Below are 56,397 nucleotides of genomic sequence, written 5' to 3'. Positions count from 1 at the left end.
CGGCGCCTACGGCGACCGCCACCTCGTTTGCTCGTGCCCGCCGGTGGAGGCGTTCGCTTAGTGGCTCGGAGTCGCGGGGCAGGTCAGCCGAAGCGTTCGATGATCGCCTCGGCGATCTGATCCGGTGCATCCTCCTGGATGAAGTGCTTGGCATTGGGCAGTTCGACGAGGACGTGGTCGGGAAAGGCCGCGCGCATGCGCGGGAGGGTGGGGCCGGGCCGGAACGCGAAGTCCTTCATGCCCCAAACGAATAAGGCGGGTTTGGCGCCCAGCTTGGCCGGCACTTCCCGGGCGAGCCGCGTCAGCAGGGGGCCGGCGGCCAGGATCTGCTTGGGCATCTCGGCGACGCCTTTGCGGGCCTCGGGGCCGGGTTGCACCGCCCGGTAGTGCTGCATCACCGTGTCGCTCGGGCGGTGCTCGGTCCCGGCGGGGATGAGACGCTCGACGAAGAAATTGCGGCGCAGGATCGCGTATTGCAGCGGCGGACTGGACATCACCCGGCTGAACATCTTGGTCGTGAATTCGTCGGTCGGCCAGAACAATGTGTTGCCCAGGATGACGCCGCGCACCCGCTCGGCGCGCTCCACCGCGACCGCCATGCTGATGGGCCCACCCCAGTCCTGGCCCATCGTCAGGAAGTTCTCGAGGCCGAGGTAGTCGACGAACTCGCCGACCACCCGGGCGTGCTCCTCGATGGTGTATCCGAACGCCGCGGGCCGGTCCGATAGCCCGAACCCGAGGTAATCCGGTGCGATGCAGCGGAATCTGTCGCGTAGCGCGATGACGATGTTGCGATAGAGGAAGCTCCAGGTCGGGTTGCCGTGGCACAGCAGGATCGGCGGGCCTTCGAAACCGGCGGGGCCTTCGTCGATGTAGTGCATGCGCCCCTGCGAGCTGTCGAACCAGCGCGACTGGAACGGATAGAGCTGGGGGTCCGGCGTGAAGTCGATGCTCATGGCGCTCCTTCGGTAGCGCTCATGATGCTAGGCCCGGAGTGTGACAACACCGAGCCGGTGCGGGCGGTCGCCTACTAGTACCGGCCGAAGGCCAGCGCGTCAGCTCAAGAAGGCGTTCATGGCCGCGGCGAGGTCCGGGGACGCCGATGTGGCGAGGTTCTGGTAGCCACCACCGCTGAGCTGGGCGACCGCTTCCCACGTCGCGCGGTCCGGGTCGCCGCCGAAGTCGATGACGTTGACCGCGATGGGCTTGGCCGGGTCCGCGCTCTTGCGGATGAAATCCTGCAATCCGGGACCGTCCAGGCTCTGGTCGGTGTGGGGACCCGCCGTAATGACCAATATCGAGTTGGTCTGGCCCGGGTGGTAATTGGCCTGCAGCTCTTGGTAGATCATGCGCAGCGTGGTGAACGACACGGCGCCGCCGGGCGACGAGTACTGCTTGTCCAACGCTGCGGTCAGCGCCGCCGAACGCGGCTGGCCGTTCACCGGGTCGCCCAGCGGCCCGCCGGGCACCTCCGACCGTCCCTCGTGGCCGTCGAACGTCCACAGCCCCACCACTGAGGTGGGTGGCAGCGCCCTGATCTTGTCCTGCAGTGCGGCGATGACGTTCGCCAGGCGGGACTTCCCGCCCTCCTGGCCGGGCATCGACTGGTCGAGCATGATGGTCGCGGCCAGCCCGCTCGACGGGCTGGCCATCGCCTCGGCCAGCGTCGCGCGCATCGCGTCGTCACCCACCGACACCGTCGCCGGCAGCGCCGGGAACGTGGTGACCGGGCTGCTCGGCGGGTTGACTCCGTTGACCCGGAAGCCGGCCTTGGCCAGCTTGGCGAGTTGGTCGGGCTTGTGCATGAAGCGGGCGAACTCGCTGGCCGCCGAGGTCTGGTCCCGCGTCAGCCACGAGCCGCTGAGCAGAACTGTGGGGTAGTCGGCGACCGGCACCGGCCCGGACGGTAGCCAGGAAGCCAACGTGCCCTTCGCGTTTGGCAACGATTGGCCACGCTGGAACAGCTGCTGCTCGGTGGTGATCACCGCATGCACCGGCGCGGTCGCCGCGTCACCGGGCTTGAGCAGCGCGTTCATTGCCTCCGTCAGCGAGTTGTCTGCCAGTTTGGGTTGCGCGCTCAGCAAGGCGCGCACCGCTCCGGTGCCCTGGGTCGCCGGCGCGCCGGGAGGTGTCGACGCGGCCGCCACCGCTTCTCCGGCCAAGAACGCCGCGTCGCCGTTGCCATTCATCGGCAGGGCCAGCCGCAGCGACCCCCAGGCCGGCAGGTTCACGCCGGCCAAGCCGTTCGGGTTGGTCTGCAGCCCGGGCAGCGCCCCCCAGTTCTGGCTGGCCAGGGCTTGCTGCAGTTCCGGCCGGACGGCGAGCACCACGGGCGACGTCACCAGCGAGCGGCTGTCGGTGATCGTCTTCTGCGCCGTGGCCCCGGCCAGCCGCGCGGCGGAGACCGAGCTGCCCGGAATCCATAACGCCGGCTGCCCGCCCAGCTCGGCGGGCCACTTGCCGATGAAGCCGTTCAGCACCGCGTCGGAGCCGGCCGGTTTGACGCTGACCTCCACGCAGTGGTCGCCGATGGGGCCGGCCGAGGAGTTGTAGGTCTCCGCGAACTGCTGCACCGAGTCGGCGATCGACGGGTCGGCGACGACGGCGACCGTCTCCTTACCGCCCACGCAGCGCCCGGCGGCCTTGTGCGAGCGGTTGGATAACGCGTCACCGAAGAAGCTCCACAGGATCACGCTGCCCACCACCACGACGACGGCGACGAGGGCCACGATGACGCCGATGCTGACTCCGCGGCGGCCGCCCTCGCTGCGATGGCCGCCCCGCCAATCGCCGAGGCCGCGGTGGCCGCGGCCGAACAGCGACGGCGACGAGGCCGGTGGCTCCGCGCTCGGCGGCCCGGGCTGCCGCGGCGGGAACTCCGGGTAGTCGTCGGCGGTGCCGGCCTCGAACGCTTCCTCGGCGGCGTAGGGGTCTTCCTCGGCGTCGAAGTCGTCCTCGACCGGATAGTCACCCTCGTCGGCGTAGTCCTCGCTGACGGCGTCCCGGTGACGGTCGTCGGTGTCGCCGCTTTCGTATGGCTCGTCGACGGAGTCCCCAGGGTCGGGCAAACTGTGCCTACCCATAGCGGTGTCCGTCGCCTTTCCGTCGATCCATCCGACTTGTTGTGAACCCGCCGCTGATCTTAGTCGTCAACGGCACCGATGCTCCGTGAGCCCGATTAAGGCACGAGCTCAATTTGATTGCGCCGCGCGGGCCTTAACTTCGCGCCGGCGGCGATGCAGGATCGGCTCGGTGTAGCCGTTGGGCTGCTGCGTCCCGGTCAGGATCAGGTCCTGGGCGGCCAGGAACGCAATGCTGTCATCGAAGTTGGGCGCCATCGGCAGGTACGCCGCGTCCTTGGCGTTCTGCGCGTCCACCAGCGGCGCCATCCGCTCCAGGCTGGCCCGCACGTCCTCCTCGGTGATCACCCCGTGACGCAGCCAGTTCGCCAGCAGCTGGCTCGAAATCCGCAGCGTGGCACGGTCTTCCATGAGCGCCACGTCGTGAATGTCGGGCACCTTCGAGCAGCCGACACCCTGGGCGACCCAGCGCACCACGTAGCCGAGGATGGACTGGCAGTTGTTGTCGACCTCCTCGCGGATCTCCTCGGGGGCCCAGGCCAGTTCTTTGGCCAGCGGGATGGTCAACAACTCGTCGATTTTGGTGCGCTTGTGGCCCGCCAGCTCCTCCTGCACGGCACCCACATCGACGTAGTGGTAGTGCATCGCGTGCAGTGTGGCGGCCGTCGGCGAGGGCACCCACGCGGTGGTCGCGCCCGCCTTGGGTTGGCCGATCTTCTGCTCGACCATGTCGGCCATCAGTTCGGTCATCGCCCACATGCCCTTGCCGATCTGCGCCTTGCCCTTGAAGCCGGCGGCCAGGCCGATGTCGACGTTGGCGTCCTCGTAGGCCTTGATCCACGTGGTGTTCTTCATCGCACCCTTGCGGATCATCGGACCGGCCTCCATCGACGTGTGGATCTCGTCGCCGGTGCGGTCCAGGAAGCCGGTGTTGATGAACACCACCCGGTCGGCCGCGGCCTTGATGCACGCCTTGAGGTTGACGGTGGTGCGCCGCTCCTCGTCCATGATGCCGACCTTGAGGGTGGCCTGCGGCAGGCCCAGGACGTCCTCGACGCGGCTGAACAGCTCGCAGGTGAACGCGACCTCGTCGGGTCCGTGCATCTTGGGCTTGACGATGTAGATGGACCCGGTGCGGCTGTTGGCCAGCGGGCCGTTCGCGTCACCGGTCTTGAGCCCGTGGATCGCGGTCAGGCCGGTGAACAGCGCGTCCATGATGCCCTCGAACACCTCGTTGCCGTCGGCGTCGACGATGGCGTCGTTGGTCATCAGGTGGCCGACGTTGCGGACGAACAACAGGCTGCGGCCCGGCAGCGTCAGCTCGCCCTCGCCGTCGGGCGTGGTGTAGGTGCGGTCCTGGTTCAGCACACGGGTGAAGGTCTTGCCGCCCTTGGCGACCTCCTCGGACAGGTCGCCCTTGTTCAGCCCCAGCCAGTTGCGGTAACCGAGCACCTTGTCGTCGGCATCGACGGCGGCCACCGAGTCCTCGAAGTCCATGATCGTGGTGACGGCCGATTCCAGGACCACGTCCTTGATGCCGGCGCGGTCGGTCTTGCCGATCGGCGACTCGGGGTCCACGAGGATTTCGATGTGCAGGCCGTGGTTCACCAGGAGCACCGACCAGTTGGGGGAGCCGAGCTCGCCGGTGTAGCCGGCGAACTTCTCCGGGCTGGCCAGGCCGACGGATCCGTCGGCGGTCGCGACCTTCAGCTGGCCGTCCTCGACGGACAGTCCCGTCGCGTCGGCCCAGGACCCGGATTCCAGCGGCACCGCCTGGTCGAGGAAGTTGCGCGCATAGGCGATGACCTTGTCGCCGCGAATCTTGTTGTAGCTGGTGCCCTTTTCGGCACCGTCGCTCTCGGGGATGACGTCGGTGCCGTACAGGGCGTCGTAGAGCGAGCCCCAGCGCGCGTTCGCGGCGTTGAGCGCGAACCGGGCGTTGAGCACCGGCACCACCAGCTGCGGTCCCGCGGTCGTGGTGATCTCGTCGTCGACGCCGGACGTCGTGATCGTGAAATCCTCGGGTTCGGGCAGCAGGTAACCGATTTCGGTAATGAACTGGCGGTACGCCTCGACGTCGAACCGCTCGATCACGCGTTGGCGGTGCCACTTGTCGATCTGTGCCTGCAGCTCATCGCGGCGGTTCAACAGATCCCGGTTCTTCGGCGAGAGGTCGGTGACGACTTTGTCGACTCCGGCCCAGAAGCTGTCCGGGTCGATGTCGGTGCCGGGCAGGGCCTCGTTGTTCACGAAGTCGTAGAGCACTCGGGCGACGCGCAGGTTCCCCGCCGACACGCGATCAGTCATGTTTCTCCTCCATAATGAAGCCTCACCAAGCCGCCATTGGCTCGGAGTGGCAATGTCTTCAGCGTACCGAGCAGCAGCCTGGTGAGCGTATCCGCCCAAACCTGCCACACCAGGTCAGGCCGCGCTGACAGCTCTAACCATGCCGCTGCGGCGAGCCCGGGGGTCGAATTCCAGCAACGCATCTCTGCGCCTGGCATCCTGCGCCCGCCAGCACTTTCTTGACTGGTAGCCGTTGAAAATCATACGGGCTCGCTACGGCCCCACTCCGCGACCAGTACCCCTATACGTCGCGCATTGTGCCGACGAGGTCTTCAACCAGGTCTTCCATGGCCACCATCGCGACCACGTCGCCGCTCGCGCCGGTCACCAGCGCGAGATGGCTGTTGCTGCGGCGCATCCGCGACAAAGCGTCGGCCAGCGGCAGCGACTTGGGCAGCCGCGGCAGCGGCCGCACCATCGCCAGGTCAATCACCGTCCGTGGGTCGTCACCGAGCGTGAGCATGTCCTTGATGTGCAGGTAGCCGATGAATTCGCCGTTGACGTTGGCCACCGGGAACCGCGAGTAGCCGGTCTGGGCCAGGGCCTCTTCGACGGCGCCGACCGTCGGGCCGGTGCCCGCCGCGGCCACTCGCACCGCGTGGACATCGGCCAGCGGGACCGCCACGTCGCCAACGACGCGGGTGCCGATTTGCAGCGCCCGGGTCAGCCTGGTGTGCTCCTCGCGGTCCAGCAGCCCTTCGGATCGCGATTCGGCGATCATCTCGCTCAATTCGATGGGGGAGACGGTGATTTCGAGCTCTTCCTTGGGTTCCACGCCCAGTGCGCGCACCACCACGCTGGCGCACTTGTTGTAGAACACGATGAACGGCCGCGCGGCTCGCACATAGACCAGGTAGGGCGGCACCAGCAGCATCGCCGTGCGCTCGGGACCGGCCAACGCGATGTTCTTGGGCACCATCTCGCCCAGCAGCACATGCAGCGTCACCACGATCGCCAACGCGATCGCGAACGACAGCGTGTGCAGCAGCGTTGGGTGAATGGTGGTCAGGCCCAGCGCCGTGCGCAGCAGGTCGGCGACCGCCGACTCGCCGATCCGCCCGAGCAGCAGCGAGGCGGCCGTGACTCCGAGCTGCGCCCCGGCCAGCATGGCCGGCAGCTGCTCTCCGGCGCGCATCACCGTGACCGCCCGGGCCTTGCCCTGTTCGGCCAGCGCTTCGAGGCGGTCGCGCCGCGCCGAGATCAACGAGAATTCCGCCCCGACGAAGAAGGCGTTGACGCCGATCAGCAGCATCGCCAGGAACACGCCCAGGGTGTTGTTCATCGGGAGCCCCCTGCCGCCGGGCTGTCGCCACGCAGCTCGATCAACTCGAGCAGGTCGATCCGGCGCCCCTCCATCCGGATGACGGTCGCTTGCCAGCGCAGCGATGTGTCCAGCAACCCGTCGGCGTCCAGGGCCGGCAACTTGACCGTTTCACCGGCCACCGGGATGTGGCCGAATTCACGCAACGCCAGTCCGCCGATGGTCTCGTAGGGTCCCTCGGGCGCGCGGAAGCCGGTCGCGGCGGCCACCTCATCGATGCGCAGCAGGCCCGAGACGCGCCAACCGGTCCCGGCCGCCACCACGTCCGGGGTGGCGTCGTCGTGCTCGTCGCGGACGTCGCCGACGATCTCTTCGATCAGGTCCTCGACCGTCACCATGCCCGCCGTGCCGCCGTATTCGTCGACGACCATCGCGGTCTGCAGGCTGTTGGCGCGGATCTCGCCCATGACGGCGTCGCCGTCCAGCGTCGACGGCACCACGGGAACGGGCTGTGCCACCGTGATCAGGGGCGTGCCCGCCCGCTCGGCCGCCGGGATGGCCAGCACCTGTTTGACGTGCACGATGCCGACGGTTTCGTCGAGGTCGCCGTCGACGATCGGGAAGCGCGAGTATCCCGACTCCGCCGCCGCGGCCACCAGGTCGGCGACCGTGTCGTCGGTCTGCAGCGCCACGATCTTCGACCTGGGCGTCATCAATTCCTCGGCGGTCCGGGTGCCGAATTGCAGGGAGCGCCGCACCAGCGACGCGGTGGCCGCATCCAGGGAGCCGCTGCGTGCCGAAGAACGCACCAGCGACAGCAGCTCCTGCGGCGACCGCGCCGACCGCAGCTCTTCGGCCGGCTCGATACCCAACTGGCGCACGATCCAGTTCGCCGCGCCGTTCGTGAGCCGGATCGCCGGGGTGAAAAACAGTGAGAACAGCAGCTGGACGCCCACCACGGCCCGCGCCGTGGACAGCGGTCGGGCGACGGCCAGGTATTTCGGGACCAGTTCGCCGAACACCATCGATACCGAGGTGACGATGACCAACACCAGGAACGCCATGATCGCGTCGGCCACCCGGTCGGATATCCCGATCGCGTCAAACCACGGGTGCGGCAAGTCGGCCAGCATTGGATCGGTCAGATAGCCGGCCGCCAATGTGGTGGCAGAGATGCCCAATTGAGCGCCGGATAGCTGGAACGACAACTTGTGGTGGGCGCGCCGGATCGCCCGGTCGCGGCGTCCGCCGCCGCGGGCGTTGGCCTCCACGGCGCTGCGGTCCAGCGTGGTGAGCGAGAACTCGGCGGCGACGAAGATCGCGTTGCCGAAGATGAGCACCGCAATGGCCACGACGCTGAGGACGGCGACGGTGACGTTCATGGGTCACGCCGCCCGTTGGCCGATTGCCTAGTGGGACTCGACGGGGAAGGCTCCGCATCGGGCGGCTCGTCCGACGGCTGCCGCACCCGAAATCCCATGGCCTGCACGGGTGCCTGCGGCACGTCGATCCCTTCGCTGCCTGAATCCGGTGCGGACGCGGTCGCCTCCGTCTTTGCTGACTTATGGTAGCCCGGTCCGTCCCACGTCCGGTCAACCACCGTTTTCGTCGGCGCACTTCGCCACCACGGGACCTGACTATGGGTTGCCTAACCTTACTCGGTAGGCTGTGCGCACCATGGCGTCCGAGGCCCCTCCCGAAACCCAATCCGCGCAAGTACTTCCGCGCGAGCGCTTCGACATCGCCGACGAGATCGCGCGCATAGGCCCGCCGCCGGTCCCGGCCCTGGAGCCGCCGTTCGCGCTGCGGGTCGCTCGACGCGGGGATGCCGGCATGGTGTCGGAGTGGATGAACCGCCCGCACCTGGCGGCGGCCTGGGAATACGACTGGCCGACGCCGCGGTGGGAGCGGCATCTCGGCGCACAGCTCGACGGAACGTATTCGCTACCGCTGCTCGGAAGCATCCGCGGAAAGGATTGCGCCTATCTCGAGTTATATTGGGGCGCAAAGGATTCGATCTCACATTACTACGAGGCCGAGGCTTATGACCTGGGGCTGCACGCCGCCATCGCCGACCCGGACCTGGTGAACCGGGGGCTGGGCCCGATGCTGTTGCCCCGCATCGTGGCCAGCGCCTTTTCCATAGAGCCCCGCTGCCGGCGCATCATGTTCGACCCCGATCACCGCAACACCGCGGCGCGCCGGCTGTGCGAGAACGCCGGATGCACCTTCCTCGGGGAGCACGACGCCAGAAACCGGCGGATGTCGCTTTACGCGCTGCAGCGCCCGAGCATCCACGCATAGCCCTCGCCATTCCGGCGGAACAGGTCACCAACCCAACGGCAGCGGATGGCCTTCCGCGAAGCCCGCGGTCGACTGCACCCCGACGACGGCGCGCTCATGCAGCTCCGTCAGGTTGGCGGCGCCGACGTACGTGCACGTGCTGCGCACACCCGAGGTGATGTGGTCGATCAAGTCCTCGACGCCGCCGCGGTCGGGGTCCAGTTCCATCCGCGACGTCGAAATGCCTTCCTCGAACAGCGCTTTGCGCGCGCGCTCGAATGCGGTATCGGCGACGCTGCGGGCGACCACCGCCCGCTTGGACGCCATGCCGTAGCTCTCCTTGTAGGGCTGGTCCTCGCGGTCGCGCATCAGGTCCCCGGGCGATTCGTAGGTGCCGGCGAACCACGATCCGATCATCACGTTGGACGCCCCGGCCACCAGCGCCAGCGCCACGTCCCGCGGATGCCGAACGCCGCCGTCGGCCCAGACATGCCCTCCCAATTGTCTTGCCGCCGAGGCGCATTCGACCACAGCCGAGAATTGCGGGCGGCCCACGGCGGTCATCATCCGGGTGGTACACATCGCCCCCGGCCCGACGCCGACCTTGACGATGTCGGCCCCGGCACCAAGCAGGTCACGGGTGCCTTCCGCCGAGACGACGTTGCCCGCCACCAGCGGGACGCCCAGGTCGAGCGAGGAGACCGTGCGGATCGCGTCGAGCGTCTTCGCCTGATGCCCGTGTGCGGTATCGATGACGAGCACGTCGACGCCCGCCTCGGCCAGGGAGCGCGCCCTGGCCCCCACATCGCCGTTGATGCCGACGGCTGCGCCGATCCGCAGCCGCCCGCGCGCGTCGACCGCCGGGGCGTACAGGCCGGTCCGGACGGCCCCGGTGCGGGTCAGCACGCCGGCCAGCGTGCCGTCCGCGTTCGTCACCACGGCAACCCCGATCGGGGCGTGCTCGAGCAGGTCGAAGATCTTGCGCGGCTCGGTGCCGACCGGGGCGGTGACGAAGTCGGTGATCGCGACGTCACGCACCCTGGCGAACCGATCGACGCCGAGGCAGCACGATTCGCTCACCAGCCCCATCGGGCGGCCCTCGAACGCGACGACGGCGACCCCGTGCGCACGCTTGTGGATCAGCGCGGTCGCATCCGACACCGAATCGTCGGGCGCCAGGACCACCGGGGTGTCGAGAACGAGGTCACGGCTCTTGACGAAATCCAACGTCTGCTGCACGGCGGTGATCGGGAGATCCTGCGGCAGGATGACCAGGCCGCCGCGGCGCGCGACCGTCTCGGCCATCCTGCGCCCGGCCACCGCGGTCATGTTGGCCACCACGACGGGGATGGTGGTGCCCGACCCGTCGTTGGTGGACAGGTCGACGTCGAAGCGCGACTCGACCTCCGACCGGCCCGGCATGACGAAGACGTCGTTGTAGGTCAGGTCGTAGCCGGGCCCATGCCCGTCCAGGAATCTCATCGTCGTCGCCCTGCCCCCTCGTGTCCTCCAGTAGTACCCCGCTAGGCGGGCACTTCGCTGCGGTCCCCGCTCCACAGCGTGTGGAACCGCTTGTCCGGGTCGTCGTCGATCCGGCCGTAGGTGTGCGCGCCGAAGAAGTCCCGCAAGCCCTGGGTCAGCGCCGCGGGCAGCCGCTCGGTGCGCAGGGCGTCGTAGTAGGACAGCGCGGAGGAGAAGCCCGGGATCGGGATGCCCAGCTGCGTGGCGGTCACCACGACGCGACGCCAGCCGTCGATCGCGGCCTCGATCGCGCTGCGGAAGTAGGGCGCGACGATCAGCGTCGGCAGGTCGGGATCTTCGTCGAATGCGTCTTTGATGCGGTTGAGGAACTTCGCCCGGATGATGCAGCCGCCGCGCCAGATGGTGGCCAGGTCGCCTGGCGTGACGCCCCAGTCGTATTCGGCGCTGCCGGCCTGAATCTGGTTGAAGCCCTGCGCATAAGCGATGATCTTGGACGCGTACAGGGCCTGACGGACGTCCTCGACGAACTGCTGCGCGTCGCCCGGCTTGGTTCCCAGCTCGCCCGAGGCCAGCCCGGTGGTGGCCTTGCGCTGCGTCACCGAACCCGACAGCGCGCGGGCGAACACCGCTTCGGCGATGCCGGTCACCGGCACGCCGAGGTCCAAAGCCGACTTCACCGTCCAGCGGCCGGTGCCCTTCTGCTCGGCCTCGTCGAGGATGACGTCGACGAGCGGCTTGCCCGTCTTGGCGTCCTTCTGCCGCAGCACCTGCGCGGTGATTTCGACCAGGAAGCTGTCCAGGTCGCCGTTGTTCCACTCGTCGAACACGTCGGCGATCTGCTCGGCGGTCTTGCCGAGGGCGTCGCGCAGCAGCTGGTAGGCCTCGCCGATCAGCTGCATGTCGGAGTACTCGATGCCGTTGTGCACCATCTTGACGAAGTGACCGGCGCCGTCCGGGCCGATGTGGGTGCAGCACGGGACGCCGTCGACGTGCGCGGAGATCTCCTCGAGCAGCGGGCCCAGCGACTTGTACGACTCGGCGGGGCCGCCCGGCATGATCGACGGGCCGTTGAGCGCGCCTTCCTCCCCGCCGGAGATTCCGGCGCCGACGAAGTGCAGGCCCCGGTCGCGCATCGCCTTCTCGCGGCGAATGGTGTCGGTGTAGAGGGCGTTGCCGCCGTCGATGATGATGTCGCCTTCTTCCATGGCGTCGGCGAGCTCGTTGATGACGGCGTCGGTGGGGTCACCGGCTTTGACCATGATGAGCACCCGCCGCGGCTTCTCCAAGGCGTCCAGAAATTCCGCGATGGTCTCCGACCGCACGAACTTGCCGTCGTCACCGTGCTCTTTGAGCAGCGCGTCGGTCTTGGCGACCGACCGGTTGTGCAGCGCCACCGTGTAGCCGTGCCGGGCGAAATTGCGAGCGATGTTCGAGCCCATCACCGCCAGGCCGGTGACGCCGATTTGCGCGGTCGCGGTCTTTGCATCCGACGAACCCATGTCTTCGCCTCTCAAAGTTGGAGAACCTTGCCCAAAAGCTTTCCGTCACACTGTGGCACAGCGGACATGCGCCGGCCCGGGGTGATGGCTCCGGCGTCGCCTCAGAGGTTGAACAGGCGCCGCAATTCCGTGAGCCACGGGACCGCCAACGCGACGGTGGGCACCACGAACACGGCCGCCGCCGCGAGGTATGCGGCCGCCGAGAGCGCCAGGCTGTTGCCCTCCCCGCACAGCCGGCGCACGCGGACCACCGTGCTGGTGCCGCCCGCGGCCAATGCGCCCGACGGCGCCCGGCCGGACGCGCAGGCAACCAGGGCCCGCGCCAGGGGAGCGCGACCCGCCGCGCGCACGGCGGCGTCGTCGTCGAGCAGCTCGACGAGCAGTTGGACCGCGCCGAGAGCGTTCGCGCTGCGCACCAGCCGCGGGAACGCGGCGTGCACCGCGGTGAAGGCCTCGAGAACCAGGTCGTGCCGGGCTCGCAGGTGGGCCCGCTCGTGGGTGAGGATCGCCGCGACTTCCGCATCGGCGAGCGTGCTCAGCGCCCCCTCGCTGACCACTACCCGGCTGCGCACGCCGGGCAGGCAGTAGGCAAGCGGCTGCGCAACATCCAACACGCGGAGGTCACGGGTGTGGGCGCAGGGCTGGGGGAGCGCGGCGTCGTGGCCGACTCCGACCAAATCGACCACCATGCGGTGGTGGGCGCGCCGTCGCCTGTTGGCGATGGTCACCCGCATCGCGGCGACCATCAATCGGGCGCCGACCAGCACGGTCAGCGCGAAAACGCCGACGTATGCCGCCCACAGCGGCCAGCCGAGCCGGCCGGCGTCGCCGACGATGCTGGCGGTGGGCCGGCCGTCGGGACCGGGCATGAGCAGCCGAGTGGCGATCGCGATGCCGGCGCTGAATGCGGACAGGACGGCGGCCAGCGCGATAGCCTGCCACAACACCATGGCGGCGCGGGGAGCGCGCAGCGGCCAGCTCGCGCGTGCCAACAAGGCCGGCACCGGACCGACCAGCAGCACCGCGAGGATGGTGAAGGCCAGCGCGGACACGCTGTCAGTCTCCCTCAGTCCTCCGTCAACGCGCCAGCGGATGGCGCGTTGTGGCGTTGATTGGCTTCCAGTTCGGCGAGCGCTCGCCGCAGGGCGTCCGCCTCGTCGGCGCCCACCCGCTCGACGAAGTGGACCAGAGCGGCCTGCCGGCCGCCGGAATCCTCGGCCTGGGCCAGCGCGTCGACCATGAGCCCGGCGACAAGCTCGTCGCGGCCGTGCACGGGTGCGTATCGGTGCGCGCGGTCGTCCCGGATCTGGGAGACCAGATTCTTCTTGGCCAGCCGTTGCAGGACGGTCATGATCGTCGTGTAGGCAAGGTCGCGTCGCGCGGACAACGCATCGTGGACCTGCCGGACCGTTTGCGGTTCCGGCGCGGACCACAAGTGGTCCATCACGGCGCGTTCCAGATCCCCGAGCCGGGTCAGTTTCGCCATAGTGCGTTCTCTCCTGAGCGTCGAGCAACATCTTACTCCGGGTTACTACGGACCGTCGTACCGAGCTTTCCCGGGGCGCCGCCGAATTAGTGCTTGCGAAATTAGGGCAGCCTTGCCTATGCTAACCGAGTCGAGCGAACGACGACCGCGGCGAGTCCTGAGGGCTGCAGTGACCCCCGGTCGCCTCGATCGGCGAGCCCCGTGCCCCAGCGGCACGGGGCTCAGCCGTTTCTGGGCGGGCGTCCCGCCGCGAGCGCCGACGATCGACCGATGGTGTAGACACAGAACGTGCCTCAGCCTCCGGAAACGACCTTGCCGCCGGATTTCACCGCGCCCTTCGATCAGGAGATCGGGCTGCAATTCACCGAACTCAGCCCCGACGGCGCCCGCGCCCAGCTCGAGGTCACCCCGAAACTGCTGCAGCCGATGGGCCTCGTGCACGGCGGCGTGTACTGCTCGATCATCGAGAGCATGGCCAGCGTCGCCGCCTACACCTGGCTCGCCACCCGCGGCGGCGGGAATGTCGTGGGAGTCAACAACAACACGGACTTTCTGCGTTCCATCGGCTCAGGCATGGTGTACGGCGCCGCCGAACCGATCCACCGCGGCCGGCGCCAACAGTTGTGGCTGGTCACCATCACCGACGCCGACGACCGGGTGGTCGCCCGCGGCCAGGTTCGGCTGCAGAACCTGGAGGCCTAGCCCTACCCGAGGCTTACGCGACGATCATCGGGGCGTGCTGCGTAGATCGATGATGTACGTTGCGCCGTAACGTCTTTCGTGCAAATAGCAGCGGCGCCAGTTCGACTCGGCCGCGACCGGTTAGCTCGCCCGCCTGGCGGTCGCTGGGGGCTTGGCCTCGGCGGCGAGCACCGCCAGCTGTTCGAGGCGGGTGCGGGCGAAGGCCTGCTGCTCGGTGATGGTCAGCTGGCCGCGCCGTGTGCTCAGGAAGGTCACCGTCCACGACAGCAGCGTGCTGACCTTGGTCTTGAACCCGACCAGGTAGACCAGGTGCAGCACCAGCCACATCAGCCAGGCAATGAAGCCGCTGAACTCCAGCGGGCCGACCTTGGCCACCGCGGAAAACCGCGAAACGGTGGCCATGGAGCCCTTGTCGAAGTACTGGAACGGTTCGCGCTCCGCCGGATTGGCGCCGCCCAGTTCGGCTTTGATCACGCCGGCGACGTACTTGGCGCCCTGAATCGCGCCCTGGGCCACGCCCGGGACGCCTTCGACAGCGGCCATGTCGCCGATCACGAACACGTTTGGGTGCCCCGGAACCGACAGGTCGGGCAGCACCTTGACCCGCCCGGCGCGGTCGAGTTCCACCGACGACTGCTCGGCAAGGTCTCGGCCCAGCCCGCTGGCCTGCACACCCGCGGACCACACCTTGCAGGCGGACTCAATGCGCCGGATGGTGCCGTCGGAGTCCTTGACCGTGATGCCGTTGCGGTCGACGTCGGTGACCATCGCCCCCAACTGAATCTCGACGCCCATCTTCTCCAGCCGGGCGCGCGCCCGCGCGCCCAGTTTGTCGCCGAACGGCGGCAATACGGCGGGGGCCGCGTCGAGCAGGATCACGCGCGCCTTGGTGGAGTCGATGCCGCGGAACGAGCCCTTCAGCGTGTGGGCCGCCAATTCGGCGATCTGCCCGGCCATTTCGACGCCGGTGGGCCCGGCGCCGATGACGGTGAACGTCAGCAGCTTGGCGCGTCGTTCCGGATCACGCGACCGTTCGGCTTGTTCGAACGCGCTCAGGATCCGTCCACGCACCTCCAGTGCGTCGTCGATCGACTTCATGCCGGGCGCGAATTCGGCGAAGTGGTCGTTGCCGAAGTACGACTGCCCCGCGCCCGCGGCGATAATCAGGCTGTCGTAAGGGGTTTCGTAGGTGTGGCCGAGCAAATCGGATACGACGTACTTGCCGGCCAGATCGATATGCGTGACGTCACCGAGCAGCACCTGAACGTTGCGCTGCCTGCGCAGGACGACGCGGGTGGGCGGGGCGATGTCGCCTTCGGAGACGATGCCCGTCGCCACCTGGTACAGCAACGGCTGGAACAGGTGGTGCGTGGTGCGCGCGATCAGTTTGATGTCGACATCGGCGTGCTTGAGTTTCTTTGCCGCGTTGAGCCCACCGAATCCCGAACCGATGATGACGACTTGATGGCGACGTTCGGTTCCAGCTGTGGTTTCTCGTGGGGGGCTCATGTTTCCGCTGCTCCTGACGGGGGCTTTTGGACACGTGACTGCAGTTAGCCACAACGCTAGTCAGGCGGATACCCGGAAACCTAGTTGATACGCATGTGTTGTTTGCAACACTAACGGTGTTCGGAGCCGAAGTGCCTGGTGGGCATCGGGCGGTGTGGCGCAGTTATCAGCTATCGGCGCGAAGCCGGCATCACTGGCTGGAGCCCTCGCCCGCGCAGTGGTCGTGGCCCGCCTGGATCGTTCCGCCGGGGGCCCGCTCGAGCGCCTGGGCTTCGGCTTCTTCGCGGGTCGGACCCCAGCCGCCGAAGTATCGGGACTTGGCCGCATTCAAAACGAGCGCCACGCACCCGCCCTGCCCGCTGGCCAGCAGCCGGCAGTCGCTGATGCTCTTGCGGCACGTCTCCATCACCGCCTTCTCGGCCGCGCCCTGGCTGGCCGCTCCGTCGGCGATGTTGATGTGGCCGGTCGAGTCCGAGATCGCCATGGCGATCCAGTTGTTGTCGGCATGCGCGATCGGCGGCGCGGCGAACGCTACACCGACCGCGACTGCCGCCAGGGCTCGTTTCTTCATGGCCGTCCCGGCCCCTCACTTCTGCGCTGCGCCGTCGTGGCGCAGGTAAACGCTGCTACATGGAGTATTACCGCGGCGGCACCAATCCGCGACCCCACATGAGAGGCGTCGGCGGCTACAGGCCGATGACCGGGCGCAGCGCTTCGCCCACGGCGCTGATCACGCCGGGGGTGTAGAAGGGCAGGTTGATGATCACGCCGTCGATGCCGGCGTCCACCACTTTGGTCTTGATCTGGTCGGCGACCGAGTCGGGCCCGCCCACCACCATGCGTTGCTGCATTTCGGCCGGAATCTGATCGGGCTTCGCGTTCTCGTCGACCAGCACCGTGGTCAGCGTGCTGGTTTCCAGCGTCGCCGGGTCCCGGCCGATGTCCTCGCACCGCCGCCGCACAACCTCCAATTTGCCTGGCAGCTCGTCGAATCCGGCGATCACGTTGAGGTGATCGAAGTGGCGCGCGGCCAGCGGGATCGTCTTCTTCTCGCCGCTGCCGCCGATCATCAGCGGAATGTGTTCGCGGAAGCGCGGATTCGCCATAGCCTCGCGGACCCGGTACCACTTGCCCGAGAAGGTTGGCCGCTCGCCCTTGATCATCGGCAGAATGATCTGCAGCGCCTCCTCGAGCCGGTTGAACCTGTCGGTGAAGGTGCCGAATTCGAAGCCCAGCTGGTCGTGTTCGAGTTCGAACCACCCGGCACCGATGCCCAGGATCGCGCGGCCCTGGCTCACTACGTCGAGGGTGGTGATGATCTTCGCCAGTAGCGAGGGGTTGCGGTAGGTGTTGCCGGTTACCAAGGTGCCCAACTGAACTCGTTCGGTGGCGGTGGCCAGCGCACCCAGGGCGGTGTAAGCCTCCAGCATCGGCTGGTCGGGATCGCCCAGCATGGGGAGTTGGTAGAAGTGGTCCATTACGAAAACCGAGTCGAAACCAGCCGATTCGGCCTCGCGGGCCTGAGCCAGAACAGTGGGGAAGAGTTGCTCCACCCCGGTGCCGTAAGAGAAGTTGGGAATCTGTAGACCGAGTCGAATAGCCACGCGATCTACCGTAGTGCGGCGCCGGGCGGGACGATACCGCTCGGCGGCGGATTACGCCCTCAGCCGAATTGGGTGAGCGCGCCGTGGCTGACGTGCAGCGTCTGGCCGGTGATGTGGCGGGCTGCCGGGGTCGTGAGGAACAGCGCCAACCGGGCCACCTCGCCGGCGACCGACGGGGGCGTGCGGGAGAGGCCGTCGTAGCCGGGCTGGACGCTGCGGCCGCTGGCCACGGCGTTGACGGTGATCCCGCGGGTGCCGAAGATGCCCGCCTGGCCGGCGACCCAATTCGACAGGGTCGCTTTGATGGCGGCGTCAACGCTTCCGGCCGGCGGGGTCTCGGGCACCACGCTGATGATGGAACCACCCGAGCGCAGGTGATCACCCACGGTCTGCACCGTCAACACCGCCGACAGCACAGTTGCGTCCAAGGCATTGCGCCAGGCAGTGGCCGTGTCGCCGATCGAGTAGGTGCGCGGGTCGCCGGCTTCCCAGGAGGGCGCCGGCACGTTGACGATGGTGTCCAGATGATGGGGGAACGAGGCACGGGCCTCGGTCAGGCTTGCCGGGTCGGTGGTGTCGCAGACGATCGCGTCCACGTCCAATTCCTTGGCGGCGACCTCCAGGTCGCTGCGCCGCGCACCCACGAGGGTCACCTTGTGACCGGCATCGCGGAAGCCTTCGGCCACTGTGCGCCCCAGTTCGGTGTCTCCACCGGTGACCAGCACCTCCACTGCCATGACCTCCTCGTGTTCAACGTTGAACCCAGACCCGGGCAGTTCCGTGTGGCCATCCACAGGACGCCGGGGGGATCTGCCTGGGATCTCAGCGCGTTATGGCATCAATCTGCCTAGATGTTACTGGACAGTAGCTAGTCGGCGAAATTGTTGACGCCGCGACGCGCGGATCAGTTGCGTAACTCTTCGTCGGGCACTTTTTTGCGACGTTTAGGCCCCCAAGCGGGCCGCATCCTCGGCGGGTTAGGGTGCACGCATGCGGCGGATCGGGACCCTGGCCGGTGTGGTGTCGATGGTCCTGGCTGCGGGCCTGGCCGGGTGCGGTTCGAAACCGTCCCCGCAGGGTTCGGGAAGGCTGGTGGTGTTCGCCGCCGCCTCGCTCAAGCCCGCGTTCACTCAGATCAGCGCGCAGTTCAAGGCCCAAAACGCGGGCAGCAATGTCGAATTCGACTTCGCCGGATCCTCCGAACTGGCCACCCAGTTGACGCAGGGCGCGACCGCCGATGTCTTCGCGTCGGCGGACACCGCGCAGATGGACACGGTCGCCAAGGCCGGCCTGCTGTCGGGCAACCCGACGAACTTCGCCTCGAACACGCTGGTGATCGTCACCGCGCCGGGCAACCCCAAGAAGGTCGGCTCCTTCGCCGACCTCGCGCGGCCGGGGCTGGGTGTGGTGATCTGCCAGAAGCCGGTGCCATGCGGATCGGCGACCCAGCGGGTCGAAGACAGCACCGGCGTCCACCTCAACCCGGTGAGCGAGGAACCGAGCGTGACGGACGTCCTCAACAAGGTCACCACCGGCCAGGCGGATGCCGGGCTGGTGTACGTGACCGACGCGCACAGCGCCGGGAACAAGGTGACCCCCGTCAGCTTTCCGGAGGCCGCCGGCGCGGTGAACGTCTATCCGATCGCCGTGCTGAAGAACGCCCCACAACCGGTGTTGGCGCAACGGTTCCTGGCCATGGTGACCGGCGGCACCGGTCAGAACATCCTGGCCCAGTACGGCTTCGCCAAACCCTAGAATTCAGCAGGCCGTTCGAAATCGGTTCGGATCTTGTCGATTTGGTCATAGGCGTAGGTCACGATGTCGGCCGTGGTCATCACCTCACCCTTGCGGGCGAGCGATTCGTAGGTTTGGTCGCCGAGGACCTTGCGAAGATCCGCGATCATTTCTCCGAGTTCGGGCAAGGTCGTTGCTGCCATCGGACTGACCGCCGCCAACCCGGCGATGGTGGAAGCTGGTTCGTAGCGTCCTAGCCGGTTGAGGAACACGGCGAAGACAGCGAGCGCGTTGTACATCATGCCGATGTTGCCCGACTCGTGGTTACTGCGAATGGCCACGGCGAGATGATCCAAGGCCGCCCAGGGGTCCCCTTGCTCGGCCATGAGTCCGGCGGCCCAGTACGGGAATTGGGTCTCGTAGAACCGGTTGCCGCTGTCCCGCGCGACGAGCAGGCTACGGCGCAGCGCCGCCAGGGCGCGACCCGAATCGGTGGCCCGGACGGCGTACCCGTACACGAAAAGTACGTAAGCTAGCACCCATGGATTTCCGTTCGCTTCGGCGGCATCGATGAGGCCGTCGGCGATCGCCATCGCCTCGTCAGCCGAACCGCAGACGGCCAAAGCGAAAGCCAGATTCGCCCTCCCGAACGTGTTGGCGTCGCCGCTGCGCCTCACCTGGGCGCGGCACAGCTCGAGGTACCGTTCGGGCAGCCCGACGAACAAATACGCACTGCCGAGAAACGCCTCGCCGAAGTACGACACTTTGTCGCCTGCGGCGGCGATAACCGTCTGACCGATTTCGCTGTAGCCCACGGCCTCTTGGTACCGGCCGACAAGAACGGACAGCGATGCCCCCACGCATACGGCTGCCAGCCGCGGGTGTTCGACGGCATGAAGGGGTCCGACCATTTCTTCGGCCCAGGCGATGGGTTCGTAGTTCTCGAGAAACGGACCAAGCAAGCCCGCATACGCGGCGATGGCGGCGCCCGCATCCAGGTCGCCGTGGTCGGCGGCCCAACGAAAGGCGATGCGCAGGTTGGCCAGCTCGACCGTGAGCCAGCCGTATGCCTCGCGCTGTCGCGGGCTGTCCCACAGCGCCATGAGGTCGGCTTCCCGTCCGGCGAAGTAATGGGCGTGCGCGGTCCGGACCGCGTCTGCCGCACCCGATGCGATGAGTTGTTCCTCGGCGAACTGGCGGATGGTTTCCAGCATCGAAAAGCGGGTGCGCGCCGCGGACTTATCGGTCACGAGCAGCGACTTGCGCACCAGGGCGTCGAATACCTCCAGGATGGCGTACTCGTCGAGGCGATCCGATCCGGCTATCGCGCAAGCACTTTGGAGGTCGAATCCGCCGGCGAAGACCGAACAGCGGTCCAGCACCGTCTTTTCGGTCTCGTCGAGAAGGTCATACGACCAGGCCACGGCGTGGCGCAGCGTGTGGTGGCGTTCCAGTCCGCGCCGCGAGCCGACCAGCAGCCTAAAGCGGTGGTCAAGGCGATCGCGGATTTCACTGGCGGTCATTGACGCCATCCGCGAGGCGGCCAGTTCGATGGCCAACGGAATCCCGTCCAGCCGCCGGCAAATCTCGGCCACCGCGGCGGCTTCGCCGCCGTCGGCCATCGAGAAGCCCGCCGAAATACCTTGAGCGCGTTCGACGAACAGCGTAACCGCAGCTGAGTCCACTCCCGCCGCCACGTCCAGGGAGCGAACCGGGCGGACCTGCTCGTCGGGAATTCCGAGCCCTTCGCGGCTGGTGGCAAGGATCTGCACTGTCGACGATCGCGCGAGGATGACTTCGATCAGGTCGGCGGTGGCGTCGAGCACGTGCTCGCAGTTGTCGAGCACCAACAGCCTGACCCGGTCCTCCAACGCGGCGGCCACCGACTCGCTGACGGTCTTGCCCGGCTGCTGGGTGATGCCGAGCACCGCCGCGACCGCGTCGGGCACCGACGCCGGATCGGTGACCGCGGCCAACTCGAAAAGCCAAACCCCGTCCGGGAATTCGTCGGCCAGCTGCGCGGCCACTTCTACCGCGAGACGGGTCTTGCCGACCCCACCCACTCCGGTCAGCGTTACCAACCGATGCGCCTTGACCGCCGCTTCGATGTCGGCGACGGCGGCCTCGCGGCCGATCAAACTGGTGCCCGCGGGACGCAGATTTCCCGGACTCGTATCCAGCGCCCGCAGCGGCGGGAACTCCGTCCGCAGGCCTTCGGCGCGGACCTGGAACACGCGGACCGGCATCGGGATATCCCGCAACCGTCGCGGACCCAGATCGACCAGATCCACTCCGCTCAGCAGGGCTACCGTCGACTCGGTCAGCAGGATCTGCCCACCGTGACCGGCCGCCATCACCCGTGCGGCTCGGTTGAGCACGGTGCCGAAATAGTCGCCGTCGCGCAGCTCGGCCTCGCCGGTCGCCATCCCCATCCGCACCGGCAACTCGAGTGTGCGCTGCGCGGCCACGGCGGCATTCACCGCCGAGCGTGGCGAGGCGAACGCGGCGCACACGCCGTCACCGGTGTGCTTGAACAACCAGCCCCCGTGCGCCTCGATCGCCTCGCGCAAGGCGTCGTCGTGGGCCGCGAGGGCGACCCGCATCCCGTCGGCGTCGGCCTCCCACCGACGAGTCGAACCCTCAACGTCGGTGAACAGAAACGTCACGACACCCGAAGGCGCTGGCACCTCAGCAGAATCTCACAACAAACGCGCTCCGAACCCGCACATCGGCGGAACAGCCGCGCGCTGGCCGTTTCCCAACACGCCCAGCGCTAGGTTGAGGCGGTGTAGATCTCCCGGCCAGGGTTAGAGGAGCACGTATTAGAGAGCCTCGCACGGATCTGCCGCGGTGGGTGTACCTCCCCGCCGCGGTGGGGACCGCGTTCGTGGTGCTGCCGTTGCTGGCCATCGCGATCAAGGTCGACTGGCCGAATTTCTGGTCGTTGATCACCAGCCCGTCGTCACGGACGGCCCTGCTGCTCAGCCTCAAGACCGCCGTGGCCAGCACCCTGCTGTGCGTCCTGCTGGGCGTGCCGATGGCGTTGGTGCTGGCCCGCAGCACGGCGCGGCCGGTGCGGCTGTTGCGGCCGTTGATCCTGCTGCCGTTGGTGCTGCCGCCGGTGGTGGGTGGGATCGCGCTGCTCTACGCGTTCGGCCGGCTCGGATTGCTCGGCCGGTACCTCGAAGCCGCCGGCATCAGCATCGCGTTCAGCACCACCGCGGTGGTGTTGGCGCAGACGTTCGTCTCGCTGCCGTTCCTGGTGATTTCCCTGGAGGGGGCCGCGCGTACCGCCGGCGCCGACTTCGAGGTCGTGGCGGCGACCCTCGGGGCGCGTCCCAGCACCGTCTGGTGGCGGGTCACCCTCCCGCTGCTGCTGCCGGGCCTGATGTCGGGGACGGTGCTGGCGTTCGCCCGCTCGCTGGGGGAGTTCGGCGCGACGCTGACGTTCGCCGGGTCCCGTCAAGGAGTCACCCGCACGCTGCCGCTGGAGATCTACCTGCAGCGGGTCACCGACGCCGACGCGGCGGTGGCGTTGTCGATCCTGTTGGTGGCCGTGGCGGCGGTGGTGGTGTTGGGGTTGGGCGCTGGTCGGCTGACCGTCACCGAGGCGAGGCAACCGTGAGTGACCTGCAGCTGCGCGCCGTTGTGGCGGACCGCCAGCTGGACGTCGAGTTCTCCGTATCGGCGGGCGAAGTGCTGGCGGTCCTCGGACCCAACGGCGCGGGCAAGTCGACCGCGCTACACGTCATCGCGGGGCTGATTCGCCCGGATCGCGGGTTGGTGCGGTTGGGGGATCGGGTGCTGACCGACACCGAGGCCGGGGTGGACGTGGCAACCCATGACCGCCGCGTCGGCCTGCTGTTGCAGGACCCGTTGTTGTTCCCGCACATGAGCGTTGCCGCCAACGTGGCGTTCGGGCCGCACAGCCGTCGTGGCCGGCTGCGCCCGGCCCGGGCCGCGGAGAAGGCGACGGCGCTGCGCTGGCTGCGCGAGGTGGACGCCGAGCCGCTGGCCGACCGGAAGGCGCGCCAGCTGTCCGGCGGTCAGGCCCAGCGGGTGGCGATCGCGCGGGCGCTGGCCGCCGAGCCCGACGTGTTGCTGCTCGACGAGCCGCTGACGGGTCTCGACGTCGCCGCGGCCGCGGGGATCCGCGCGGTGTTGCGCGGCGCGGTCGGCCGCACCGGGTGCGCGGTCGTGCTGATCACGCACGACCTGCTCGACGTGTTCACGCTGGCCGACCGGGTGCTGGTGCTGGAGGCCGGCAAGGTCTCCGAGATCGGCCCGGTCTCCGACGTGCTCACCGCGCCGCGCAGCCACTTCGGGGCGCGCATCGCCGGCATCAACCTGGTCAACGGGACGGTCGGCCCCGACAGCTCGCTGCAGGCGCGCTCGGGCGCCCGCTGGCACGCGGCCCCCACCATCGAGGGAGGCGACGAGCTTGCCGAGGGACGGAACGCGATCGCGGTCTTCCCGCCCACGGCGGTGGCGGTTTATCGGGAGCGGCCGCACGGCAGCCCGCGTAACACGGTCGAGGTGACGGTGGCGGAGATGGACATTCGCGGGTCGGCGGTGCTGGTGCGCGGCGAGCAGCAACCCGATGGCGCCCCCGGGCTGGCCGCGGAGATCACCGTCGATGCCGCCTCGGAGCTGCGGCTGGCGCCCGGAGAGCAGGTGTGGTTCTCCGTCAAAGCCCATGAGGTGGCGTTGTATCCGGTGGCGCACTGAGGGGCGCAGTTGAGCGCCTGGCCGCGCGGTGGGTTGCACATCGGCAACATCGGAAAAACGGCATCGCAATTGTCCGCAAGGCTCCTTGCGTCACAGCGGTAACACGGTAGGTTCGTCGCCATGGACCAGGTGGAACCCAACTCGACACGTCGCAAAGGCCTGTGGGCGACGCTGGCGATAGCCACGGTGACCAGTGCCAGCGCCGTCACGATCGCTTTGCCCGCGACCTCGTACGCCGACCCGGAAGTCCCGACTCCAGTCCCGCCGGCGACGACGGCCGCCCCACCTCCCGCTGCGGCGCCCGGCGCTCCTGCGGCACCGGTCGATCCGAACGCGCCCGTGCCACCGCCACCACCGCCCGTCGACCCGAACGCGCCGCCGCCTCCGCCGCCGGCTGACCCGAACGCCGGGCGGATCGCCAACGCCGTGGGTGGCTTCAGCTACGTGCTTCCCCCCGGCTGGGTGGAGTCGGACGCGTCCCACCTCGACTACGGCTCGGCGCTGCTGAGTAAGACGACGGGGCAGCCGCCGCTGCCCGACCAGCCGCCGCCGGTGGCCAACGACACCCGCATCGTGATGGGCCGGCTGGACCAGAAGCTCTATGCCAGTGCCGAAGCCAACAACTCCAAGGCCGCGGTGCGGCTGGGCTCGGACATGGGTGAGTTCTTCCTGCCGTATCCGGGCACCCGAATCAACCAGGAAAGCACCCCACTCACCGGGGCCAACGGCGTCACCGGCAGCGCGTCGTACTACGAGGTCAAGTTCAGCGACGCCTCCAAGCCCAATGGCCAGATTTGGACGGGCGTCGTCGGGCTGCCCGCCGCGAACACGCCCAACGGCGGACCGCCGCAACGCTGGTTCGTGGTGTGGCTCGGTACGGCAAACGACCCAGTAGACAAGGGCGCGGCCAAGGCGCTGGCGGAGTCCATCCAGCCCTGGGCGGGGCCGCCCGCGCCGGCCGCTGGTGCACAGCCGGCCCCGGGCGCCCAACCCGCGCCGGCGGCTCCGGCTCCGGAAGCCCCGGCACCCGCTCCGGCTCCGGGAGCCCCGGCGCCCTCACCGGCTCCGGCGCCGGCGGCGGCGGGAGAGGTCAGCCCCGCCCCAGCGCCGGCACCACAGCGGACGCAATCGACCTAACGTGCGATCGGCGCGTCCGGATGATGCGCCAACCGTCTCCGAAACGGAACCTCTTCCGTTACGCAAAGCGGGTATACCGAGATGATGGCCCAGCAACTCGCTGGGCTTTGCCAGCGATTGCAAGGAGACCCGCATGGACGTCATGGCAGCTACCGAATATCTGGCCCGCTCAACAACGTTCACGAGCGTCGGAATCATTGGATACATCATCATCGGTGGTCTGGCGGGTGCGCTCGCCAGCAAGATCATCAGGGGCAGTGGCGCCGGGATCCTGATGGACATCGTGATCGGCATCATCGGCGCGTTGATCGGCGGCTTCATCCTGAGCTTCTTCGTCAACACCGCGGGTGGTGGCCTTATCTTCACCTTCCTCACCGCACTGCTCGGGTCGCTGATCCTGCTCTGGATCGTCGGCATGGTGCGGCGGACCTGATCAGTTAGCACGTTGCGGCCGTGGTGGTTAGCGGCATGATGGACGAATGGTTCCACCGCTAACCACCACGACCATGCGCGCGTGGCGGGTGCGCCGGCCCGGTCCGATGGACACCGGCCCGCTGGAGCAATTCACCACCGACGTCCCGCGCCCCGGACCGGCGGAGTTGCTGGTCGCCGTGCGGGCCTGCGGGGTGTGCCGCACCGACCTGCACGTCACGGAGGGCGACCTGCCCGTACACCGCGACCACGTCACGCCCGGCCACGAGGTGGTGGGCGAAGTCGTCGAGGTTGGCCCCGAGGCGGGCGACGGATTTCAGGTGGGAGACCGGGTGGGGATCGCCTGGCTGCGCCACACCTGCGGCGTGTGCAAGTACTGCCGCCGCGGCGACGAGAACCTCTGCCCTCAATCTCGCTACACCGGCTGGGACGCCGACGGCGGCTACGCCGAATTCGCCACGGTTCCAGCCGCTTTCGCGCACCCACTGCCGAGCGGTTACAGCGACAGCGAGTTGGCGCCGTTGCTGTGCGCCGGCATCATCGGCTATCGCTCCCTGCTGCGCGCCGAGCTGCCGCCGGGCGGACGGCTGGGTCTGTATGGCTTCGGCGGTAGCGCCCACATCACCGCGCAGGTCGCATTGGCGCAGGGCGCCGAGGTGCACGTGATGACGCGGGGAGCCGAGGCGCGTGAACTGGCGATGCAGCTCGGCGCGGCGTCGGCGCAGGGCGCGGCCGACCCGCCTCCGGTTCCGCTGGATGCGGCCATCCTGTTCGCGCCGGTCGGCGAGCTGGTGCTGCCCGCGCTGGAAGCGTTGGACCGCGGCGGCACCCTGGCGATCGCCGGCATCCACCTGTCCGATATCCCGGTGCTCAACTACCAGCGTCACCTATTCCAGGAACGCCAGGTCCGTTCGGTCACCTCCAACACCCGGGCCGACGCGCGCGCGTTCCTCGACTTCGCGGGCCGGCACCACATCGAGGTCACCACGCCGGAATACCCGCTGAGCCAAGCGGATCGGGCGTTGGCCGATCTCAGCGCCGGCCGTATCGCCGGCGCGGCGGTGCTGCTGGTATGACCGGCCTCAGGCCGTCAGGTGCCAGACCAGGGCGGCGGCCAGCGCCCCCAGGCCGTTCAGCGACCAGTGCAGCGCGATCGGCGCGATCAGGCTGCCGCTGCGACGGCGTAGCCAGCTGAAGACGAATCCCGCCGCTCCGGTGGCCAGCACGGCGCCGGTCACCCCGGCCAGCATCCCGACGACGCCGCCGCCGAGAATTCGGGTGAAGCCGACGTTGCTGCTGGTAAGCCCGAGCGACGTCGCGACGTGCCACAGCCCGAACAGCAACGATCCCGCCAGCGCGACGCCGCGGAACCCCCACGCCCGATGCAGCGCGCCGTGCAGCACGCCGCGAAACGCCAGCTCCTCAGGGATCACGGTCTGTAGCGGGATGATGACCATCGAGGCGATCAGGGCGCCGGACACCGTCGCGTAGCGGTGGTTCAGGAACATCGGCCGGGTCATGGGGAGTAGCACCCCGACGGCGATCACCGTGGCCACGACCAGCACCGCGGCCAGCGCGTAGCCCAGCCCCGACTTCCAGTGTTCGCGACCCAAGCCCAGATCGGCCCAGTCCAGACCGTTGGCGCGCATCAGGAACACCAGGCCGACGGCGGCGGCGGGAACGACGGCGATGGCGGCCCATGGAGTGGTGAAGTGCGCGACCAGGTTGGTCAGCACCAAGACCGCGACGACGACGGCGATGTCGAGGTGGATGCGAACCCGGTGCAGCGCCGAGAGCTGCGAGATCACCGGATGGTGAATGTCGGGTGTCTCGGCAGCGTCAGGCATTCGTCCAGCTTACCGGTGGCCCCCGCCGCGACGGCCAAACGAGATTGCCGTCACGGTTGTGATGGACGCCCCAAGGGCAGCCGTGACGGCAATCTCGGCGACTCCCAGGCATATCGGTCGTCTCGCTCCCATCACTCACTATGTTCGTTCTGCTCGCTCGACTCCCAGGTCCAGCCGGCGATCTGCGGGTCATCCTCGCCATGCTCACGGGTGTAGATGCGCGCGGCGAGCCGGGCATCGACCATCCGTTGGCGCAGCTCGGCGGCCCGGCTGGCCAGCCCTTCGACCCGGTCGATGACGTCCATCACCAAATGGAAGCGGTCCAGATCGTTCAGCATCACCATGTCGAACGGCGTCGTGGTGGTGCCCCGCTCCTTGAACCCGCGCACGTGGATGTGCGGGTGGTTGGTGCGGCGGTAGGTGAGCCGGTGGATCAGCCAGGGGTAGCCGTGGTAGGCGAAGATGACCGGCTTATCGCGGGTGAACAGCGCGTCGAACTCCTTGTCCGGCAGACCGTGCGGGTGCTCGGAATCCGGCTGCAGCCGCATCAGGTCGACGACGTTGACCACCCGGACCGCCAACTCCGGCAGTTCGCGGCGCAGGATGTCGGCGGCGGCCAGGGTCTCCAGCGTCGGGATGTCCCCGGCGCAGGCCAGCACCACGTCGGGTTCGCCGGTGGCGGTGCTCGCCCACGGCCAGATGCCCACGCCGCGCGCGCAGTGCGCGATGGCCTGATCCATGTCCAGGTAGGCCAGCGCCGGCTGCTTGCCGGCGACGATGACGTTGATGTAGTCGCGGCTGCGCAGGCAATGGTCGGCCACCGACAGCAGCGTGTTGCCGTCCGGCGGCAGGTACACCCGGGTCAATTCGGCCCGCTTGTTGGCCACCAGGTCGATGAAGCCGGGGTCTTGGTGTGACGCGCCGTTGTGGTCCTGGCGCCACACGTGCGAGGACAGCAGGTAGTTCAGCGACGCGATCGGCCGCCGCCACGGCAGCTCGAGGCTGGTGGCGAGCCACTTGGCGTGCTGGTTGAGCATCGAGTCGACGATGTGCACGAACGCCTCGTAGCAGTTGAACAGGCCGTGCCGGCCGGTCAGCAGGTAGCCCTCCAGCCAGCCCTGGCACAGGTGTTCGGAGAGCACCTCCATCACCCGCCCGTCGGCGGCGAGGTTCTCGTCGTCGGGCCCGAGCTCGGAGAGCCAGACCTTGGCCGTCGCCCCGTAGACGGCGTCCAGCCGGTTAGAGGCCGTCTCGTCGGGGCCCATCAGGCGGAACCGGTCGGAGTTGCGCGCGATCACGTCCCGCAGGAACGTTCCCAGCACCCGGGTCGCCTCGTGCGTCACCGCGGCCGGCCGCGACACCGTGACCGCGTAGTCGCGGAAGTCCGGCAGGTCGAGGTCGTGCAGCAGCAGGCCGCCGTTGGCGTGCGGGTTCGCGCTCATCCGGCGATCGCCGCGGGGCGCCAGCGCCCGCAGCTCGGCGCGCAGCTTGCCGTCGCCGTCGAAAAGCTCCTCAGGCCGGTAGCTGCGCAGCCACTCCTCGAGCTGCGCCCGATGCTGGGGATTGTCGTGCGTCTCGGCCAGCGGAACCTGATGCGCTCGCCAGGTGCCCTCGACCTTCTTGCCGTCCACCACCTTCGGGCCGGTCCAGCCCTTAGGGGTGCGCAGCACGATCATCGGCCAGACGGGCCGTTCCACCTGGTTGCCGTGCCGCGCGGCATCCCGGATGGCCGCGATGTCGTCGAAGGCGTCGTCGAGCGCGGCCGCCAGCTGCTGGTGCACGTTGGCCGGGTCGTCACCGGCGACCGTGATGGGCCGGTAGCCGTAGCCGCGCAGCAGCGCCTCGAGTTCGGCGTGGGGGATACGCGCGAGCACGGTCGGGTTGGCGATCTTGTAGCCGTTGAGCTGCAGGATGGGCAGCACCGCGCCGTCCGTGACCGGGTTGAGGAATTTGTTGGAATGCCAGCTGGCGGCCAGCGGCCCGGTCTCGGCCTCGCCGTCGCCGATCACGCAGGCCACAACCAGATCGGGGTTGTCGAAGGCCGCGCCGTAGGCGTGCACCAGCGCATAGCCGAGTTCACCGCCCTCGTGGATGGAGCCGGGCGTCTGGGCGGCGACGTGGCTGGGGATGCCGCCGGGAAAAGAGAACTGCCGGAACAGCTTTCGCAGCCCTTCGGCGTCCTCCTCGATGCCGGTGTACACCTCGCTGTAGGTGCCTTCGAGATACGCGTTCGCGACCAGCGCGGGGCCGCCGTGGCCGGGCCCGGTGACGTAGATGACGCTGGCGTCGCGGTCGCGGATGATCCGGTTCAGGTGCGCATAGATCAGGTTCAGCGCCGGGGTGGTGCCCCAGTGGCCCAGCAGCCGCGGTTTGACGTGCTCGGGCGACAGCGGTTCGGTCAGCAGCGGGTTGTCCAGCAGGTAGATCTGTCCGACCGACAGATAGTTGGCGGCGCGCCAGTATGCGTTGATCAGGTCGAGTTCGTCGTCGGCAAGGGGAGCGGTTGTCTGGGTATCTAGGCTCACCCCGCCGATTGTCCGCGCCTGCGGTGAACGGCGCCCGACGCGGTGCTCACTCCTCGCCGCGCGCCCGCGACTCGTAGGCCCTGCGCTTCTCGGGGTCGACGTCGTCGGTGAAGATGTGCTCGCCGCCGAGCGCGCGGTTCAGCCCCTCGGACAGTGCACGGGGCATGAACTTCTGCGATGCGATGATCGCGCCGGCCGTCTTCGTGACCCGCACTCGGGGCCGGGGATGCGCCACCAGTTTGACGATCGCCTCGGCGATGTCGGCGGGTTCGGCGTTCTTGATCCCCTTGGCCCCCGAGGTGCCGGCGATCAATTCGGTGTTCACGAACGTCGGCATGACGACCGAGAACTTCACGCCCGCCTTTCGGCATTCGAGCCGGGCGGTATCGGTGAAGCCGATCACCGCGTGCTTGCTGGCGCAGTAGGTGGCCGCCCCGGCGATGTAGGTCTCCCCGGCGAGCGACGCGACGTTGATGACGTGTCCGGATCGGCGGGGGACCATGCGCTGGGCGGCCAGCTTGCTGCCCAGGATGACGCCGTAGACGTTGATGTCGAGGACGCGCCGGGTGACGGCGTCCGGCTCGTCGACTATCCGGCCGAGCGGCATGATGCCGGCGTTGTTGACCAACACGTCGATCGGGCCGAGTTGGCGCTCGACCTCGTCCAGGAAGTCCGCGAACGAGTGCGGGTCGGTGACGTCGAGCTTGCCGTACACGTCCAGGCCCAGCGCGGCGCCGGATTCCTTCACCCGCACCTCGTCGATGTCACCGATGGCCACTTTGGCGCCCAGATTGTGCAACGCGGTCGCGGTGGCCAACCCGATGCCCCGGGCGCCGCCGGTGATCACGATTACCTTGCCGCGGACCTTCAGCCCAACGGACGCCGTGTCTGCCATTTTCGTACCCTCCGGAAGTCTTGACGGGTGTCAACTAGGCAATCTGACCCCAGATCGTCGAATACTGCAACGATGACCCAGGTGCGTGCGGCGGTCCTGGCGGACGCCTACGAGGTGGCCTGTTTGCACGTGCGGTCATGGCGGTCGGCCTACCGGGGGCTCATCGCCCAGGACTACCTGGACAGCCTCACCCCGGAGGCGTTAGTCGACCGCTACACCTTCGGCCGCGTGGGGTTGCGGATGCCGTCCACCTTGGTCGCGGTCGACGGGTCGGCGATCCGCGGCTTCGCCACCACGGGCCTGTGCCGCGAAAACGACCCGCCGAACGCCGGTGAGCTGGTGGCGCTGTATGTTGACCCGGCCTAACTGGGTGCGGGGGTGGGGAGCTCGCTGATGGCGGCCGCCCGGGCGCGGCTGCGGCAAGTCGGTGTGTCGGGCGCCGTGCTGTGGGCGCTGGAGGGCAACACCGACGCTCGACGATTCTACGAGCGTGACGGCTGGCGGACCGACGGGACTTGCCGCACAGCGGTTTTCGGCAATGACACGCGGCGCTTGGTTCGTTACCGGATAGAACCGGTGTAGCGGCACCATCACCAACCCGTCGAGCCGGGAACGCCTTTGAACGGGCCGGTCACCCAGCTGGTGATCCAGCCGCCGTAGAAGCCGCCGGGTTGGGGCACGACGACCTCTCCGTTGACCGTGCAGCGGTCGACGTTGGCGGCCATCACCGCGACCGCCCCGGCGATGGCTTCGAATCCGGGCGTCGGACTCAGATAACTCCAAGCCGATTTCGGGGCGACGACGCCGCCGCCGAACAGGTCGTAATAGGTTGCCCGGCCTTTCCATTCACACCAGGAGCTACCGGACGCCTCACGCAGGGCTCCTTCGGTAAACGCGTCGCGCGGCAGGTAATAGGTCGGCGGATGACTGGTCTCGAGCACCCGCCAGGCCCGACGGGTGGATGCGATGACTACACCACCCAACTCGACGGTGATGCGACCGGTGAACGGCTCGACGCGGGGCGGGCGTGGGTAGTCCCACACCGACTCCTGGCGTGGTCCGGTGCCTTCAGACCCGGAGCGGCTCATGCGCGTTGCCTCGACTCGTCGGTTACTTCGTACCTCCAGCCAGGCTACGGCCAGTATTCGTGCCGGTCGTCAACGACAACGTCAGCTGATGGCGAGCCACACCAGGCTGGCGCCGCCGGCCAGGGCGCAGTAGATGGCAAATGGTGTGAGGGTGCGGGTTTGGAAGTACTGCGTCAGGAACCGCACGGCGAGGTAGGCGCACACGAAGGAGGCGATGCTGCCGGCCAGCACCTGGCCACCTATCCCGGCCGCTTGAGGTCCGAACAACTCCGGGATCTTGTACACGCCGGCGGCCAGGATGATCGGCGTCGCCAACAGGAAGGAGAACCGGGCGGCGTCCTCGTGGGACAAGCCGCGCCACAGGCCGGCCACCATGGTGATGCCCGAACGGCTGATGCCGGGCAGCAGCGCCAGGATCTGTGCAGCGCCGATCAGGATGCCGCGGCGCAGGGGGAGCTGGGCCAGGCGGTTGTCCACGGCCTCCCCGGTGTGCGCGGGTTGTTCGCCGACCCTCTGCTCGCGGTCGGTCCCGGGCGCGACGCGCCGGCGAAGAACTTCGCCCGCGTAGAGTGCGATGCCGTTGAGCAGCAGGAAAATCGCCGCCGGGATGGGCTTGCCGAGCGTGGTGCGGAACGTCTTTTCCAGGACCAGCCCCGCCAGCCCGACCGGAATGGTGGCCCCCACGATGAGCCAGGCGAGCCGCTCGTCGGGGGTGTTGATCCGGCGATGCCGCAATGACGACACAAATCCGGCCACGATGCGCACCCAGTCCCGCCAGAAGAACACCAGCAACGCGGCGGCGGTGGCCACATGCAGGCCGACGATGAACGCCAGGTAGGGCGATTCGGGGGCCGAGACGCTCAGGTCTTCGGCCCACCGGCCGCCGACCACCGCGGGCACCAACACCGCATGCCCGAGGCTGGAAACCGGGAACAGCTCGGTGACGCCCTGGAACGCGCCGACCACCACCGCCTCGATGTAGGTCAAGTGCGCGCTCATATCAGATGCCTCCGTCGGATCGTTTCGCCCGTGGCCTCGCCGATCGGCCTGTGACGATAGCCGACCGCGAGTTCGCCCTCCCAATCAGCTTGCCGGGTTGGCTTTTTGGCTGGTGGGGCGACCGTCCGCACCGGCGGGTACGGTGTGCTGATGTCCGACGGGTTGCTCGACGCCGTGCGCGTCCTCGACTTGTCGAGCGGCAACGGCGACGCGGTGACGCGCCTGCTCGCCGACTTGGGCGCCGACGTGCTCAAGGTCGAACCCCCCACCGGAAGCCCGGCGCGCGATGCGCGGCCGACGCTGGCCGGTGCGAGTATCCCATTTGCCGTGCACAACGCGAACAAGCGCAGCGTTGTGCTGGACCCGTTCGACGAGGACGACTGCGGCGTGTTCCTCGACCTGGCCGCCCAGGCCGACATCGTCGTCGACGACGGCTTCTATGGGGAGGCGCCGACCTTCGGGACGTCGGTGGAGGAACTGGCCGCCCAGCACCCGCATCTGGTGGTGCTCTCAATCACCGACTTCGGCGCGACCGGGCCGCGGTCGCTGTGGCGGGCCACCGATCCGGTGTTGTACGCGATGTGCGGCTCCCTGTCACGATCCGGCCCCACCACCGGTACCCCCGTGTTGCCACCGGACGGTATTGCGTCGGCCACCGCCGCCGCCCAGGCGGCGTGGGCAACCCTTGTGGCGTATTACAACCGATTGCGTACCGGCACAGGCGAATACATTGACTTCTCGCGTTTCGACGCCGTGGTCATGTCGCTCGACCCGGCGTTCGGCGCGCACGGACAGGTCGCCGCCGGCATCAGGCGCAGCGGGCAGTGGCGGGGGCGCCCGAAGAACCAGGATGCGTACCCGATCTACCCCTGCAAGGACGGTTACGTCCGGCTGTGCGTGATGGCGCCGCGCCAATGGCGGGGCCTGCGGCGCTGGCTGGGCGAGCCGGACGATTTCCAGGACCCGAAATACGACGTGATCGGCGCACGCTTCGCTGCGTGGCCCCAGATCAGCGAGCTGGTCCAGGCGCTGTTCGCCGGACAGACCATGAAGGATCTGGTGGCCGCGGGGCAGGCTCACGGCGTGCCGATCGCCGCCGTACTGACGCCGTCGTGGGCGATGAATTCCGAGCATTTTCAGGCGGTGGGCGCGATCACCGACGCCGAGCTCGTCCCGGGGGTGCGGACCAGCGTGCCGACCGGCTATTTCGTCGTCGACGGGCGGCACGCGGGTTTCCGCAGCCCGGCCCCGGCCGCGGGGTGGGACGGACCGGGCTGGCGGGGGAACCCGGCGGTCGTGCAATCGCCATCCGGCCGTGTCGGCGACTATCCCTTTGCGGGCCTTCGCATCCTGGATCTGGGGATCATCGTCGCCGGCGGCGAGCTGAGCCGGCTCTTCGGCGACCTCGGCGCCGAGGTCATCAAAGTCGAAAGCGCCGAATACCCGGACGGGTTGCGGCAGGCCCGCGTCGGCGAAGCCATGAGCGAGTCGTTCGCCTGGACACATCGCAACCACCTGGCGATGGGCCTGGACCTGCGCAGCCCGGCGGGCAAGCAGATCTTCACCCGGCTCGTCGCCGAGTCCGACGCCGTCTTCGCCAACTTCAAGCCGGGAACGCTTACCGCGCTCGGCTTTTCCTACCACGATCTGCGTGCGGTCAACCCGAGGGTCGTGCTCGCCGAGAGCAGCGCCTACGGCGACGAAGGCCCGTGGAGCACCCGGATGGGCTACGGGCCGCTGGTGCGCGCCGCGACCGGTGTCACCCGGTTGTGGACGGCCGACGAACCGGAGAACCGGAATCACGCTGGACGGCATGCCTTTTACGACGCGACGACCATCTTTCCCGACCACGTCGTCGGGCGGATCACCGCGATCGCGGCGCTGGCCGCGCTGATCCACCGCCACCGGACGGGCGGCGGGTCGCACGTGCACATCTCGCAAGCCGAAGCCGTCATCAACCAACTCGACACCTTGTACGTCACCCAGGCCGCCCTGGCCGCGGGCGTGCCGAGAATCTCCGAGGCCAGCAGCCTGCACGCCGTCTATCCGTGCGCGGGCGACGACGAGTGGTGCGTCATCTCGATCGAATCCGACGACGAGTGGCGTTGCGCCGCAGGTGTTTTCCATCACCCGGAATGGGCGGACGATCCGCGCTTCGCGACCGGCGAGGCGCGGCTGGCGAACCGGCGGGAGCTGGTGGAATTGGTGTCGGCCTGGACCCGCACGCGCACCCCGGTCCGGGCCGCCCAGCTGCTGCAATCCTCCGGGGTTGCGGCCGGGCCGATGAACCGGCCGCCGGACATCTTGGAGGACCCCCAGCTGGTCGAGCGGAAAGTCTATGCCGAGATGCTGCACCCCCTCATCGAGCGTCCGCTGCCGGCCGAGACGGGCCCCGCGCCGTTCCAGCACATCCCGCGGGCGCCCCAGCGGCCTGCGCCGCTGCCCGGCCAGGACACCGTCGACGTCTGCCGCAGGCTGCTCGGCATGAGCCCGCAGGAGATCGACCGCCTCATCAGCGACGGCGTGCTGTTCGGTCCCCCATAACGCGCGCCGAATCCGGCCCGCGCGACCAGACTGATCGATAGCCACGCTAAATTCGTCGTATGACCGTGCACCCCAGGACACCGGTGTTGATCGGCTTCGGCCAGGTCAACCACCGCGACGAGATCGACCCGGAGAAGCGGTCCGTCGAGCCGGTGGACCTGATGGCGGCCGCCGCTCGGCGAGCCGCCGATTCGCGGGTGATCGAGGCCGTGGATTCCATCCGAGTGGTGAACATCCTGTCGGCGCACTATCGGGATCCCGGGCTGCTGCTCGGCCAGCGGATCGGGGCGATGGACTTCACCACGTTGTACAGCCCCGTCGGCGGGAACGTGCCGCAGTCGCTGGTCAACCAGGCGTGCCTGGACATCCAGCGGGGCAGCGCTCAGGTGGTGCTGCTGGCCGGCGCCGAGACGTGGCGCACCCGCCGGGGCCTGCGGGCCAAGGGCGGCAAACTCGAGTGGACCGTTCAGGACGACTCGGTCCCAATGGCCGAGGTCAGCGGCGACGACGTCCCGATGGCCGGCGACGCGGAGATCAGGATCCGGCTCGACCGGCCGGCCTTCGTCTACCCGCTGTTCGAGCAAGCCCTGCGGATTGCGAACGGCGAATCGGTTGAGCACCACCGCAAGCGCATCGGCGAACTGTGGGCCCGCTTCAACGCCGTCGCGGTCGACAATCCGCACGCATGGATCCGCAAACCGGTGACCGCCGAGGAGATCTGCGAGCCCGGCCCGCAGAACCGGATGATCAGCTGGCCGTACACCAAGCTGATGAACTCCAACAACATGGTCGATCAGGGCGCCGCGCTCGTCTTGACCTCGGTGGAGCAGGCCAGGCGCCTGCAGATCCCCGCCGATCGCTGGATCTACCCGCACGCGGGCACCGACGCGCATGACACCTCCGCCATCGCCGAGCGTGACGAGCTGCATCGCTCTCCGGCCATCCGGATCGGCGGAGGCCGGGCGCTGGAGCTGGCGGGCCTGGGCATCGACGAAGTCGACTACGTCGACCTGTACTCCTGCTTTCCCTCGGCCGTTCAGGTGGCGGCGGCCGAACTGGGCCTGCCCGTCGACGATCCCGCCCGCCCGCTCACCGTCACCGGGGGTCTGACGTTCGCAGGCGGCCCGTGGAGCAACTACGTGATGCACTCGATCGCCACCATAGCGGAGTTGCTGGCGGCCAATCCCGGGCGGCGCGGCCTGATCACCGCCAACGGCGGCTACCTGACCAAGCACAGCTTCGGCGTGTACAGCACCGAGCCGCCCGCCGAGTTCCGTTGGGAGGACGTGCAACCGGTCGTCGACCGAGAGCCCACCCGGGAGGGATTGGTGGAGTGGGAAGGCGTCGGCACGGTGGAAGCGTGGACGACGCCGTTCGATCGCGAGGGGCGACCGGAAAAGGCATTCTTGGCCGTGCGCACGCCCGACGGGGCGCGGACCCTCGCCCTGATCACGGACGGCGCGGCGGCGCAGGTAACCGTGCGTGAAGACATCGGCGGCGCCAAGGTTGCCGTCGCCGCGGACGGCAGCGCCACGCTGCAATAACCCGGCGAAACTTTCCCGCCAGCTCAGGGTGCCGTTTGCCCGGTAACGGTCGCTAGGTCATGCCGTCTTGCCTATTGTTTAGTTTGAGGTCGGGGAGGTGAGACCCAGGTGCAGATCCTGGTTACCGACGCCACCGGCGCACTTGGGCGGCTGGTCGCACGGCAGTTGGTCGCTGCCGGGCACACGGTCAGCGGCATTGCTGAGAGGCCGCATCCCTGCCTTGACCGCAACGTCGACCTTGTTTGCGCATCGCTGCGCAACCCGGTCCTGCGGGAGCTCGCCGAGGAAGCCGACGCGGTGATCCACCTCGCCCCCATCGACATCACGGCACCCGGCAGCGCCGATATCGAGGGCCTCGCGCACGTGACCGATGTGGCCGCGCGCGCCGGCGCCCGGCTGCTGTTCGTGTCCCAGGCCGCGGGACGGCCGGAACTGTTCAAGCCTGCCGAGGAACTGGTGTCCACCAGTTGGGGGCCCAGCCTGGTTGTCCGGATCGCCCCGCCGGTGGGCCGGCAGCTCGACTGGATGGTGTGCCGCACCGTGGCCACGCTGCTGCGCACCAAGGTTTCGGCGGACCCGATGCGGGTGCTGCACGTCGACGATTTGGTGCGCTTCCTGGTTTCGGCGCTGAACACCGACCGCTCCGGTGTGGTGGACCTCGCCTCCCCGGACACCGTCAATGTGATCACGGCGTGGCGGATGCTGCGATCCGCCGATCCGCGGTCCCGGCTGAATCGGGTGCGCAGCTGGCCCCGGCTCATTCCGGACATGGATATCGCTGCGGTGCAAGAGGATTGGGCGTTCGAGTTCGGCTGGCAGGCGCTTGAGGCAGTGGCCGACACCGCCCGGGGCCTGGTCGGCCGTCAGATCACCGCCGTGGGTGCCACGGGCCACGGGCGCCAACTGGCGCTCCCGGTCGAGGTTGCCCCACGCCCCGATCCCTCCGGCGACGAGCACAGCGCGGCGCCCGAGGGCGTCGAGGGCGAATTCGACGACCGGGTCGATCCGCGCTTCCCGATTTTCAGTGCGGGCAACCTCGGCGAGGCGCTGCCCGGGCCGCTCACCCCGATCACGCTGGATGTTCAGCTGAGCGGATTGCGCGCCGCGAACCGGGTGCTCAGTCACGTGCTGGCGCTGGGCGACGTGGTAGGCGAGGAGTGGGGCAACAGGGCCGTCGCCGTGTTCGGTCATCGGGCCTATGTCGGGGTGTCGGTCAACATGGTCGCGGCCGCGCAGTTGCCCGGCTGGGACCAGGATGCCGTCGCCCGCAACGCTTTCGTCGGCCGGCCGCATGTCGGAGACCCCCTGCCGTTCGGTGAGCCCGCGCTGGCGGGCGGTGCTCTCGGCTACGTCGCCAAAGCCGTCGTCGCGGGGCGATCGCTGGCCCTGCTGCGCCATCTCAAGTCCGACACGCGGGCGTACGGCGCGGCAGCCGAAACCGAACACCTCGACGCCGCGCAGTTGGGGTCGCTGCCCGACGCCGGCCTGGAAGTCCGGATTCGCTTGCTGCGGGACCGCATTCACCAAGGCTGGATCCTCACCGCGTTGTGGCTGATCGATTCCGGCGTCACCGCGGCGGCGCTGGAGCGCAGCAGGGCGGCGCGCAGCGTGCCCGGGGTGGACATGATCATGGACAGCACCATGGTCGCGACCGAGACCGCCGAGCTGGCCGCGGTGCTGCGGGCCGACCCGCCGTTGTGTGCGCTCGCCCAGGAAGGCAATCTCGCCAGCATCCGCGCGTTGTCACCCACCACCGCCGCCGCGGTGGATGCGGCCGTCGCCCGCGTCGCGCACCGTGGTCCCGGGGAGGCCGAGCTGGCCAGCCAGACGTATGCCGACGATCCGGCGATGCTGCTGCGCGCGGCCGGGGAAGTCGCGGTGGCCGACGCCGCCTCGACCGACGCGCCGCCGCCGACGCTGGCCCAGCGGCTGGCCACCAGCGCTCGCGACTCCCGCGAGCTGGCCCACGACACCACTCTGCGATTCACCCATGAACTCCGGATGACGTTGCGGGAATTGGGATCCCGTCGAGTCGCGGCGGACCTGATCGACGCCGTCGAGGACGTGTACTACCTTACGTGTGACGAGCTGGCCACCATGCCGGGCGACGCCCGGCTGCGGATCAAACGCCGCCGCGCCGAACGGGAAAGGTTGCAGGTGCAGCGCCCGCCCGACGTGATTGACGGGACGTGGGTGCCCGTTGAACCGTCAGCCCAATAACTCGGCCAGCGGGACCTCCGCGTCGGCCAGCCTGTCGGGGTCGACGGAATTCCGGGACCTGATCAGCGCTTTGACATCGTCGAGCACATCCCAGATGTTGACGTTCATCCCGGCCAGCACCCGGTCGTCGCCGTCTAGCCAGAATGCGACGAATTCACGTCCGGCAACGTCGCCCCGGAACACCACGCGCTCGAAGCCGGGCGCGTGCCCGACATACTCCATCCCGAGGTCGTACTGGTCGGTGAAGAAATAGGGCAGTTCGGCATATTCGCCTGGGTTGCCGAGCATCCCGGCCGCCGCCACCGCGGGTTGCTTGAGCGCATTGGCCCAGTGCTCCGTGCGGATCCGGCCGCCGAACAGGGGGTGCTCTGCGGCGGCGATGTCGCCGACCGCGTAGATGTCCGGATCGCTGGTGCGCAGTGACGCATCGACCAGCACGCCGCCCTGAGAGCCCGAGCCCATGGCGAGCCCGGCTTGTTCGGCGAGTTCGACGTTCGGCTCAGCGCCGACGGCCACCAACACCGCATCAGCCGGCACCGTCGACCCATCGCGCATTTTCAGTCCGGTGGCTTTGCCGCCGGTTGTCGTGATCTCCTCCACCTGCGCCTCGAGCCGCAAGTCCACGCCATGATCGCGATGAAGCCGGGCGAACACTTCACCCACCGTTTCGCCCAGCGCGGCCACCAGCGGTTGCTTGGCCGTCTCGACGATGGTCACGTCGACGCCACGCTGGCGGGCGCCGGCGGCCACTTCCAGGCCGATCCAGCCGGCTCCCACCACGGCCAGCGAAGATCCTTCGGTGAGAATCGAATCCAGCGACACAGCATCGTCGTAGGTGCGCAGATAGTGGACGGCGTCGGCATCGGACCCGGGTATCGGCGGCCGCCGGGAGGCCGATCCCATCGCCAGCAGCAGCTTGTCGTACCGCATGGTGGTGCCGTCGGGAAGCGCGACGCTATGTTCGGCGGGGTTCACGGCCGACACCCGCGAACCGAGCCTCAGGTCGACATCGTGGTCGCGGTACCAGTCGGAGTTCTGCACGGTGAAATCGGTCAGCGACTTCTTCCCAGCCAGATACTCCTTGGAAAGCGGAGGTCGCTCGTAGGGCAGATGTTTCTCTTCAGCAAATAAGCTGAGTTGCCCGTCAAACCCACTGTCGCGCAATGCTTCTACCGCTTTTGCTCCAGCAAGTCCGCCGCCGATGATGACGAATGTGATAGAGCTGGCCATGATTGTCACTCCGTCCTGCAGTCGACATTTCCAGCCTACTCGCGCCGGGTCACCGCAAAAGTTCTTGCAACGTCAGCGCGTTGCGCACGGCGTGGCCACCCAGGTCGTTGTTGAAATACATCCACACGTCCTTGCCCTCGTCCTGCCACGCGGCGATCCGGTCCGCCCACCGGCGCAGCTCGTCGTCCGAGTAGCAGCCCGCATAGATCGCGTCCTGATCCGGCCCGTGCATCCGGATGTACACCAGATCGGCGGTCGCCCGCGGCACGCACGCCAGCCCGGCGCCGCTCATGACCACGTAGGCGGCGCGGCGGCGGGCCAGCAAGTCGTAGACGGCCTCGTCGTTCCACGACGGATGGCGCAGCTCGACGGCCACCCGGATCGACGCCGGCACGCTACCCAGGAAGGCATCCAGGCGCGCGTCGTCGCGCTGCAGCTCGGGATGCAGTTGAACCAGCAGTACCCCGGCGCGATCACCCAGCAGTTCCCAACAGCGCTCGAAGCGCTCGATCCACGGCCCGGCGGACGCCAGACGGCGGTAGTGAGTCAGTCCACGATGCGCCTTGACCGACATCCTGAAGCCGTCCGGCAACTGTTGACGCCATCCCGCAAAGGTCGAATCCTTCGGCCAGCGGTAGAAACTCGCGTTCAATTCGACGGTGTCGAACACCTCGATGTAGCGGGCGAGCCGGCGCGCGGTGGGCAGGCCAGGCGGGTACAGCACGTCGGCCCAATGGTTGTAGGACCACCCGGAGGTACCGATCCGCACGGTCAACCGCTCACCCGCCGGCGCAGATCGTCGTCCAGGGACGTCCTGATGAGCGCGGCCGCCAGCCGCGCGTTGCCTTGCGGCGCAAGGGCTCCGAGCTTTGCCGGCTGGGTAGGCAGACCCAGCTGCTTGGCCGCGGCGGTGGCGCGGTCGTCGAAATACGGCCGCACCCAGGTCCACACGTCTTGCACCTCGCGCAGGTAAATGTCGGCCCCGGTGTCCCCGATTCCCGTGAAACCCTTGAGTAACCGCTTCGCCGCGGTGACGTCGCGTCCACTGCGGTCCGCGAGTTCCCGCAGATCGCCGGAGTACTCGTCGCGCACGAGTTCGGCCATGTCGGTGAGGCGGGTGGCCGAGCTTTCGTCGTAGCGGACGTACTGGGCGCGGCCGAAGGCGTCGATCATGGCTTGCCGATCCGAGGCCAGCACCGCCTTGGGCGTGCGCAGGCCCGCCGTGAACAGTTCGCGCCCGGCGCCCATGGCGATGGCGGCATCGATCGGCTCGCTGGCCAGCATGCAGATGACCAGCAGCTGAAACAGCGGCATCGGCTTGTCGGCGAGCTTGATTCGCGCCTCGGCGGCGTAGGTGGTCCCGGCAACGTCGAGCAGCCGTCGCACCAGTTGCTGGCGTTCGGACATACCTGGTCACGTACCCGCGCCGAGTGCTAGCAAACCGCGCCGGTCACTTGGCCGGCAGGCTGCGCGCGTAGCCGACACCGCGGGTCACCCAGCCCTCGAGCTGTCGTTTGGTCCGCATCCCGGCGGGCTCCACCCTCACCCAGCCGCGAACGTCGCGGCCCGCCATCACCATTGGGCTGACGTGAGCGCGCTGCAGCACTTTTTCGAGCTCGTCCGCCGGTACCCGGACCAGCAGGCCGCCCTGGCCACTGACGGCCACGGACATGTTGCCGTTCACCAGGAACGCGAGACCGCCGAACATGCGCTTCTCTTCGACGCCGGGCTCGGAGGCGACGAGTTCGCGGATCTCGTTGGCGAGGTTCTCGTCGTAGGCCATGCGCGGCGCGTCAGTCCAGATCCACCCGAATGGTCAGCAGGTCGCTGCCCATCAGCCGCACCACCGCGCTGTTGAGCCGCGGGAGGTCGCCAAGCCGCCGCAGCGGATCGTCGTCGGGCATCAGGTGAGCGGTGCCGCTGCGCCATCGACCGCCGATGCGCACCCGCACGGCCGGATTGGCCTTGATGTTGTGGACGTAGTCGGAGTGCTCGCCGTGTTCGGAGACCATCCAGAATTGGTTGTCGACCAGGCGTCCGCCCACGGCGGTGCGCCGCGGCTTGCCGCTTTTGCGGCCGGTGGTTTCCAGGATGATCCCCGGCATCTGCCGGCCCACCGGGTTGACGAGCACCCGCTGCACGCGGTGGACGACTTGGCGTTTGAGAGTCACGGTTTCATTCAACGCCGAGCGTGGCGCCATGTCACCGTGCAACGAAAACAGCCGCCCCCGAAGGGGCGGCTGTCTCGTTATGCCGGTTTAGGTCCCGGGGTTGACCCCGCCGCTGACCTGGCCTGAACCAGACGTCCCGCCTGCAGGCGTGAACACCTGGAAACCAGTGGACGTGTTGACGCCCCACTGACCCAGCTGCGGGTTGAACACGACGGGAAGTTGGGTCCCGTCGGGGTCACCCACTGGCGGAACCCAGGTGGCCGGGAGCCCGTAGCGGATCGGGTCGTTGTAGTGCCCCGGCGGCGGGAACCCGTTTTGTCCCGGAGGAAGCGGGGTGCCCGGCGCGTTGCAGTTGACGCCCGGCGCGCCGGGGTTACAAATAGGCTGTCCCGGCACGAATTGGCCCGGCGCCGGAACATCCCGGTCGCCTCCCGGTACGTTCGGGCCCGGCACGTTCGGATTCGGCACATTCGGGCCATCCGGACCGGCTTGTGCGATACCGGCGCCGATGCCGAAACCCGCGGACGTGATGGTGCCGGCCATGAGCGCGCCGGCTGCGATCTTGTTCAGATTCATAAGTGAACCCCCTTGTCGAGCGGATTGGCCGCCTGAAGTGCAGCTGAACCAATTGACTTGGTGATTCGCTCACCCCACCGCCCTGACGGGCAGTCGAACCTCCAACACCCCAGATACCCGAGGCGTGGACGCTGAAAACCTCTTCGCCCTATTCGCCGGCGTCGGGGCAGGTCAGGCCCTTACGCCGGGCGGGGGTCCCGGCCAAGCTCATCAAGCAGCGACCGTAACGGTCTCGGCCACCGGCTCGAGCGCCTGCGCCACGATGTCAGCGACGTCGGTCATCGGTTTGACCGTCAGCGCGTCGAGCACCTCCGCGGGCACGTCATCCAAGTCGGGCTCGTTGCGCGCCGGAATGAAAACCGTTGCCAGGCCGGCCCGTTGGGCCGCCAGCAGCTTCTGCTTCACGCCGCCGATCGGCAATACCCGCCCGTTCAGCGTGACCTCGCCGGTCATGCCGACGTCGGATCGCACCTGACGTCCTGTGGCCATCGAGACCAGCGCGGTCACCATGGTGACACCAGCCGACGGGCCGTCCTTGGGCACCGCTCCCGCGGGAACGTGCACGTGGATGCGCCGGTCGAGGGCCTTGGGATCGACGCCCAACTCGGCGGCGTGGGAACGCACGAAGGACAGCGCGATCTGTGCCGACTCCTTCATCACGTCACCCAGTTGACCGGTGAGCTGCAAGCCCGCCTCACCGTCCGTCGCGCCCGCTTCGATGTAGAGCACGTCACCGCCCAGGCCGGTGACGGCCAGACCGGTGGCCACGCCGGGCACCGCCGTGCGTTCGGCCGATTCGGGAGTGAACCGTGGACGGCCGAGGTAGTCGACCAGATCCACCTCGTCGATGGTGATCGGCCCGGGCGTCTCGGCCAGCTTGGTCGTCACCTTGCGCAGCGCCTTGGCCAGCAGCCGCTCGAATTGCCGCACGCCGGGCTCCCGGGTGTAGTCGGCGGCGATCTTGCGCAGAGCGGCGTCGGTCAGCGTGACCTCGTCCTCGGTCAGCGCCGCCCGGTCCCGCTGCCGGGGCAGCAGGTAGTCCCGGGCGATGGCGACCTTGTCGTCCTCGGTGTAGCCGTCGATCTGCACCAGCTCCATCCGGTCCAGCAGGGCGGACGGGATGTTCTCGATGACGTTGGCGGTGGCCAGGAACACCACGTCGGACAGGTCCAGGTCCAGGTCCAGGTAGTGGTCGCGGAACGTGTGGTTTTGGGCCGGGTCGAGCACCTCGAGCAGCGCCGCGCTCGGGTCGCCCCGGTAGTCGGAACCGACCTTGTCGATCTCGTCCAGCAGCACAACGGGGTTCATCGAACCCGCCTCGCCGATGGCCCGCACGATCCGGCCCGGCAGCGCGCCCACATAGGTGCGCCGGTGCCCGCGGATCTCGGCCTCGTCACGCACACCGCCCAGGGCGACACGCACGAACTTGCGGCCCAGCGCCCGGGCGACGCTCTCACCCAGCGACGTCTTGCCGACGCCGGGCGGACCGGCCAGCACCATCACCGCGCCCGAGCCGCGGCCTCCGACGAGCTGCAGCCCCCGCTGAGCGCGGCGGGCCCGCACGGCCAGGTATTCGACGATGCGGTCCTTGACGTCGTCCAGCCCGTGGTGGTCGGCGTCCAACACCTCACGCGCGGCCTTCAGGTCGGTCGAGTCGTCGGTCCTGACGTTCCAGGGCAGGTCGAGCACCGTGTCCAGCCAGGTGCGGATCCAGCCGCTCTCCGGGCTTTGGTCGCTGGACCGTTCCAGCTTGCCGACCTCGCGCAGCGCGGCCTCGCGCACCTTCTCGGGCAGGTCGGCCGCTTCGACGCGGGCGCGATAGTCATCGGACCCGTCGGGCTCACCCTCACCCAATTCCTTGCGGATGGCGGCCAGCTGTTGGCGCAGCAGGAACTCTTTCTGCGTCTTCTCCATGCCCTCGCGCACGTCCTCGGCGATCTTGTCGTTGACCTCGACCTCGGCGAGGTGGTCGCTGGTCCAGTCGATCAGCACCCGCAGCCGCTCGGCGACATCCTCGGTCTCGACCAGTTGCCGCTTCTGCTCGCTGGACAGGTAGGACGCGTAGCCGGAGGTGTCCGCCAAGGCCGACGGGTCGGTGAGCCGGTTGACGTAGTCGACGATCTCCCAGGCCTCGCGCCGTTGCAGCATGGCCAGCAGCAGCTTCTTGTACTCGGCCATCAGTGCCTTGATCTCGTCGGTCGCCTCGACCTCGGGGACCTCGGTCACCTCGACCCACAGCGCCGCGCCCGGCCCGGACGCCCCGGCCCCGATCTGCGCCCTGCGCTCACCGCGCACGACGGCCGCGGTGCCGCCGCCTGCGATGCGTCCGACCTGCAAAACCTTGGCGATCACACCGTGCGACGGGTACCGGTCGTCCAGCCGGGGCGCGATCAGCAGCTGCCCGGATTCACTCGCCTGAGCAGCGTCGATTGCCGCCCGCGCGGCCTCGTCGAGCGCGATCGGAACGACCATTCCGGGCAACACGATGGTGTCGGTGACAAACAGCACCGGCACCGATTTGGCTTCAGCCATCAATCCTCCAAAAACTGAGTCTGATGCGCTCAACCCAGGCGGGTGCCGGTTTGTTCCCCTCCGCGGCTCCGCGGCGGGTAAGTGGTGGCTATCACGTTGGCGGTCTTGGATAATCGGCCCGTGCCGCTGACGCACCCCGCCCCGACCGCCCTCGACCCGGATGTCCTGGAATCCGCGGCCAGAGATCTCGCTTCCGCCGGCGCCATCACCTTCCTGGTCGAAGACGATGCCGTCACCTATGCCGTCGATGGCCCGACGATCCGCGTCGGCGAGGGGCAGCGCACCGGAGACGCCGTCGTGCGGCTGTCCCGACGGGCGTGGGAGGACATGGTTGGCCAGATCCGCACGGTCATCAACCTCCTGCTCAGCGACGAGTTGTCCTTCGAGCGGGGCGGGTTCGACCAACTGGCCGACTGGGACCCGGTCCTGCGCTACCTGCACGCCGGCGTCCCGCCGTACGATCCGGCCCGCGCCGATCTGAAGGGGCGCGACCCGCTCGCCACATTCACGCTCGACGCGGACAACGCCGAGTTGTCCGCACAGCTGCAGACCATGGGCTACCTGCACGTCAGGGGCGTATTCGACGCCGATGAGATGCGGGCCGCCAACCGCGAGGTCGACCGCCTCGCGGCCCAGGCCCGGCCGGGGGATGACCGTTCGTGGTGGGTCACCGACGAGGACGGCGGCAGCGTGCTGTGCAGGTTGGTCTACGCAACGCTGCACTCGCCCGTCCTCGCCGCCTTGGAAAACGATCCCAGGGTGTCCAGGCTGGGCACCCTCATCAATCCCGCGCTGCGCCCCGCACCCGACCGGATGGAAGGCAGCGCGGTGTTGCTCAAAGTGAAAGGCAACACCAGCGGGCTGTCCAACATCCCCTGGCATCAGGACTGCGGCATGGGTGGGCACGCTCTCATGTGCCCCGCGGTCAGCATCGGCATTCAACTGACCGGCTCGGACGCCTCGACCGGCAACCTTCAGGTGGTGCCGGGCAGCCACGGTCAGGCGATTCACTACCGCTGGGAGCATCGGCTCCAACGGGTCCCGGTGGTGAGCATCGACACCGCCCCCGGCGACGTGACCGTCCACGTCCAGGACCTGATGCACGCCTCACCCCGGCCGACCGGTGCCGGCGGCCGGCGCACGATGTATGTCACTCACTACCCGCCGCAACTCTTCGAACACGTCGGGCCCGGCGAGGCCTTCAACGACCTGGTGCGCAACCGCACGGAACACGTCGCCCGCCTGCAGTAGCGCCGTCACGCGGGCGGTTCGACAGGCCCCAGGCGTTGCAGTTGCGTGACGTGTTTGGGCGAGAGCTCCTCGAGACAGGTGACACCTAACAGACGCATGGTGCGGATCACGCCTTGGGAAAGAATTTCGATCGCACGGGCGACGCCGGGTTCGCCGCCGGCCATCAGCCCGTACAGGTAGGCCCGTCCGACGAGCGTGCACCGCGCGCCCAGCGCGATCGCCGCCACGATGTCGGCGCCCGACATGATGCCGGTGTCCAGCAGGATCTCGGTGTGTTTGCCGACCTCACGCGAGACCGAGGGCAACAGGTGGAAGGGCACTGGGGCCCGATCCAGTTGGCGCCCACCGTGATTCGACAACACGATGCCGTCGACGCCGCGATCGACGACGGCGCGGGCGTCGTCGAGCGTCTGGATGCCCTTGACCACCAACTTACCCGGCCACTGGGCCTTGATCCACTCCAGGTCATCGAATGTGAGGCTGGGGTCGAACATGGTGCTCAGATACTCGGCGACGGTTCCCGGCCAGCGGTCCAGCGACGCGAACGCCAGCGGCTCGGTGGTCAGCAGGTCGAACCACCATTTCGGGTGCGGCACCGCATCCAGGACGGTGCGCAATGTCAGCGTCGGCGGGATCGTCATCCCGTTGCGGTTGTCGCGCAGCCGGGCGCCGGAGACCGGGACGTCGACAGTGGCCAGCAGGGTGTCGAACCCCGCATCGGCGGCGCGCTGGACGAGCGCCATCGAGCGTTCCCGGTCGCGCCACATGTAGAGCTGAAACCACTTCCTGCCCTGGGGAACAGCGGTCACCAGGTCCTCGATCGCGCAGGTGCCGAGCGTGGACAGCGAGAACGGAATGCCTGCCTTGGCCGCCGCCGCGGCGCCGGCGATCTCGCCCTCGGTGTGCATCAGTCGGGTGAAGCCGGTGGGTGCGATGCCGAATGGCAGGACCACCGGCTGGCCCAGCACATTCCAGCCGGCGGTGACGTTGCTGACATCACGCAGGATGGTGGGGTGAAACTCGATGTCGCGGAACGCTTGCCGGGCTCGCTGGATGGAAAGCTCGTCCTCGGCGGCGCCGTCGGTGTAGTCGAACGCCGCCTTGGGCGTGCGGCGTTTGGCGATGCGGCGCAGATCTTCGATCGTGTGCGCGGCGTCGAGGCGGCGCTTGGTCGCGTCGAATTGCGGTCGCTTGAACTGGATCAGCGGCGCGAGGTCGCGCACCTTGGGCACTCGTCGTTTGACCGCCATATGTGCAACCGTAGTCACATGGAATCGGCGAGCGACCCCTTCGACCTCCAGCGCTTCGTCGACGCGCAGGCCCCGGTGTACCGCAACGTGGTCGAAGAGCTGCGCTCCGGTCGTAAACGCAGTCACTGGATGTGGTTTGTCTTCCCGCAGTTACGCGGCCTGGGCGGCAGCCCGACCGCGGTGCATTACGGCATCTCCTCGCTCGAGGAGGCGCGTGCCTACCTGGGCCATGAGCTGCTCGGCCCGCGGTTGCGTGAGTGCGCCCGGTTGGTTGACGCGGTGCAGGGCCGATCGGTCGCGGACATCTTCGGCTCGCCCGACGACCTCAAGCTGCGGTCGTCGATGACGCTGTTCGCCCGCGCCGCGGACGACAACGAGGAATTCCTCGCGGTCCTCGACAAGTACTACGACGGCCGGCAGGACCAGCTGACTCTGGAACGCCTAGGCCGGGCTTAAGATCCGCCACCCGTGCGGTTCCACGACCAGCGCGTCCACCACCTCTTGCGGCGGGGCTGACGAACCGCCGATGACCCGCCGGTGGGACGTGCCCAGTTCCGACAGCCCCACGCGCATCGGCTCGTCGTCGATGTTGAGCGCGACCAGCAGCGCGTCGTCGCCGCTGCGGGTCTCGTACAGGTAATGCCGGTTTTCCAGCCGCAGCGCGGTGGTCGAGGCCCGGTGCAGCCACGGGTGACGACGGCGCAGCCCGACCAGGAACTGGTGCAGCGCCCACATCTGGGCGCCGAACGCATCCACTTTCATTGGGGGAGAGCCGAACTCGGGGCGCACCGCGTCGTCCCCGCCGTAGCGCTCCTCCTTGACGCCGCGGAGTCCCAGTTCGTCGCCCGCGTACACGCTGGGCACGCCGCCGACGGTCAACAGGATCACCAGCGCGTGCACCACGTGCTCGGGGCGGTCGAGCCGGCTGGCGATGCGGGTGACGTCGTGGTTGCCGATGAAAGTGAGCGGGGCAAAGCTGGCCAGGAACTCGCCATGCCGCTGCAGCGCCCAGTCCAGCTCGAAGAAGTTGCCGTCGTTGAGGCTGCTCCAGATCGCCTTCCACAGCTCGTACTGGGTGGCCGAGTCGAACGTCGCAGCCCGCACGACGGCGGCGTAGTCGCCGTGGATGAGCTCGCCGACGAACCACGCCTCGGGGAAGCGCTCGCGCACCCGGGGGAGTGTCGAGGCCCAAAACCGTTCCGGCACCGTGTAAGCCGCGTCGAGTCGCCAGCCATCGGCACCGCGTTCCAGCCAGTGCGCCATCACGTCCGCGGTGTAGTCGACCACTTCGGGGTTGTCGTGGTTGAGTGTGATCAGCTCCGAGTGACCCTCGAACGTGTGAAAGCGTCCCGGGCGCCCGCGAAACCAGCGCGCTGCGGCCTCGTCGTTCGGCGCCTCCTGGTAACGGGGGAAATCCACGCCGACGTGATTGAACACGCCGTCGAGCAGGATGCGCAGGCCACGGCGACGGGCCTCGGCGACGAGGTGGTCGAAATCGGCGTCGTCACCGAGCCGGGGGTCGATGCGGTAGTGGTCGGTGGTGTCGTAACCATGGGTGCGCGAGGCGAAGATCGGGCCCAGCGCAACGCCGGACGCGCCCAGTGCGATGGCGTGGTCGAACCAGTCGACGAGCCGCCGCAGCCGGTGTTCTCCCGGCCGCGGCGGCTCCGACGAAGGAAAGGCGCCGACGAACCCCAGCGGATAGACCTGCCACCAGATCGCGTGTGCTATCCAGGCTGGTGCCGTCACTGCGTCAGCCGACGGTGGCCAGCGTCTGGGAGGCGACAATCGCTTGTGCCACGCCGGAAATGATGGCCGCGGCCTTCAGCGCCTCCTGGATGGTCTCCCGGGTGACTCCCGCCTCGCGCAGCGTGTGTTCGTGGGAGGCCACGCAGTCCGGGCATCCGTTGATCGATGACACCGCGAAGGACCACAGCTCGAAGTTCGCCTTCTCCACGCCGGGATTGGCGATGATGTTCATCCGCAATCCCGCACGCAGGTCGTCGTACTTGCCGTCGAGGAAGCCCCGGCCACGATAGAACACGTTGTTCATGCCCATGATCGATGCGGCTCCCAGCGCCGCGTTGTACGCCTCGGCGGACAGGATGTCGGCCGCCTCGGCACCGATCTCGGTGATTACCTGAGTGTTTCGCGTCGCCGCGGCGCTCGCCAGCAGGGTGCCCCACAGCTGCTCCTCGTTGAGCTCGGTCGTGCGCGTGATCGAGCCGAGGTTGAGCTTGAGGTCCTTGGCGTACTCGGGCAGCGCTTCCTTGAGGTTTTCTACGCTCATCTCGCCTCCCTGTTCAGACCCTACGCGACTAAGCCGAGGCCTTGAGCAGCTCGGCGGCGTCGAGCGTCGGGTCGCCCTTGCGCCAGTTGCAGGCGCACAACTCGTCGGACTGCAGCGCGTCCAGGACCCGCAGCACTTCCTCCACGTTGCGTCCCACGGATCCCGCGGTGACCGAAACGAATTGGATCTCGTTGTTGGGATCCACGATGAAGGTCGCCCGGTCGGCGACACCATCGGCGTTGAGAACGCCGGTGGCCAGGCTCAGCTCACGCTTGATGTCCGAGAGCATCGGGAACGGCAGCTTCTTCAGGTCTTCGTGCTGCGCACGCCAGTTGAAGTGCACGAACTCGCTGTCGATCGAGACGCCCAGGACCTGCGCGTCGCGGTCGGCGAACTCGTCGTTGAGTTTTCCGAACGCGGCGATCTCGGTCGGGCACACGAAGGTGAAGTCCTTGGGCCAGAAGAACACAACGCGCCACTTGCCCTCGTGGTCCTCGTTGGTGACGGTGGTGAAGTAGTCCTCGGGCTGCTTGGCGTCGACCTTGGACAGATCGCCCGCGATCAACGCGGTCAGCTCGTAGCCGGGAAACTGGTCGCCGATGGTCAGCAAAGGCATGGCTCTCCTAATTTGGATTCACTCAAGATTAGCTTTTTCATTGCCTATGGTGCCCGTTCACCCAGCCTGAAGTAAAGGTGATATTTCCCACTACACTTATCGGTATGCCCGATAAGATTTATCAGCCGACCATCGCTGGCCTCCGCGCGTTCGCCGCGATCGCCGAAAAGCGCCAATTCAGCAGCGCCGCAACCGCTCTCGGGGTCAGCCAGTCCACATTGTCGCAGGCGCTCGCGGCGCTGGAGACCGGGCTCGGCACCCAGCTCATCGAGCGCTCGACGCGGCGTGTCCTGTTGACGACCGAGGGCACGGCGCTGCTGCCACGCGCCCAGGCCGTCATCGAGGCGGTGGACGCGTTCACCGCCGCCGCCGTGGGGTCATCCGATCCGCTGCGGGGCGGGATGCGGCTGGGACTGATCCCGACGGTCGCACCCTATGTCTTGCCGACCGTGCTGGCCGGCCTGGCCGAGCAGTTCCCCGGAATGACGTTGCGGGTGACCGAAGACCAGACCGAACGGCTGATGACGGTGTTGCGCGAGGGTGCGCTCGATGCGGCGCTCATCGCCCTGCCCGCCGCCACCGGCGGCGTCACTGCGATCCCGATCTACGACGAGGATTTCGTCCTCGCGCTACCGCCCGGACATCCGCTGTCGGGAAAGCGGCGGGTTCCGGCGACGGCCCTGGCCGACCTGCCCCTGCTGCTGCTGGATGAGGGGCACTGCCTGCGCGATCAGGCGCTGGACGTGTGCCACAAGGCGGGCGTGCGGGCGGAGCTGGCCAATACCCGGGCGGCGTCGCTGGCCACCGCGGTGCAGTGCGTGACCGGCGGCCTGGGGGTGACGCTGATCCCGCAGAGTGCGGTGCCGGTCGAGGCGACGAGAACTCGCCTGGGCCTGGCGCAGTTCGCCACGCCCCGCCCCGGACGGCGCATCGGGTTGGTGTACCGCTCGTCGAGCGGCCGTGACGAGTCCTACCGGCAATTGGCGGACATGATCGGCAGATTGATCAGCGACGAACATCCCGTCCGGCTGGTCAAATAGCGCGGCCGGCGCAGGTAGGTTCTGCCTATGGAAAAGGTCATCGCCGTCCTCATGCGTTCCGATTCGGACGAAGAGTGGTGCGCCCGCCAGCGGGGCCCGGTCGCCGGCGCCCTGTTGGAATTGGGTCTGCCGGGGTTGTCGGTCAACGTCCGCGACGACGCCGTGCGCCATTCGCTGATGACGCTCACGACGCTGGATCCACCGGTCGCTGCGGTGGTGAGCATGTGGACCCAACAGTGCTACGGCGAGCAGATGTCCGCAGCGCTGGCCCTGCTCGAGGCCGAATGCGAACAACTCGCCGCCTATCTGGTGACCGAGTCGGTCCCGCTCAGCGCACCGGTAATCGAATCCGGTTTTCGCACAGCGGGATTGGCCAATATCGCGCTGCTGCGCCGGCCCGCCGGCCTGGACCGGGAGAGCTGGCTGACCCGGTGGCAGCGCGACCACACCTCGGTGGCCATCGAGACGCAGGCGACCTTCGGCTACACCCAGAACTGGGTGGTGCGCACCCTAACCCCGGACGCACCGGGAATCGCGGGCATCGTCGAAGAGTTGTTCCCGCAGGAGGCGATCACCGATCTCAAGGCGTTCTTCGGTGCCGCCGACGACAACGACCTGCAGGACCGACTGGGCCGAATGGTCACCAGCACCACGGCGTTCGGCGCCAACGAAAACATCGACACCGTCCCCACCAGCCGCTACGTCTTCAAGACACCGTTTATCGAGGAACTCTTATGACAACTCTTCGCGACGCCGTGGCGTTGGCCGCCGCGGAAAATGGCCTGGCGGTGGTGTCCACCGTTCGGGCCGACGGAACGGTGCAGGCTTCGTTGGTCAACGTCGGTTTGTTGCCGCACCCGGAGAGCGGCGAGGAGGTGCTGGGCTTCACCACCTACGGCAAGGTCAAATTGGCCAACCTCCGGGCTCGGCCGCAGCTGGCGGTCACCTTCCGCAAGGGATGGCAGTGGGCGACCGTCGAGGGCCGCGCCGAGCTCGCCGGCCCCGAGGACACGCGGCCATGGCTGACCACGGACGACCAGCTGCGGCTGTTGCTGCGTGAGGTTTTCACCGCCGCGGGCGGCACCCACGACGACTGGGACGAGTACGACCGCGTGATGGCCCGGGAGCGCCGCGCCGTCGTGCTGATCGCGCCCACCCGCGTCTACAGCAACGGCTGACGTCGTTAGGCTGCAGCCGTGACGCTGCAGATCAATGACGAAAAGCGGGTGCGCACCCTCACGCTGAACCGGCCCGAGGCGCTGAACGCATTCAACGAAGCCCTGTACGACGCGACCGCCGAAGCGCTGTTGGCCGCTGCCGACGACCCCGAGGTGGCCGTGGTGCTGCTGACCGGCGCGGGCCGCGGCTTCAGCGCCGGTACCGACCTCGCCGAGATGCAGGCCCGCATCACCGATCCGGATTTCACTCCGGGCAAGCACGGTTTCGTCGGACTGATCGACGCCCTCAGCACGTTCCCCAAGCCGCTCATCTGCGCGGTCAACGGTGTGGGCGTGGGCATCGGCGCCACCATCTTGGGCTACGCCGATCTGGCCTTCATGTCGTCGACGGCCCGCCTCAAGTGTCCGTTCACCAGCCTGGGGGTGGCGCCGGAAGCGGCCTCGTCGTATCTGCTGCCACAGCTGGTGGGCCGGCAGAACGCCGCCTGGCTGTTGATGTCCTCGGAGTGGGTCGACGCGGACGAGGCATTGCGGATGGGCCTGGTCTGGCGGGTCTGCGATCCCGAGGAGCTGTTGCCCGAAGCCCGCCGGCACGCGGAAGTCCTTGCCAGTCGGCCCATTTCGAGCCTGATGGCGGTCAAGCACACGATGATGGAACCGGTGCGTCCGGAGATCGCGGCGGCCACCGCGCGGGAAAACGCCCACTTCGCCGAACTGATGGGCGCACAGGCCAATGCGGCTGCCCTGGCGGACTTCAACAAAGCCCGGGGCTAAAGCGACGGAGCGGTCTCGAGACTTGCCGACGCGGCGATGATCGCCCGCAGGGTCCTCTTGCAGCGCCCGCAGTCGCCACCGGCCCCGCACGCGGCCGCGACCTCTTTGGAGGTGGAAGCACCGCGCGCGACCACTTCGGACACCGTGTGGTTGGTGACGCCGACACACAGGCACACATACATCAGCGCATCCCCTGCATGCTGGCGACATTCCCTTCGTCGACGGCGTGGCCAAGCGAGCGCACTTCGTCCTCCCTCTCGGGGTCCCGTGTCATCGGGATTTGAAGAAGTAGTACCGAACCGAGACTGTTATTAGTTGAGTCTAACCTAAGTTCGTTAGCGCAGTCTAACCTTAGTCGCTAGCAACGTGCCCGACGCGGGCCGCAAGCAACACACACTGAGCACAGCCATACCTTGCTGGAAGATTGCCACCCGTCGTGGCAAAGTGCGGGTACGGCCCGGCACGGTGCGGTCAGCCCGCGCACCCGGCCCGGAGCCATGAAATGACCACCGTTTCACGTCACCGTAGGGGAGTGATCATGCAAGGGGATCCGGATGTTTTGCGCCTGCTCAACGAGCAGTTGACCGGCGAGCTCACCGCGATCAACCAATATTTCCTGCACTCCAAGATGCAGGACAACTGGGGATTCACCGAGCTCGCCGAGCACACCCGGGCCGAGTCCTTCGACGAGATGCGGCACGCCGAGGCGATCACCGATCGCATCCTGCTGCTCGACGGGCTGCCCAACTACCAGCGCCTGTTCTCGCTGCGCATCGGCCAGACGCTGCGCGAGCAGTTCGAGGCAGACCTGGCCATCGAGTACGAGGTGATGGACCGGCTCAAGCCCGGCATCATCATGTGCCGCGAGAAGCAGGACAGCACGAGCGCCAATCTGCTGGAAGAGATCGTGGCCGACGAGGAAAAGCACATCGACTACCTCGAGACGCAGCTGGAGCTGATGGACAAGCTCGGCGTGGAGCTCTACTCGGCGCAGTGCGTCTCGAGGCCGCCGAGCTAACACCGCTCAGGCCCAGCGGCCGGACGCCCGATTCCGCTCGGACGAGATTGCCGCGCGGCTACCCGAGCAGACGGTGGCGCGAGATAGCTGCGCGTTCAAACCCGGATGGCAAGGTGGCCAGCGGATTAGTCTCCCGGCATGGACCGAATCTGGCAGTGGGCGTGGGATCGATGCCGGACGCGGTACTCGTGGGCGATCTATGCGGTCAGCCTCGCGGAGTTGCTGCCGGTCTACCTCTTCTTTGCGCTTCTCATCGTCGCCTTCGAAAAATCTGATCGCTACCTCGAGGCGGCAGCGCTGACCGTTGGCATCGTGCCGGTGATGATGTACGTGACCAATCTTCCCGGACTGGGCGCGACCCGTCTGGTGGAGCGATGGGCAGCCGGGCGTGAGGTCGATCGGGCGAGGGCGCTGGAGGCCACCTACGCCTGGAGCCGGACGGCCGGGCCGCGAGGGGTGGCGGCCAACGCTGCTTTCATCGCGGTGCTGTTCCTGCTGGTGGGTGCGATCGCCGGGGGAACCGGGTCACGATTGGTCCAGTACGGCATCCTGGGCGCCGCCACAGGAATTTCGGTGGTGCTGATCGCCGTGCACAGCTACCCGGAAGGGGCGCTGCGGCCCGCCAGGGTCGCTCTCGCCGGCGACACAGGAATGGGTGAGATCCTGCCCCGGTCTCGCCCGACTTTCGCCGCGTGGTCAAACCTGACCGTGCTTGCGGCCGCGTTCATCTTCGCTGTCGCGGGCGCGATGTTTGCGGTCGCGATCGACCGAGTTCGGGAGGTTCCCGTGCTGGTGGTCGTAATCGCCTGTGGGTTAGTGCTTTTCTTCGCGGTGCCGATCACTGTCGGCGCCTCATTCTCACCGTCGCTCCAACCCCTTCGCGATCTTGCCGAAGGAACCGAACGTGTTGCGGCCGGTGACTACAGCCAGCGCCTGCCGGTGGTCCAGGACGACGATCTTGGCGCGTTGTCGGCATCGTTCAACCGGATGCAGGCCGGTTTGGCTGAGCGGCAACGACTCCACGCGGCCTTCGGCACTTATGTCGACCCAGCGCTGGCGGCGCGCCTGCTGGAGCAGGGTGACGATGTGTTCACCGGAGACCGGCGCCAGGTGACCGTGATGTTCGTCGACATCCGCGACTTCACGCCGTTCGCCGAGGCGAATACCGCCGAAGACACGGTGGCCCGCCTCAATGCCCTGTTCGAGATCGTGGTGCCTGCCGTCGTGGCCGCCGGCGGGCACGTCAACAAGTTCCTTGGCGACGGCGCACTGGCGGTCTTCGGTGCGCCGAACGATCTCGCGAATCATGCCGACGCCGCGGTGAGCGCCGCGGCGCTGATTCACCGCGGTGTCGCCGAAAGATTCGGCGGCACACTTCGAATCGGCATCGGCATCAACACCGGCGTGGTGATCGCCGGCACCATCGGCGGCGGAGGCAAGCTCGAGTTCACCCTGATCGGTGACACCGTCAACGTCGCTGCCCGCGTGGAGCAGCTCACCAAGACCACCGGCGACGCCATCCTTCT

53 protein-coding genes (2 of these 53 only partly in view) are annotated in these 56,397 nt (G+C 68.1%); 22 read left to right on the top strand and 31 right to left on the bottom strand.

The window, feature by feature from the left end; genetic code table 11:
- Positions 1-61, top strand: the end of a protein-coding gene (gene gcvP / locus A5758_RS20685) for an aminomethyl-transferring glycine dehydrogenase (protein WP_067743814.1). It extends 2,774 nt beyond the left edge of the window; only the last 61 of its 2,835 coding nucleotides appear in the window; the start codon falls outside the window, past its left edge; it ends in the stop codon at positions 59-61.
- A gap of 22 nt (positions 62-83) precedes the next feature.
- Here gcvP and A5758_RS20680 read toward each other — a convergent pair whose 3' ends face one another.
- The 5 genes from A5758_RS20680 to A5758_RS20660 form a co-directional block, all read right to left on the bottom strand.
- Positions 84-956 carry a haloalkane dehalogenase gene (locus A5758_RS20680; RefSeq protein ID WP_067743811.1) on the bottom strand — a complete coding sequence of 291 codons (873 nt, stop codon included), beginning with the start codon at positions 954-956 and terminating at the stop codon, positions 84-86.
- A 99-nt stretch (positions 957-1,055) separates the two neighbouring features.
- Positions 1,056-3,083, bottom strand: coding sequence for a substrate-binding domain-containing protein (locus tag A5758_RS20675; protein ID WP_067743808.1), 2,028 nt, complete (start codon positions 3,081-3,083; stop codon positions 1,056-1,058).
- Positions 3,084-3,191: 108 nt separating this feature from the next.
- On the bottom strand, positions 3,192-5,387 hold the full coding sequence (locus A5758_RS20670; protein ID WP_067743805.1) for a malate synthase G: 2,196 nt from the start codon (positions 5,385-5,387) through the stop codon (positions 3,192-3,194).
- A gap of 280 nt (positions 5,388-5,667) precedes the next feature.
- Positions 5,668-6,708: a hemolysin family protein gene (locus A5758_RS20665; protein WP_067743802.1), complete on the bottom strand. Its 1,041-nt coding sequence runs from the start codon at positions 6,706-6,708 to the stop codon at positions 5,668-5,670.
- Positions 6,705-8,069 carry a hemolysin family protein gene (locus A5758_RS20660; protein ID WP_067743799.1) on the bottom strand — a complete coding sequence of 455 codons (1,365 nt, stop codon included), beginning with the start codon at positions 8,067-8,069 and terminating at the stop codon, positions 6,705-6,707. The genes A5758_RS20665 and A5758_RS20660 overlap by 4 nt, the downstream gene beginning before the upstream one ends.
- A gap of 295 nt (positions 8,070-8,364) precedes the next feature.
- Here A5758_RS20660 and A5758_RS20655 point away from each other — a divergent pair, with 295 nt between their 5' ends.
- Entirely contained in the window at positions 8,365-8,991 is a 627-nt protein-coding gene (locus tag A5758_RS20655; RefSeq protein WP_067743796.1) for a GNAT family N-acetyltransferase, read from the top strand.
- A gap of 24 nt (positions 8,992-9,015) precedes the next feature.
- Here the strand turns inward: A5758_RS20655 and A5758_RS20650 are convergent, their stop codons facing one another.
- The 4 genes from A5758_RS20650 to A5758_RS20635 all read right to left on the bottom strand — a co-directional run bounded on the left by A5758_RS20650 (position 9,016) and on the right by A5758_RS20635 (position 13,437).
- Complete coding sequence (locus A5758_RS20650) at positions 9,016-10,452, bottom strand: GuaB1 family IMP dehydrogenase-related protein (protein WP_067743793.1); 1,437 nt, start codon at positions 10,450-10,452, stop codon at positions 9,016-9,018.
- A 41-nt stretch (positions 10,453-10,493) separates the two neighbouring features.
- On the bottom strand, positions 10,494-11,951 hold the full coding sequence (gene gndA / locus A5758_RS20645) for an NADP-dependent phosphogluconate dehydrogenase (protein WP_067743790.1): 1,458 nt from the start codon (positions 11,949-11,951) through the stop codon (positions 10,494-10,496).
- Positions 11,952-12,052: 101 nt separating this feature from the next.
- Complete coding sequence (locus tag A5758_RS20640; protein ID WP_067743787.1) at positions 12,053-13,003, bottom strand: M56 family metallopeptidase; 951 nt, start codon at positions 13,001-13,003, stop codon at positions 12,053-12,055.
- A 14-nt stretch (positions 13,004-13,017) separates the two neighbouring features.
- On the bottom strand, positions 13,018-13,437 hold the full coding sequence (locus tag A5758_RS20635) for a BlaI/MecI/CopY family transcriptional regulator (RefSeq protein WP_067743784.1): 420 nt from the start codon (positions 13,435-13,437) through the stop codon (positions 13,018-13,020).
- Positions 13,438-13,725: 288 nt separating this feature from the next.
- On the opposite strand from A5758_RS20635, the gene A5758_RS20630 reads away from it, so the two are divergent.
- Positions 13,726-14,139, top strand: coding sequence for a PaaI family thioesterase (locus A5758_RS20630; RefSeq protein WP_066954173.1), 414 nt, complete (start codon positions 13,726-13,728; stop codon positions 14,137-14,139).
- 120 nt (positions 14,140-14,259) lie between these two features.
- Here A5758_RS20630 and A5758_RS20625 read toward each other — a convergent pair whose 3' ends face one another.
- The 4 genes from A5758_RS20625 to A5758_RS20610 all read right to left on the bottom strand — a co-directional run bounded on the left by A5758_RS20625 (position 14,260) and on the right by A5758_RS20610 (position 17,989).
- The gene (locus tag A5758_RS20625) at positions 14,260-15,648 is read right to left on the bottom strand and encodes an NAD(P)/FAD-dependent oxidoreductase (RefSeq protein WP_067201259.1); all 1,389 of its coding nucleotides are present in this window, start codon (positions 15,646-15,648) and stop codon (positions 14,260-14,262) included.
- Between the two features lie 190 nt (positions 15,649-15,838).
- Positions 15,839-16,219, bottom strand: a complete 381-nt coding sequence (locus A5758_RS20620) for a DUF4189 domain-containing protein (protein WP_067743781.1) — start codon at positions 16,217-16,219, stop codon at positions 15,839-15,841.
- A gap of 115 nt (positions 16,220-16,334) precedes the next feature.
- Positions 16,335-17,252: an LLM class F420-dependent oxidoreductase gene (locus A5758_RS20615; protein ID WP_067743778.1), complete on the bottom strand. Its 918-nt coding sequence runs from the start codon at positions 17,250-17,252 to the stop codon at positions 16,335-16,337.
- A gap of 59 nt (positions 17,253-17,311) precedes the next feature.
- Positions 17,312-17,989, bottom strand: coding sequence for an SDR family oxidoreductase (locus tag A5758_RS20610; RefSeq protein WP_067201276.1), 678 nt, complete (start codon positions 17,987-17,989; stop codon positions 17,312-17,314).
- Between the two features lie 253 nt (positions 17,990-18,242).
- On the opposite strand from A5758_RS20610, the gene modA reads away from it, so the two are divergent.
- Positions 18,243-19,007: a molybdate ABC transporter substrate-binding protein gene (gene modA, locus A5758_RS20605; protein WP_067201249.1), complete on the top strand. Its 765-nt coding sequence runs from the start codon at positions 18,243-18,245 to the stop codon at positions 19,005-19,007.
- Here modA and A5758_RS20600 read toward each other — a convergent pair.
- On the bottom strand, positions 19,004-21,673 hold the full coding sequence (locus A5758_RS20600; protein WP_231987369.1) for an adenylate/guanylate cyclase domain-containing protein: 2,670 nt from the start codon (positions 21,671-21,673) through the stop codon (positions 19,004-19,006). The two genes, modA and A5758_RS20600, sit on opposite strands and share 4 nt — an antisense overlap.
- A 134-nt stretch (positions 21,674-21,807) precedes the next feature.
- Between A5758_RS20600 and A5758_RS20595 the strand changes: the two genes are divergently transcribed.
- The 5 genes from A5758_RS20595 to A5758_RS20575 all read left to right on the top strand — a co-directional run bounded on the left by A5758_RS20595 (position 21,808) and on the right by A5758_RS20575 (position 26,359).
- Complete coding sequence (locus tag A5758_RS20595) at positions 21,808-22,611, top strand: ABC transporter permease (protein ID WP_197504003.1); 804 nt, start codon at positions 21,808-21,810, stop codon at positions 22,609-22,611.
- Positions 22,608-23,714, top strand: coding sequence for a sulfate/molybdate ABC transporter ATP-binding protein (locus A5758_RS20590; protein ID WP_067743770.1), 1,107 nt, complete (start codon positions 22,608-22,610; stop codon positions 23,712-23,714). The genes A5758_RS20595 and A5758_RS20590 overlap by 4 nt, the downstream gene beginning before the upstream one ends.
- Positions 23,715-23,834: 120 nt before the next feature.
- Entirely contained in the window at positions 23,835-24,851 is a 1,017-nt protein-coding gene (locus A5758_RS20585; RefSeq protein WP_067743767.1) for an alanine and proline-rich secreted protein Apa, read from the top strand.
- 133 nt (positions 24,852-24,984) lie between these two features.
- Entirely contained in the window at positions 24,985-25,284 is a 300-nt protein-coding gene (locus A5758_RS20580) for a GlsB/YeaQ/YmgE family stress response membrane protein (RefSeq protein ID WP_067743764.1), read from the top strand.
- 46 nt (positions 25,285-25,330) lie between these two features.
- Complete coding sequence (locus A5758_RS20575; protein WP_067743761.1) at positions 25,331-26,359, top strand: zinc-binding alcohol dehydrogenase family protein; 1,029 nt, start codon at positions 25,331-25,333, stop codon at positions 26,357-26,359.
- 6 nt (positions 26,360-26,365) lie between these two features.
- Here the strand turns inward: A5758_RS20575 and A5758_RS20570 are convergent, their stop codons facing one another.
- From A5758_RS20570 to A5758_RS20560, 3 genes are all read right to left on the bottom strand, one after another.
- Entirely contained in the window at positions 26,366-27,130 is a 765-nt protein-coding gene (locus tag A5758_RS20570) for a CPBP family intramembrane glutamic endopeptidase (RefSeq protein ID WP_067743758.1), read from the bottom strand.
- 131 nt (positions 27,131-27,261) lie between these two features.
- Complete coding sequence (locus A5758_RS20565; protein WP_067743755.1) at positions 27,262-29,655, bottom strand: phosphoketolase; 2,394 nt, start codon at positions 29,653-29,655, stop codon at positions 27,262-27,264.
- 46 nt (positions 29,656-29,701) lie between these two features.
- Positions 29,702-30,550, bottom strand: coding sequence for an SDR family oxidoreductase (locus tag A5758_RS20560; protein WP_067743752.1), 849 nt, complete (start codon positions 30,548-30,550; stop codon positions 29,702-29,704).
- A 72-nt stretch (positions 30,551-30,622) separates the two neighbouring features.
- On the opposite strand from A5758_RS20560, the gene A5758_RS26350 reads away from it, so the two are divergent.
- Both A5758_RS26350 and A5758_RS26345 read left to right on the top strand, forming a co-directional pair.
- Positions 30,623-30,916: a hypothetical protein gene (locus A5758_RS26350; RefSeq protein ID WP_231987368.1), complete on the top strand. Its 294-nt coding sequence runs from the start codon at positions 30,623-30,625 to the stop codon at positions 30,914-30,916.
- 12 nt (positions 30,917-30,928) lie between these two features.
- Positions 30,929-31,132: an N-acetyltransferase gene (locus tag A5758_RS26345; protein ID WP_255377754.1), complete on the top strand. Its 204-nt coding sequence runs from the start codon at positions 30,929-30,931 to the stop codon at positions 31,130-31,132.
- Between the two features lie 8 nt (positions 31,133-31,140).
- Here the strand turns inward: A5758_RS26345 and A5758_RS20550 are convergent, their stop codons facing one another.
- Together A5758_RS20550 and A5758_RS20545 are read right to left on the bottom strand one after the other, a co-directional pair.
- A complete protein-coding gene (locus A5758_RS20550; RefSeq protein ID WP_067743749.1) occupies positions 31,141-31,638 on the bottom strand; it encodes a DUF427 domain-containing protein in 498 nt (165 codons plus the stop codon).
- An 81-nt stretch (positions 31,639-31,719) separates the two neighbouring features.
- On the bottom strand, positions 31,720-32,637 hold the full coding sequence (locus A5758_RS20545) for an undecaprenyl-diphosphate phosphatase (protein ID WP_067743746.1): 918 nt from the start codon (positions 32,635-32,637) through the stop codon (positions 31,720-31,722).
- 150 nt (positions 32,638-32,787) lie between these two features.
- On the opposite strand from A5758_RS20545, the gene A5758_RS20540 reads away from it, so the two are divergent.
- The 3 genes from A5758_RS20540 to A5758_RS20530 all read left to right on the top strand — a co-directional run bounded on the left by A5758_RS20540 (position 32,788) and on the right by A5758_RS20530 (position 38,945).
- Positions 32,788-35,181, top strand: a complete 2,394-nt coding sequence (locus tag A5758_RS20540) for a CoA transferase (protein WP_369816470.1) — start codon at positions 32,788-32,790, stop codon at positions 35,179-35,181.
- Positions 35,182-35,240: 59 nt separating this feature from the next.
- Positions 35,241-36,725, top strand: coding sequence for an acetyl-CoA acetyltransferase (locus A5758_RS20535; protein ID WP_067743740.1), 1,485 nt, complete (start codon positions 35,241-35,243; stop codon positions 36,723-36,725).
- A gap of 108 nt (positions 36,726-36,833) precedes the next feature.
- A complete protein-coding gene (locus tag A5758_RS20530) occupies positions 36,834-38,945 on the top strand; it encodes an NAD-dependent epimerase/dehydratase family protein (RefSeq protein WP_067743737.1) in 2,112 nt (703 codons plus the stop codon).
- Here the strand turns inward: A5758_RS20530 and A5758_RS20525 are convergent.
- From A5758_RS20525 to lon, 7 genes are all read right to left on the bottom strand, one after another.
- Positions 38,934-40,175, bottom strand: coding sequence for an NAD(P)/FAD-dependent oxidoreductase (locus A5758_RS20525; protein WP_067743734.1), 1,242 nt, complete (start codon positions 40,173-40,175; stop codon positions 38,934-38,936). The two genes, A5758_RS20530 and A5758_RS20525, sit on opposite strands and share 12 nt — an antisense overlap.
- Positions 40,176-40,224: 49 nt before the next feature.
- Positions 40,225-40,950 (bottom strand): DUF72 domain-containing protein, encoded by a 726-nt coding sequence (locus A5758_RS20520; protein WP_067743731.1) that lies wholly within the window; start codon positions 40,948-40,950, stop codon positions 40,225-40,227.
- Positions 40,947-41,582: an endonuclease gene (locus A5758_RS20515; RefSeq protein ID WP_067743728.1), complete on the bottom strand. Its 636-nt coding sequence runs from the start codon at positions 41,580-41,582 to the stop codon at positions 40,947-40,949. The genes A5758_RS20520 and A5758_RS20515 overlap by 4 nt, the downstream gene beginning before the upstream one ends.
- Before the next feature lie 43 nt (positions 41,583-41,625).
- Positions 41,626-41,958, bottom strand: a complete 333-nt coding sequence (locus tag A5758_RS20510) for a TfoX/Sxy family protein (RefSeq protein ID WP_067743725.1) — start codon at positions 41,956-41,958, stop codon at positions 41,626-41,628.
- Between the two features lie 10 nt (positions 41,959-41,968).
- Positions 41,969-42,376, bottom strand: coding sequence for a nitroreductase family deazaflavin-dependent oxidoreductase (locus A5758_RS20505; protein ID WP_369816469.1), 408 nt, complete (start codon positions 42,374-42,376; stop codon positions 41,969-41,971).
- A 57-nt stretch (positions 42,377-42,433) separates the two neighbouring features.
- Entirely contained in the window at positions 42,434-42,922 is a 489-nt protein-coding gene (locus A5758_RS20500; RefSeq protein ID WP_231987366.1) for a hypothetical protein, read from the bottom strand.
- A gap of 210 nt (positions 42,923-43,132) precedes the next feature.
- The gene (gene lon, locus A5758_RS20495; RefSeq protein ID WP_067743722.1) at positions 43,133-45,454 is read right to left on the bottom strand and encodes an endopeptidase La; all 2,322 of its coding nucleotides are present in this window, start codon (positions 45,452-45,454) and stop codon (positions 43,133-43,135) included.
- A 120-nt stretch (positions 45,455-45,574) separates the two neighbouring features.
- On the opposite strand from lon, the gene A5758_RS20490 reads away from it, so the two are divergent.
- Entirely contained in the window at positions 45,575-46,705 is a 1,131-nt protein-coding gene (locus A5758_RS20490) for a phytanoyl-CoA dioxygenase family protein (RefSeq protein WP_156622724.1), read from the top strand.
- Positions 46,706-46,710: 5 nt separating this feature from the next.
- Here A5758_RS20490 and A5758_RS20485 read toward each other — a convergent pair whose 3' ends face one another.
- On the bottom strand, positions 46,711-47,955 hold the full coding sequence (locus tag A5758_RS20485; protein ID WP_067743716.1) for an alpha-hydroxy acid oxidase: 1,245 nt from the start codon (positions 47,953-47,955) through the stop codon (positions 46,711-46,713).
- Between the two features lie 18 nt (positions 47,956-47,973).
- On the opposite strand from A5758_RS20485, the gene A5758_RS20480 reads away from it, so the two are divergent.
- Positions 47,974-48,411 carry a DUF1810 domain-containing protein gene (locus A5758_RS20480; protein ID WP_067743713.1) on the top strand — a complete coding sequence of 146 codons (438 nt, stop codon included), beginning with the start codon at positions 47,974-47,976 and terminating at the stop codon, positions 48,409-48,411.
- Here A5758_RS20480 and A5758_RS20475 read toward each other — a convergent pair.
- Genes A5758_RS20475 through A5758_RS20465 form a run of 3 tightly spaced genes read right to left on the bottom strand, consistent with a single transcriptional unit; the run spans position 48,397 to position 50,861 of the window.
- On the bottom strand, positions 48,397-49,704 hold the full coding sequence (locus A5758_RS20475) for an alpha-amylase family protein (RefSeq protein ID WP_067743710.1): 1,308 nt from the start codon (positions 49,702-49,704) through the stop codon (positions 48,397-48,399). The genes A5758_RS20480 and A5758_RS20475 overlap by 15 nt on opposite strands.
- 4 nt (positions 49,705-49,708) lie before the next feature.
- The gene (locus A5758_RS20470; protein ID WP_067211146.1) at positions 49,709-50,245 is read right to left on the bottom strand and encodes an alkyl hydroperoxide reductase; all 537 of its coding nucleotides are present in this window, start codon (positions 50,243-50,245) and stop codon (positions 49,709-49,711) included.
- 28 nt (positions 50,246-50,273) lie between these two features.
- Positions 50,274-50,861 (bottom strand): peroxiredoxin, encoded by a 588-nt coding sequence (locus tag A5758_RS20465; protein WP_067743707.1) that lies wholly within the window; start codon positions 50,859-50,861, stop codon positions 50,274-50,276.
- 104 nt (positions 50,862-50,965) lie between these two features.
- Here A5758_RS20465 and A5758_RS20460 point away from each other — a divergent pair, with 104 nt between their 5' ends.
- The 4 genes from A5758_RS20460 to A5758_RS20445 are packed head-to-tail and all read left to right on the top strand — an operon-like array spanning position 50,966 to position 53,853.
- The gene (locus A5758_RS20460) at positions 50,966-51,901 is read left to right on the top strand and encodes a hydrogen peroxide-inducible genes activator (protein ID WP_067743704.1); all 936 of its coding nucleotides are present in this window, start codon (positions 50,966-50,968) and stop codon (positions 51,899-51,901) included.
- A 27-nt stretch (positions 51,902-51,928) separates the two neighbouring features.
- Entirely contained in the window at positions 51,929-52,639 is a 711-nt protein-coding gene (locus A5758_RS20455) for an EthD domain-containing protein (protein WP_067743702.1), read from the top strand.
- Entirely contained in the window at positions 52,636-53,079 is a 444-nt protein-coding gene (locus A5758_RS20450) for a TIGR03618 family F420-dependent PPOX class oxidoreductase (protein WP_067211133.1), read from the top strand. The genes A5758_RS20455 and A5758_RS20450 overlap by 4 nt, the downstream gene beginning before the upstream one ends.
- 18 nt (positions 53,080-53,097) lie before the next feature.
- Positions 53,098-53,853 carry an enoyl-CoA hydratase/isomerase family protein gene (locus tag A5758_RS20445; protein ID WP_067743699.1) on the top strand — a complete coding sequence of 252 codons (756 nt, stop codon included), beginning with the start codon at positions 53,098-53,100 and terminating at the stop codon, positions 53,851-53,853.
- On the opposite strand, the gene A5758_RS20440 is transcribed toward A5758_RS20445, so the two are convergent.
- Positions 53,850-54,035: a bacterioferritin-associated ferredoxin gene (locus A5758_RS20440; RefSeq protein ID WP_067211126.1), complete on the bottom strand. Its 186-nt coding sequence runs from the start codon at positions 54,033-54,035 to the stop codon at positions 53,850-53,852. The two genes, A5758_RS20445 and A5758_RS20440, sit on opposite strands and share 4 nt — an antisense overlap.
- Positions 54,036-54,391: 356 nt before the next feature.
- Between A5758_RS20440 and bfr the strand changes: the two genes are divergently transcribed.
- Positions 54,392-54,871: a bacterioferritin gene (bfr, locus tag A5758_RS20435; RefSeq protein WP_066954691.1), complete on the top strand. Its 480-nt coding sequence runs from the start codon at positions 54,392-54,394 to the stop codon at positions 54,869-54,871.
- Positions 54,872-55,009: 138 nt separating this feature from the next.
- Positions 55,010-56,397: the 5' portion of an adenylate/guanylate cyclase domain-containing protein gene (locus A5758_RS20430; protein ID WP_067211123.1), read on the top strand. It continues 145 nt past the right edge of the window; only the first 1,388 of its 1,533 coding nucleotides appear in the window; the start codon lies at positions 55,010-55,012; the stop codon falls past the right edge of the window.

The sequence above is a fragment of the Mycobacterium sp. 852014-50255_SCH5639931 genome (genome assembly GCF_001665605.1).
GTDB lineage: Bacteria > Actinomycetota > Actinomycetes > Mycobacteriales > Mycobacteriaceae > Mycobacterium > Mycobacterium paraffinicum.
This window is presented reverse-complemented; position numbering and strand designations above follow the sequence as displayed.

What these genes read in the sequence shown, in the direction of transcription:
- A5758_RS20440 (WP_067211126.1), bottom strand. Translation starts at nt 54,035, where the DNA reads ATGTATGTGTGCCTGTGTGTCGGCGTCACCAACCACACGGTGTCCGAA.
- A5758_RS20660 (WP_067743799.1), bottom strand. Translation starts at nt 8,069, where the DNA reads ATGAACGTCACCGTCGCCGTCCTCAGCGTCGTGGCCATTGCGGTGCTC.
- A5758_RS20570 (WP_067743758.1), bottom strand. Translation starts at nt 27,130, where the DNA reads ATGCCTGACGCTGCCGAGACACCCGACATTCACCATCCGGTGATCTCG.
- A5758_RS20575 (WP_067743761.1), top strand. Translation starts at nt 25,331, where the DNA reads ATGGTTCCACCGCTAACCACCACGACCATGCGCGCGTGGCGGGTGCGC.
- A5758_RS20550 (WP_067743749.1), bottom strand. Translation starts at nt 31,638, where the DNA reads ATGAGCCGCTCCGGGTCTGAAGGCACCGGACCACGCCAGGAGTCGGTG.
- A5758_RS20650 (WP_067743793.1), bottom strand. Translation starts at nt 10,452, where the DNA reads ATGAGATTCCTGGACGGGCATGGGCCCGGCTACGACCTGACCTACAAC.
- A5758_RS20465 (WP_067743707.1), bottom strand. Translation starts at nt 50,861, where the DNA reads ATGCCTTTGCTGACCATCGGCGACCAGTTTCCCGGCTACGAGCTGACC.
- A5758_RS20525 (WP_067743734.1), bottom strand. Translation starts at nt 40,175, where the DNA reads ATGGCCAGCTCTATCACATTCGTCATCATCGGCGGCGGACTTGCTGGA.
- A5758_RS20455 (WP_067743702.1), top strand. Translation starts at nt 51,929, where the DNA reads ATGGAAAAGGTCATCGCCGTCCTCATGCGTTCCGATTCGGACGAAGAG.
- bfr (WP_066954691.1), top strand. Translation starts at nt 54,392, where the DNA reads ATGCAAGGGGATCCGGATGTTTTGCGCCTGCTCAACGAGCAGTTGACC.
- A5758_RS20450 (WP_067211133.1), top strand. Translation starts at nt 52,636, where the DNA reads ATGACAACTCTTCGCGACGCCGTGGCGTTGGCCGCCGCGGAAAATGGC.
- A5758_RS20610 (WP_067201276.1), bottom strand. Translation starts at nt 17,989, where the DNA reads ATGGCAGTGGAGGTGCTGGTCACCGGTGGAGACACCGAACTGGGGCGC.
- A5758_RS26350 (WP_231987368.1), top strand. Translation starts at nt 30,623, where the DNA reads ATGACCCAGGTGCGTGCGGCGGTCCTGGCGGACGCCTACGAGGTGGCC.
- A5758_RS20485 (WP_067743716.1), bottom strand. Translation starts at nt 47,955, where the DNA reads ATGGCGGTCAAACGACGAGTGCCCAAGGTGCGCGACCTCGCGCCGCTG.
- A5758_RS20625 (WP_067201259.1), bottom strand. Translation starts at nt 15,648, where the DNA reads ATGAGCCCCCCACGAGAAACCACAGCTGGAACCGAACGTCGCCATCAA.
- A5758_RS20560 (WP_067743752.1), bottom strand. Translation starts at nt 30,550, where the DNA reads ATGGCAGACACGGCGTCCGTTGGGCTGAAGGTCCGCGGCAAGGTAATC.
- A5758_RS20665 (WP_067743802.1), bottom strand. Translation starts at nt 6,708, where the DNA reads ATGAACAACACCCTGGGCGTGTTCCTGGCGATGCTGCTGATCGGCGTC.
- A5758_RS20515 (WP_067743728.1), bottom strand. Translation starts at nt 41,582, where the DNA reads ATGTCCGAACGCCAGCAACTGGTGCGACGGCTGCTCGACGTTGCCGGG.
- A5758_RS20585 (WP_067743767.1), top strand. Translation starts at nt 23,835, where the DNA reads ATGGACCAGGTGGAACCCAACTCGACACGTCGCAAAGGCCTGTGGGCG.
- A5758_RS20680 (WP_067743811.1), bottom strand. Translation starts at nt 956, where the DNA reads ATGAGCATCGACTTCACGCCGGACCCCCAGCTCTATCCGTTCCAGTCG.
- lon (WP_067743722.1), bottom strand. Translation starts at nt 45,454, where the DNA reads ATGGCTGAAGCCAAATCGGTGCCGGTGCTGTTTGTCACCGACACCATC.
- A5758_RS20470 (WP_067211146.1), bottom strand. Translation starts at nt 50,245, where the DNA reads ATGAGCGTAGAAAACCTCAAGGAAGCGCTGCCCGAGTACGCCAAGGAC.
- A5758_RS20505 (WP_369816469.1), bottom strand. Translation starts at nt 42,376, where the DNA reads ATGGCGCCACGCTCGGCGTTGAATGAAACCGTGACTCTCAAACGCCAA.
- gndA (WP_067743790.1), bottom strand. Translation starts at nt 11,951, where the DNA reads ATGGGTTCGTCGGATGCAAAGACCGCGACCGCGCAAATCGGCGTCACC.
- A5758_RS20580 (WP_067743764.1), top strand. Translation starts at nt 24,985, where the DNA reads ATGGACGTCATGGCAGCTACCGAATATCTGGCCCGCTCAACAACGTTC.
- A5758_RS20535 (WP_067743740.1), top strand. Translation starts at nt 35,241, where the DNA reads ATGACCGTGCACCCCAGGACACCGGTGTTGATCGGCTTCGGCCAGGTC.
- A5758_RS20480 (WP_067743713.1), top strand. Translation starts at nt 47,974, where the DNA reads ATGGAATCGGCGAGCGACCCCTTCGACCTCCAGCGCTTCGTCGACGCG.
- A5758_RS20460 (WP_067743704.1), top strand. Translation starts at nt 50,966, where the DNA reads ATGCCCGATAAGATTTATCAGCCGACCATCGCTGGCCTCCGCGCGTTC.
- A5758_RS20675 (WP_067743808.1), bottom strand. Translation starts at nt 3,083, where the DNA reads ATGGGTAGGCACAGTTTGCCCGACCCTGGGGACTCCGTCGACGAGCCA.
- modA (WP_067201249.1), top strand. Translation starts at nt 18,243, where the DNA reads ATGCGGCGGATCGGGACCCTGGCCGGTGTGGTGTCGATGGTCCTGGCT.
- A5758_RS20500 (WP_231987366.1), bottom strand. Translation starts at nt 42,922, where the DNA reads ATGAATCTGAACAAGATCGCAGCCGGCGCGCTCATGGCCGGCACCATC.
- A5758_RS20620 (WP_067743781.1), bottom strand. Translation starts at nt 16,219, where the DNA reads ATGAAGAAACGAGCCCTGGCGGCAGTCGCGGTCGGTGTAGCGTTCGCC.
- A5758_RS20670 (WP_067743805.1), bottom strand. Translation starts at nt 5,387, where the DNA reads ATGACTGATCGCGTGTCGGCGGGGAACCTGCGCGTCGCCCGAGTGCTC.
- A5758_RS20545 (WP_067743746.1), bottom strand. Translation starts at nt 32,637, where the DNA reads ATGAGCGCGCACTTGACCTACATCGAGGCGGTGGTGGTCGGCGCGTTC.
- A5758_RS20510 (WP_067743725.1), bottom strand. Translation starts at nt 41,958, where the DNA reads ATGGCCTACGACGAGAACCTCGCCAACGAGATCCGCGAACTCGTCGCC.
- A5758_RS20655 (WP_067743796.1), top strand. Translation starts at nt 8,365, where the DNA reads ATGGCGTCCGAGGCCCCTCCCGAAACCCAATCCGCGCAAGTACTTCCG.
- A5758_RS20635 (WP_067743784.1), bottom strand. Translation starts at nt 13,437, where the DNA reads ATGGCGAAACTGACCCGGCTCGGGGATCTGGAACGCGCCGTGATGGAC.
- A5758_RS20540 (WP_369816470.1), top strand. Translation starts at nt 32,788, where the DNA reads ATGTCCGACGGGTTGCTCGACGCCGTGCGCGTCCTCGACTTGTCGAGC.